Source organism: Streptomyces phaeofaciens (assembly GCF_014648915.1).
Classification (GTDB): Bacteria; Actinomycetota; Actinomycetes; order Streptomycetales; family Streptomycetaceae; genus Streptomyces; species Streptomyces phaeofaciens.
The window spans coordinates 1-57,551 of sequence record NZ_BMSA01000007.1 but is presented as its reverse complement, the minus strand read 5'-3'; the positions used below and the strand labels follow the sequence as shown (position 1 = coordinate 57,551).

The following is a 57,551-nucleotide window of genomic DNA, read 5'->3' as shown; positions in this document are numbered from 1 at the left end:
GTGATCACGGTCCTGGGGCGGCCTCGGAGGCCTCTCCCGCCCTGCTACCCTGCGTCGTCAATCAATCACGTCTGGTAGCTTCTAGGGGTGTGCGTGAAGGTCGCCTGTGTCGGCGGCGGGCCCGCCGGCCTGTATCTCTCGATCCTGCTCAAGCGGCAGGACCCGTCCCACGACGTCACCGTCTACGAACGCGACCCGGAGGGTTCGACCTACGGCTGGGGCGTCACGTACTGGCAGGGACTCCTCGACCGGCTGCGCGCCCGCGACCCCGAGTCGGCGCGTGCCATCGAGGAGCACTCCGTCCGCTGGAACCAGGGCGTCGCCCACGTCCGGGACCGGGCGACCCGCCGGCCGGGCGACGAGGGGCACGGCATCGGTCGTCACCGGCTCCTGGAGATCCTCGCCGCCCGCGCCCGCGCCCTCGGCGTCCGGCTGGAGTACGAGCACGAGATCACCGCCGACGCCCTGCCCGACGCCGACCTGGTCGTGGCCGGCGACGGTGTCCACAGCGCCCTGCGCTCCGGCCGCGCCGACCGGTTCGGCGCCGAACTCCGGCCCGGCCGCAACTCCTACGTCTGGCTCGGCACCACCAAGGTCTTCGACTCCTTCACCTTCGCCTTCGTGGAGACCGAGCACGGCTGGATCTGGTGCTACGGCTACCCGTTCAGCACGGAGCGGAGCACCTGTGTCATCGAGTGCGCCCCCGAGACCCGCAGCGGGCTCGGCCTGGACGAGGGGAGCGAGGCCGACGGACTGGCCCGGCTGGAGAAGCTCTTCGCGCACATCCTCGACGGCCACCCGCTCATCGGCCGCGCCCCGGCCGGCGGCGGCACCCAGTGGCTGACCTTCCGCACCCTGACCAACCGGGCCTGGTACGACGACAACCTCGTCCTGCTCGGCGACGCCGCCCACACCACCCACTACTCCATCGGCGCCGGCACCACCCTCGCCCTGGAGGACGCCATGGCCCTCGCCGACGCGCTGAGCCAGGACGTTGTCCTTCCGCAGGCTCTCGCCCGCTACGAGCGAGAACGCCGCTCGGCCCTGCTGTCCCCGCAGAGCGCGGCCCGCTACAGCGCCCAGTGGTACGAGAACCTCACCCGCTACATCCACCTCCCCCCGGACCGGATGTTCGCCCTGCTGGGCCAGCGCCACTCACCCCTGCTGCCCTATGTCCCGCCCCAGCTCTACTACCGGCTGGACCGGGCCGCCGGGCAGCTGGAGGCCCTGCGCCGCCTCAAGCGCTGGCTGGGCCCGAAGATCGCCAGGAGCGCGCACACCCGGGCGCTGTCCGCCCGGAAGTAGCCCGGCCGTCGGCCGCTGTCGGAGCCCTCCCCCGCTTGGGTGAATGGCAATTCACTGTTACGGTGAATTGCCATTCACCCATTTTTCCTTTCGCGCAGGCCGCAGGAGTGCCCATGGCGTCGCCCGCTCCGATACCCGCCCCGACCAGGGACGACACCGGCCTGAGGGCCCGGCTCGCCATCCCGGTCCTGGCCTACTGCGGCATCCTCATGGCGGTCATGCAGACCGTCGTCGTCCCGCTGCTCCCCGATCTGCCCCGGCTGACCGGAGCCTCCCCGGCCGCGGTCTCCTGGATGGTCACCGCGGCACTGCTCTCCGGCGCCGTCCTCACCCCGGTCCTCGGGCGCGCCGGCGACATGTACGGCAAGCGGCGGGTCCTGCTGCTCTCCTTCGCTCTGATGGCCGCCGGCTCGGTGATCTGCGCCCTCACCTCCGAGATCGGCGTGCTGATCGCGGCCCGCGCCCTCCAGGGCGCCGCCTCCTGCGTGGTCCCGCTCTCCATCAGCATCCTGCGCGACGAACTGCCCCCGGAACGCCGGGGATCGGCGGTCGCGCTGATGAGCTCCACCGTCGGCATCGGCGCCGCGCTGGGACTGCCGGCCGCGGCCGTGGTCGTCCAGTACGCGAACTGGCACACGATGTTCTGGGTCACCGCGGTCCTCGGCGTGAGCGGCGTCGCGCTGATCCGGTGGGCGGTGCCGGAGTCGCCCGTGCGCGAGCGCGGGCGGTTCGACGTGACGGGCGCGCTGGGGCTGGCCGCCGGACTGATCTGCCTCCTGCTCGCCGTGTCCCAGGGCGGCCAGTGGGGCTGGGGCAGCACCCGGATCGTCGGCCTGTTCCTCGCCGCCGTCCTCGTCCTCGGCCTGTGGTGGTGGCAGCAACTGCGCACCGAGCGGCCCCTGGTGGACCTGCGGCTGGTGTCCCGGCCGCGCGTCGGCCTCTCCCACGTGGCCGCGCTGCTGACCGGCTTCGCCTTCTACGCCAACTCGCTGGTCACCGCCCAGCTCGTCCAGGCACCCGAGGCCAGCGGGTACGGGCTCGGGCTGTCCATCGTGGAGACGGGACTGTGTCTGCTGCCCGGCGGCATCACCATGCTGCTGTTCTCCCCGCTCTCCGCCCGGATCTCGGAGGCCCGGGGCCCACGGGTCACCCTCGCCCTCGGCGCCGCCGTCATCGCCGTCGGCTACGCCGTGCGCATCGCCGACAGCCACGCACTGTGGATGATCATGGTGGGGGCCGCGGTCGTGGCCACCGGCACCACCCTCGCCTACTCGGCGCTGCCCGCGCTGATCCTGCGCGCCGTGCCGGCCGGCCAGACCGCCTCCGCGAACGGCGTCAACGTCCTGATGCGCACCGTCGGACAGGCCGTCTCCAGCGCCGCCGTCGCCGCGGTCCTCGTGCACCACACCAGCCTGGTCGGCGGCGCCCCGGTGCCGACCCTGCACGGCTATCTGCTGGCCTTCGCCGTCGCGGGCGCCGTCGCCCTGGCCGCCTGCGCGGTGGCGCTGACCATTCCCGGCGATCCGCGGCCCGCACGCCCCCGCCGCGCCGAAGGCGGCACCCGGTCCGTCAACGACGAGGCGATGGAGGGAGCATGAGCGCCGTGAGCACTCCACCCGGCACCTCCCCGGCACCCGCCCGTCGCGACGCCGAGGCCACCAAGGCCGCCATCCTGCGCGCCGCCCGCCATCTCCTCGCCCGCCACGCCCACGCCGACATCACCCTCAAGGCGGTGGCGGAGCGCGCCGGGGTGAGCGCGCCGCTGGTCCTGAAGTACTTCGGCAACAAGGACGCGCTGTTCGCCCGGGTGATGTCCTTCGAGGAGGACGCGCAGACGTTCCTCGACGCCCCGCTCGAGGAGCTGGGCCGCCACATGGTCCGCCAGATCCTGGTCGGCCAGCGCGAGCGCGGCGCGGACCCCGTGCTGCGGATCGCCTTCGCACCCCTGCACGGCGACCACGGCGACGTCCTGCGCGCCAACTTCCGCGCCCAGGTCGTCGAACGCCTCGCCGCCCGCCTCCCGGGTCCCGACGCGGCCGTCCGCGCCGAACTGGCCCTGGCCACCGCCCTCGGGCTCGGCATGATGCTGGGCATCGCCCGGGGTCCTGAACTGCGGTCCATGCCGGTCGAGGACGTCGTCGACCGCTACGGCCCGACGGTCCAGGCCCACCTGACGGGCCCGGCGCCGCAGGCCCGGCCCACCGCCCGTTGAGGGCGAAGGCGCCCAGGTGGCAGGCCGGACCCGCCGATTCCGCACCGGCCGTCGGCTGATGACAGACTGACGCCATGGACGAGCGCGAATTCGGTAGGTCTGGTCAGCACGCATCCGTCGTCGGTCTCGGCACCTGGCAACTGGGCGCCGACTGGGGAGACGTCGACGACAAGGAGGCGCTGACGGTTCTGGAGGCGGCGGCCGAGTCGGGAGTGACCTTCTTCGACACCGCCGACGTCTACGGCGACGGCCGCAGCGAGCAGACCATCGCCGCCTTCCTGAGCGGCCGCCCCGACCTGCACGTGCTGGTCGCCACCAAGATGGGCCGCCGCGTCGACCAGATCCCCGAGAACTACGTCCTGGACAACTTCCGCGCCTGGAACGACCGCTCCCGCCGCAACCTGGGCGTCGACCGCGTCGACCTGGTGCAGCTGCACTGCCCGCCCACGCCCGTGTACTCCCGTGACGAGGTCTTCGACGCCCTCGACACGCTCGTCGAGGAGCAGCGCATCGCCCAGTACGGCGTCAGCGTCGAGACCTGCGCCGAGGCCCTCACCGCGATCGCCCGGCCGGGTGTCGCCAGCGTGCAGATCATCCTGAACCCGTTCCGTCTGAAGCCCCTGGACGAGGTGCTCCCGGCGGCCCGCGAGGCCGGCGTCGGCATCATCGCCCGCGTCCCGCTCGCCTCCGGCCTGCTGTCGGGCAAGTACACCAAGGACACGGTCTTCCCCGAGAACGACCACCGCACCTACAACCGGCACGGCGAGTCCTTCGACCAGGGCGAGACCTTCTCCGGCGTGGACTACGTCACCGGCGTCGAGGCCGCCGTCGAGTTCGCCGCGCTCGCCCCCGAGGGCTGGACCCCGGCCCAGCTCGCCCTGCGCTGGATCATCCAGCAGCCCGGTGTGACCACGGTGATCCCGGGCGCCCGCTCGCCCGAGCAGGCCCGCGCCAACGCGGCCGCCGGCAAGCTGCCTGAGCTGTCCGGGGAGACCCTCGCGGCCGTCCGCGACCTCTACGACCGGCGGATCAAGGAGCAGGTCGAGGGCCGCTGGTAGACCTGTCCGGGCGAACCGACCGGCCTGTCCGTTTGGATGATCCACGGCCCGGTTACCCGGGCCGTATGGACCAGGAAGACCGAAGAAGCGGACGGGACGAGACCGAGGACGAGCGGGCCGACCGCATGTGGGGCGACCTCATCCAGGAGGTCCGGGTCGCCCAGACGGGCGTCCAGATCCTCTTCGCCTTCCTGCTCACCGTCGTGTTCACGACGCGGTACATCACCCTGAGCGACACGAACCAGGCGATCTACGTCGTCACGGTCGTCCTGGCGGCCGCCGCCGCCGGCGCGCTGATCGGGCCGGTGGCGCTGCACCGCATGGTGTCCGGGCGGCGGATGAAGGCCCAGGCGGTGGTGTGGGCCTCCCGGCTGACCTTCGCCGGCCTGCTGCTGCTCCTCGCCACGATGACGGGCGCTCTGCTGCTGGTCCTGCGCGTCGCGACCGACGACGCGTACGTGCCCTGGCTGGTCACCGGTGTCGTCGCGTGGTACCTGCTGTGCTGGTTCGTGCTGCCGCTGTGGACGCTCCACCACCACACGACGCGGTGACCGACAGGGCGGCCAGCTGCCGGTCGTGCGCCCGCCCCAGCAGCAGCACGGACACGGTGGCCCCGATCAGCGCGCAGAACATGTCCCACTGGGTGTCCCAGACATCGCCCTGGGTGGCGAGGAAGGCGTCCGCCGCCTGACCGCCGATCACGGCCGCCGCCCACTCGAACATCTCGAACACCGCGCTGAACGCCAGACACGCGCACACCGTCAGCGGCGCCAGCCAGCGGCTGCCGCGCAGCGGGGACGTCCGGCTGAGCAGCTCCCGCACCAGGATCGCCGGCACGAACCCCTGCATGAGGTGGCCGAAGCGGTCGTACGGATTGCGGTCGAGGCCGAAGGCGTCCCGCGCCCACTCGCCGAGCGGCACCCGTGCGTAGGTGTAGTGGCCGCCCAGCGCCAGTACCAGCGCGTGCACCGCGAGCAGCGCGCACAGCAGGCCGGTGAGCGGGAACCGCCGCCAGGCCAGGACGATCACCGGCAGCCCCACGAGCACCCACACCGTCTCCAGGAGCCAGGTAGTGGGGTCGTACGGGCGCCAGCCCGACACGGCGAGGCCCGCGACCACCAGACCGGCACACAGGGCGGGCAGGGTCCGGCGTGACGCGGGCGGGACGGCGGACAGGCCGGCAGCGGACATCGGGGCGCTCCTTGAAGGAAGAACGACTGGGGAGCACCATCGTCGGCCGCCCGCCGGACCGCGGCATGAGTACGGCTACTCAGCTCCCCCTGCGTTTCCGCGCGCACCGCGCAGCGCCGTGATGCAGCTGCCGATGGCCTGCTGGAGGTCCTCCAGCCGCTGGACCATGTCGTCCTCGTAGAAGTCCTGGGCGTCGTCGAAGGTCAGCTCCTCGAAGACCCTCGTCGCCTTCTGGAGGCTGCTGTAGAACTTCGTGCGGCGCTCCTGGACACGGAGTTCGGGGTCGGCCTCCACGGTTTCCACGACCAGGTTCTTCATGGTGTCGTAGGCCTCGGCCGCCCACTCGCCGGCGTCCTCGCCCTCGTTGAGCTCGTCGATCAGCGACAGGTGCCGCTCGGCCTCCTGGCGCAGTTCGGCGGGTGCGTCGATGGTCTGGCCCGCGGGCGTCCTGACCTGCCCGGACTCCGCGATCTGACGGACGTACCCGATGCGGTCGGCCGAGCGGCTCTCGGTGGCCACGGCCTTCTTCAGGTCGTCGGTGCGCACGACGTCCCGGGCCAGCTCGGTCTGGAGCTCAGGGTCCTCCCTGACCCGGTCCAGCAGGGCGGCGCGGGCCGCGCGGGCGGTGGACGGGTCGGCGAGGATCGCGGCGCGCAGGGCCGTCGGGTTCTCCGCCACCTCCAGCGCCTTGGTCGGCCGGATGCCCTCCGCCGCGGCGGCCTCGGCGATCGCCGTACCGCGCTCGGACGTGGCGCCGGACCGCGAGACGTAGTACGTCAGCCACACGTCGGCGTCCGGCAGCTCGAGCTCCTGCCCCGGCGCCAGCTCCTCGAAGTGGGGGACGAGGCCGTCGTCGGCGGCCCGGTCCCAGGCCTTGTAGTAGCGCATCACCCGCTCGGGGGAGCAGCCGGCCAGCTCGGCGAACTCCTTCGCCGACACCTTCGGCGTCTCGTCCGCGCCCTGCCCGCCCGGCCGGACACTGCGCGCCACCATCAGCCCGAAGGCCCATCCGCCGGTGCGCGCGTAGACCCCGAACTCCCGCGCGTCCCGCGCCACGAGGTCGGACAGGGGCGCGGGGGACGTCTCGGGCCGGTCGATCGCCAGGGTCACGGATGACTCTCCTCTGAAGGCTGCGGGGAACGCGAAGGTGCAGACCGGCAGCCTATATGCGCCATTGGCGACGCTTTGCCGGACCGGTGAGCGGGTGACGGCGGGCGTCAGGCCGCCGAGCCGGGGCGGAAACTCCGCAGGAACGCGTCCAGGGCCTGGCGATTGGCGCTGCGCTCCCAGTCGGCGGACGGCGTCGCCCAGCGCAGCGAGAAGCTGCGGTCGCCGCCGAGCAGGAGGCCCCGGCCGAAGGTGCGCACCCGGGTGCCGTCGACGTCGGCGACCCACTGCATGTCGGCCGCCTTGTATCCCTGGTACGTCGTCGCCTCGATCGCGCCGATCCGCCGGTACCCCTCGTCCTGCCGCAGCCCCGGCTCGACGTCGTCGCGCCACACGGCCACCGGATCCGGGCCCGCCTGCTCGCTGTAGGTCACCGCGAGGGTGCGCGGATCGTCGGCCGCGCCGAAGGTGACGCGGTACGCGTTGCCGGTGCCCTTCGTGGTGTCCAGCCGCTTCCAGCCGGCGGGCAGGGCGACGGAGAAGCCCTCGGGCGCGCGATAGACGCGGTAGCCGGCCGGGAGGGCGTCGGTGGAGGCCGAGGGCGACGACGGCGGCGCGGACGGGGTGGCCGGTGCGGAGCTGGAAGGCGGGGTGCCGGGGGTCGGGGTGGCTCTGTCGCCGGCGTCGGTGCCCTCCTCGGCGGACGGCGTCGGGACGGCGGACGGCACGGTCGGGGCGCCGGCGCCCGCCGATGTCTCCTCGGTGCCCGGCAACTGGTGGGTCACGGCCAGGGCGGCGACCGCCACCGTGGCGACCGCCAGCGCCGTCCCGGCCGCCATGGCCCGCCCGCTCCACTGCGGACCCGCGTTCCGGGCCGCGGTGTAGGCGCGCCGCAGCCGGGGCGGGGGCACGCTCGGGAGCGGATCCTCGTCCAGCACACGGGTCAGGGTCTGGCGTACGACGAGGCGGTTCAGCCGCTCCCGGGAGTCCTTGCGCAGCAGCCCCTGGACGGCCGGGGTGAGCGGGCCGGTCCGCAGCGGGGTGCGCAGCGGGAGCCGGTCCACGCCCTTGAGCGTGGCCTCGGGCCGGTCCCGGTCCCGGTACGGCGGCCGCCCCTCGGCCATCGTGTAGAGGATCGCGCCCAGTGCCCACAGATCCGCCGCCGGACCGATCCGGTCGTCCCGGGCCTGTTCGGGCGAGGCGTACGCCGGTGCCGCCAGCCGCGGGACGAGCGTGGCCCCCGCCAGCCCGAACCCGGTGACGACCACCGGACCCCTGTCCCGTACGAACACCTGGCCGGGGCTGAGTTCGCCGTGGGTGATGCCCTCGCCGTGCGCGGCCTCCAGGACGTCGAGCAGCTGGAGCCCCACGGTGGCCGTCCGGACGGCGCCGAACGAGCCCTGCTGTTCGACCAGAAGCCCCAGGGGCGGCCCGTCGATCCACTCGGTGACGGTCCACAGGCACCCCGCCTCGATCACGGCGTCGACGACCGCGGCGATCCGGCCGGGGCAGAGCCGGGCCATCGTCTCCGACATGCGCAGCACCCGGTCGGCGACGCCGTACGCCTCGTCCTCGCCGAGATCGGGGGGCAGCCCGATCCGGGTGACCAGACACGGGCGCGCCGCCTGGAGGTCCTCCCCGTACCAGCTGACGCGATTCGTCTCGCGGTGGACCACGTCGAGGATCCGGTACCTACCGGCCACCGAGTCGTGCGTGGAGACGTGCGCCTTGACCATGGTCATCCCTCGCTGAACCCCCGGAGTTCTCCCTTTCCCGGAAGTACGGCGGGCGCGTGGGGGTCCGTTCAATTGGACCACCGGTCCGGTGCGATTCCTGTCTTTCATTCAAAATGCGCCGGGCAAGACCGAGCGGATGGACGAGAAAGGAAATTACCGGGGGTCGTCCAGCGGTGTAACCAGCGGTAAACACGTGCTGAGGGCACCTGAAAACGCTTTCGGAGGCGTGCCGGGCATTTCGGCCGGGAGGGCGCGTCGGGGAATTTTCGCTTTTCCGTGCAGGCCGAAACGTTCCGCCCACGTCATCATGTCCCGCGTCGTCGCGTTGTCCCCGCGGACCACCGGCCCCGGCCGGCTGCCGCCGCCCACCCGTTCCCGAACCCGCCGGGCCGCCGGAAGGAGACATCCGGCGGCCGGTTCGGTCCACCGCTCAGGCGTCCCGGCGTACCGCGAACCCGACCAGGGACCGCAGATCGCGGACGGCACCGGCGGTCAGGTCCGCCTCGGTCAGCGCCTCCTCGGCGGCGGCGACCAGCCGGTCCGCCTCGGCGAGCGCCGCCGCGCGTCCCCCGGCCTCCTCGACCAGCGCGGCCGCCTCGGCCGGATCCCCGTCCCGGTCGAGCAGCCCGGCCAGCCGGCGGGCCGCCGGGCCCGGCGAGGCGAGCGCGGCCAGCACCGGGAAGGTCTTCTTCCGCTCGCGCAGATCGGCGTGCACGGGCTTGCCGGTGACCGACGGGTCGCCCCAGACGCCCAGGACGTCGTCGACCACCTGGAAGGCGACCCCGAGGCGCCGTCCCGCCCTGTCCAGCGCGGTCACCGTGGCCGGCGGCGCGCCGCCCAGCAGGGCGCCCAGCGCGGCCGAACAGCCCAGCAGTGCACCGGTCTTGCCCTCCGCCATCACCCGGTAGGCCTCCGGCGTCACCCGCTGTGGACCCGACCAGGGCCGGGCGGCGAACAGCAGGTCGTCGGCCTGTCCGCGGACCAGATCCCCGAGCGCCCCGGACAGCAGCCGCACGGCGGCCGGGCCCGACGGGGGAGGCTGGACGGCGAGGGTCTCGACCGCCAGCGCGAACAGTGCGTCACCCGCGAGGACCGCCGGTCCCGTGCCGTACGCCTTCCACACCGTGGGGCGGCCGCGCCGGGTCTGGTCGCCGTCCATGACGTCGTCGTGGAGCAGCGAGAAGGCGTGCACCAGCTCCACCGCGACCGCCGCCGGCACCCCCGCCCGCGCGGGCGCGCCGGCCGCCTCGGCGCCGATCACCGCCAGCGCCTGCCGCAGCCCCTTGCCGCCGGAACCCGCGCCGGGCGCCCCGCCCGTCTCGCACCAGCCGAAGGAGTACGCGGCCATCTCCGCCACCCAGGGGTGCAGCCGCCCGACGGCCTCCGCCAGCGCGGGACGCACCAGGGCGCGGCAGCGGGTGAGGAGCGGGGGCGCGGCCGCAAGGGGTCCGGCCGCCGAGGGGCCGGCGGGAGCGGGCCGGCGCACCGGTGTGCCGAGCGCGGTCACCGGGCGGCCTCGACGGTCCCGGCGTTCTCGAGACCCAGTTCGGCCTGGGCCCTGGCCACCATCTCCCGGGCGTGCCGCAGCCCGATCCGCTCCAGCACCCCGGCCAGATCGGCGAGTTCGGCCGCCGTCTCGGCGCGGTCCTGGCCCTGCCGGGCGCGGGACTTGGCCAGGCCGAGCCGGGAGAGCGCCTCGCCGCGCGGCTCCTTCATCGCCCGGAACTCGCCGAGCGCCAGCTCGTACAGGCCCTGCGCCTCGGCGTAACGCCCCGCGCGGTAGAGGACGTTGCCGCGCATCTTGTGGTTGTAGGCCAGCGCGCCCGACAGTTTCATCGCGCGGCAGCCCTCCTCGGCCTCGGACAGCAGGGCGAGGGCCCGCCCGGTGTCCCCGTCGCGCACGGAGACGATGTCCGCCAGTCCGCGCAGCGCCCACGCGTGACCGCGCCGGTCGTCGGCGCCCGCGGCGATCTCGGCCGCCTCCTCGAACAGGGCGAACGCGGTGTCGTAGGCACCGGAGTTGCGGTGCATCTGCGCGATGCCCTCCAGCGCCCACACCGTGTGCCGTGCCTCACCGCGCCGTCGCGCCTCGGCCAGCAACTGCTCGTGCAGCCGTCCGACGGCCTCGTAGTCACCCTGGATCCGCCCGGTCTCCGCGAGCCCGGCCAGCGAGTAGCCCCGTACGACGATGTCGCCGCCGTGCTCGCCGAGGTCGGCCGCGAGGCCCAGCAGGCGCCGGGCCAGGGGGAAGGCGCCCCGCTGCCGGGCCAGGGTGCCGCCGCTCCACAGCGCCCACGCCATCGCCGCGACGTCGTCGGCGTCCCGTGCCGCCCGGTAGCTCGCCTTCCAGGCGTCCTCCGCCTCCCGCACCTGACCGAGCCGCCGGTGCGCCTCGGCGACCGCGAGTCCGGAGCGGGCCGCCTCGCCGTGCTCCCCGGCCTGTTCGGCGGCCTTCAGCTGTTCGGCGCCCGCGGCCAGGACGTCGGTGAGGGAGGAGTTCACGGAGAGGGTGGTGAGCGCGCCCTGGTACTCCGGAGCGAATGCCTTGCCGTACATGGATTCCTTTCGGTTTCCATGTATACACTCTGTGTATACATGACGTTTATAGCGCCTGCTGCCGATCAAGACGTGGGGACGGGGGGCGGGGTTGCCTGTGAGGCGCAGATCACCTCGGCGGCGGACGGGACGTCAGGAGGGCCTGCCGAGGCGTCCCGGACGGGACCGGCGGGGCGTCAGGCGCCGAAGAGCTGGGTCCAGTACGTGCCCGCCGGGCCGCCGCCCGCGAAGCCGACACCGATGTGGGTGAAGGCGGGCTTGAGGATGTTGGCCCGGTGCCCGGGACTGTTCATCCAGCCCTCGACCACCTCGGCGGGGGAGCGCTGGCCGCAGGCGATGTTCTCCCCGATGGTCCGCCGGGACGATCCCGCGGCGGCCGCCCGGTCCCAAGGTTCTCGGCCCTCGGGTGAGGTGTGGGAGTAGAAGCCGCGCGCCACCATGTCCGCGCAGTGCGCCTGGGCCGCGACGGTGAGACGCGGGTCGACGGCGAGGGGAGGCAGTCCGGCCCTAGCCCGCTCGCGGTCGGTGAGCGCGACCACCTCGGCGGCCGTGCGGGCGAGCCCGTCCGCCGTGAGCGGGCTCGCCCACAGGGCGGTCCAGTAGGTGTCGCCGCCGCGGGGGTCCGTGACCTGCGCCAGAGCGGCGTGCGCGAACGCCGGGTCGCGCAGCGTGCGGCCCGTCCGGTCCGAGCGCAGGCAGTAGGCGACGAACTCGGCAGGTGTGCGCGGCCCCGAGACGAGGTGCTCGCCCACGGCCAGATAGGCGTATCCGGCGGCCGTGACGCGCTGGTGCAGCGACACTCCGTCCCGGCCCTCTGCGCCGAGCCGCCCGGCGGCGGCCATCTCGGCGGCGTGCGCCCGGGCCGCCGAGGCCAGCCGGGCGTCGAGCGCGACGGGCGGGGAGCCGGCCGAGGCGCGGGCCGCGTTGGCGAGGGCGAGGAAGCCGTCGGTGTCGGGGGCGGGGTGGTTAGACGGGGCGGACGGGGCGGACGGGGCGGAGGAGGGCGGGGGAGCGGTGTCGTCCAGCACGTCCACTCCGAAGTCCCGGGCCAGGCCCGCCAGCCCGTCCGCGTATCCCTGGCCGAGTGCCCGCAGCTTCCACACCCCGCCGCGCCGGTAGACCTCCGCGAGCAGCAGGACCGTCTCCTGGCTCGGGCGCGGTGGCGCGAACCGGGCGAGGGGGCGGCCGAGCGCGTCGGCGACATGGAGGGCGGGCGCGGGCAGGCGGCCCAGGGGGGTGCCCGGCTCGGTGGCGCTCACGACCACCGTGACGCGCGTGGCGCCGGCCCGCAGTCCGTTCGGGTCCAGGGTGAGCGTGTCTCCGTGGAGGCGGGCGCCGGGTGCCGTCGGCTGGTTGTAGAACACGAAGTCGGCGTCGCCGCGCACCGTGCCGCTGTCGTCGGTGACGAGCGCGCACACGTCGAAGGGGCCGGGGACCCGGAGGGTCAGCGCGCCGCCCGGCAGGGGCACATTGCCCCCCGAGACCAACTCGCTCATCCCGCCGCCCGGTGTTCGTCGTACGCACCCCCGTGGGGTGTCGTCCGGACAACGGACACCGGGGCGGAGGGGTTCCCGGTCCGGCCGGCCGGGGCCGATTCGGGGGAGGTCAGTCCCGGACCACTCCCGGGGCGACGTCCTCGGAGCGCTCGTAGGGCGTCTTCAGCTCACGGGTGCTCGTGCTCTTCCCGCAGAACGCCGACTCCAGGGTGCGCAGCATCGTGTTGTGCACGGTGGTGCTGTTGGAGGCGTTGGCGAGCGCCGCCAGGCTGCGCTTGCCGTCCTTCGAGGTGAACGCGTAGGTGTAGTAGCCCTGGACGGCGCCCGTATGGCCGTACACCGACACCCCGCAGGACAGGTCGCGGCGCCGCAGCCCCAGGCCGTACGACTGGGTGCCGCCCGCCGGGACCCACCGTGTCATCTGCGCGAGCGCGTCGGCGGAGGTGAGCCTGCCCCGCAGCAGCGCCGAGAGGAACACGTCGAGGTCCTTGGTGCTGGAGATGAGGGCGCCGGCGCTCTGGGCCCAGGACGTGGTCTGCTTCGTCGCGTCGACGAGGGCCGCGCCCGGTGTGCCGGGCGTGAGATAGCCGCGCGTGTGGCGGCCGGGGATCGCCGTGTCGGGGTGGACGTAGAAGGTGTCCCGGAGCTTCAGCGGGTCGATGATGCGGCGCCGGTACTCCGTGCCCACGGAGTGCCCGGTCAGCTTCTCGATGAGCAGCCCCGCGACGACGAAGTTGGTGTTGGAGTAGGAGTAGGCGCCGCCGGGCGCGGTCGTGCGCGGACGGCTCAGCGAACGGGCCACCAGCTGGCGGTAGGTGAAGACCTTGGTGCGGACGGCCTCGAAGCCGGACACGGACCGGGCGAACATCTCGTTGCTGTAGTCGTACAGCCCGCTGCGGTGGCTCAGCACGTGCCGGACGGTGATCCGGCTGTCGGGAAGCAGGCCCGGCAGATAGCGGTTGACCGGCGCGTCTAGGGCGAGCCTGCCCTCGTCGACGAGCTGGAGCAGCACGACGGCGGAGAACGTCTTGGTGACACTGCCGATACGGAACCGGTCGGCGTTGCTGATCGCCTTCTTGGTCCGCCGGTCGGAGGTCCCCACGGTGAGGTGGTACAGGGTGCCGTGGTCGTCGAGGCGCGCCATCGCGCCGGGCGCGCCCTGGCTCACCGCCGCGCGCAGGACGCCCTTCAGCCCGGTGGGGTCGGGCTTCGGCGGCGCGGCGGCGGGGGCCGCGGGGTGCGGGGCGGCATGGGCCGGCAGCGGCAGCAGCGACATCAGCGCCGCCCCCGCGAACAGGGCCGTCGCGGCCCTTCTCCGTCGTCTTCGCCGGGCCGTCGTCGATGCGAGATCGGTCACATTCACCCGAGGCAACCTACTTCCGTCACGTCACATCTCCACTGACGACGCACAGTTGGTCGCCCTGCGGCCACCGTGCGTCGAGGACGTGCCCAGTATGACGACAAAGCCGCACAAGACGGTGATTTCGGCTTTACATGGACATGACTCATCCGTAAGGGTGGCCCTGCGGGGCCCGACCAGCCCCCGTGGCGTCAACGGCGCCATGCACCGCGGCGGTTGGGGACCCCTGCCGTCCGAACGAAGGAACCCTCACCAGTGCGCAGAGGACACATACGCACCCTGGCGGTCGCCGTCGCCGTGACCACGGCCGCCACGGGCCTGACCGGCACGGCCCTCGCGGCGGAGAACCGGGCCACCGCCGCGGCCGGTGCGCAGACCGCCGACCTGGTGCGGGCCGCCCGCGCCGCCGCGCTCGCCCACGCGGCGGCGACCGGCGTCGGCGAGGACGACGGACTCCAGGCGCAGGAGGTCATGATCGACCCCGAGGGCGCACGGCACGTCCGGTTCGTCCGGACCCACCAGGGCATGCCGGTCCTCGGCGGCGACCTCGTCGTCCACCTCACCAGCAAGCTCGCCTACGCGGGCGTCACCCGCGCCGCCGACCACACCGTCGACCCCGCCACCGTCGAGGCCGAGCTGACGGCCGGGCAGGCCGAGGCGAAGGCCGCCGCCGTGGCCGAGGGCGACGCGCAGAGCGCCGAGCTCGTGGTCGACGCCCGCAGCGGCGCCTCGGCCCTCGCCTACCGGGTCCAGGTCACCGACAGCGCCACCGCCGAGGCCGGCGGGTCCCGCACGGTCGTCGTGGACGCCGTCACCGGCAAGGTGCGCAGCAACACGCCCGACAGCGACGAGTTCCTCTCGCCCACCCTCGTCGAGACGCTGCGCGAGCGCGGCGAGACCCTCGACCCGGCCACCGGCACCGCCCCGCTCCCCGCCGGCCTCACCGCGTCGTCCTCGTCCGCGGCCGCCGCCCGCTACCCGGCGACGGCCACCGGCACCGGCAGCTCCCTCTTCGTGGGCAAGGTCCCGCTGACCACGACCCGTACCGCGCGCACCAGCTACCTGCTGAAGGACCCCACCCGCTGGGGCACCGAGACGCGCGACGCGAAGAACCTGGAGCTGGGGAACTTCGCCCAGGGCAAGAAGTTCACCGACACCGACAACAAGTGGGGCAACGGCGCCGTCTCCAGCCGCGTCAGCGCCGCGGTCGACGCCCAGTACGGCATCACCAAGACGCTCGACTTCTACAAGAAGACCTTCGGGCGCAAGGGCATCGCGAACAACGGCAAGGGCGCCCGCGCCATGGTCCACTTCGGCAAGAAGGTGGGCAACGCGTTCTGGTACCCGGACTGCGGCTGCATGCTCTACGGCGACGGCGACGGCCGGGAGATCAAGAAGCCGCTGGTCGTCCTGGACGTCACCGGCCACGAGCTGACCCACGGCGTCGTCGACGCCACCGCCCGTCTGGAGCCGACCTACGTCGACGAAGAGGGCAACCAGTACGGTGAGCCCGGCTCGCTGAACGAGTCCCTCGCCGACATCTTCGCCTCCGCGGTCGAGTTCAGCACCAACAACCCCAAGAACCCGCCGAACTACCTGATCGGCGAGAAGCTGGGCCTGGACCAGAAGTTCCTGCGCCGCCTCGACAAGCCGTCCCTGGACGTCCTCGAAGAGGCCATCGACTACTGGTCGCCGCAGGTGTACAACGCCGAGGTCCACGCCGGCTCCGGCGTCTCCTCGCACGCGTACTACCTGCTCGCCGAGGGCAGCGGCCGCAAGAAGATCGGCAGTGTCACCTACGACTCGCCGACCTACACCGGGGCGGCGGTGAAGGGCATCGGCCGCGCCAAGGCCACCGCGATCTTCTACCGCGCCCTGACCCGCTACATGGTCTCCTCGACCGACTTCCACGACGCGCGCGTCGCGACGCTGAAGGCCGCCCGGGACCTGTACGGCCAGGACAGCACGGAGTTCAAGACGGTGAACAAGGCCTGGGCCGGCGTCAACGTCACCTCCGCGAACGTGCCGCCCGCCACGCGCTGACGGCCCGCCGGCCCGCCCCGGTCAGTAGCCGGGGCAGAGGTTGGTGTGCACGGCGTCCACGATCCGGGTGGTCTTGACCCGGCCGAAGCCCTCGGGGTGACCGGGAGAGGTGAAGCGCCGCAGGGCGGTGCCGATCTGCTTCTCCCGGTCACCGGGGAAGTCGTGGATCGTGGCGCACTGGGCGCGGCCGCGCTCGACGGCGGTGTCCTCCTTGTCGTGGACGATGTCCGGGTCGATCGCGGTCAGCGCCCGGACGTAGGCGGCCTCGCCGTCGCGGTCCGGCCGCGGCGGGAGGGCGGCCTCCTCCTTCGACCCTTGGCTCGCGTTCGATCCGTGGCTCGCGTCCCGGTCCTGTCCCTGGTCCGTCCCGGACCCGGGGGACGACGACCGGGGCGCCGAGGGGGCCGTCGTGGCGGCGCCCGGCTCGCCGGCCGCCGCCGAGGGCGTGGCGCCGGTTCCGGGACTCGGGGTCGTCGCGGCCGCGGCCTTCCCCGTCGTACCGGGTTCCTTCCGGCTCGCGGCCGGCTCTCCCGAGCCACAGGCGGTGAGGGCGGCGACGGCCAGGGCGCAGGACGCCAGGGCGGCTGCGGTCGTGCGGTGGTTCACGGGTCTCCTGAAGCCTGCGGCGGTACGACAGCTGAGGTCCGTGAGCGTATGGGCTGTTTGTATACCCGCGACGGTGGTTCGCCGCGCCTGCCAGGGGTGTGAGGAGGCGTCAGGGGGCGCACGGCAGACCCGGCGCGCCGGGCGGCACTCTCACCCCTCCCTGACCAGCAGCCCCTCCCGATACGCGATCGCCACCGCCTCCGTCCGGCTCGCCGCGCTCAGCTTGGCGAGGATGTTGGAGACATGGACGCTCGCCGTCTTCCCGCTGATGAACAGCTCCTCACCGATCTGACGGTTGCTGCGCCCGAGCCCGAGCAGCCGCAGTACGTCCTGCTCCCGGGCGGTGAGCGCGAACGACAGGTCCCGGGGCCCCGCCGGCCCGTCCGCGAACCGGCCCCGCCGGATCAGCGCGTCCAGCCGCTCCCGCAGGGGTACGGCTCCCAGCCGTACGGCCGTCTCGCGGGCGGCGCGCGCCTCGCCCGCCGCCTCCTCGCGGCGCCCCTCCGCCAGCAGGGCCTCCGCGTACCGCAGCCGGCAGCGCGCCAGCTCGTACACCTCGCCGTAGCCGAATGCGGCCACCGCCTTCTCCCAGGCCTGCGCGTCCGGACCGCGGGTGGCCCGCGCCACCTCCGCCTCGGCCCGTGCCAGCCAGGCCCGCCCCTCCGGGCCCTGCGGCCCGCCCGTCCTGCCGTGCACGGCCACCGTCCGCGCGGACTCCAGCAGTTCGCCCGCCACGTCCGACCAGCGGCGTACGGCCGGCTCGTCGCCGCCGGTCCGGGCCGTGGCCGCCGCGTCGGCGACCGCCGCCAGCGCCAGCGCGACGAGCCGGACCGTGACGTCCGGAGCCCTGCCCGCCTCGTCCGTGAGGGCCTCGACCGCGGAACGCACCCGGGCCACGGCTTCCTCGGCGTCACCGCGCTGGGCCGCCGCGTCGGTCAGGACGACGGAGGCGACCATCGTCGCCATCCAGTCGAACCGGCCCTCCGCGAGCGCGCGGGCCCGGCCGACGGCCTCCTCCGCCTCACCGCGCGCCAAGGCGACGTACAGTGCGGGGCCCACCACGAACCCGCCCGCCGCGGGCAGGACGGCGAGATCGCCGGCGGCCGTCCGCGCGCACTCGTCCCAGCGGCCCAGCGTGCAGAGCACCAGCAGGTGCAGGTAGCGCATCTCCAGCGGGTACGGCGAGGAGAGCAGCCCCGCGCGGCGGGCGCGGTCCAGGCCCTCGGTCAGCCAGGGCAGGCACTCCTCCAGATCCCCGGCCTCGTAGCAGCCGATCGCCAGCGAGAACAGGGCCCGCATCTCCACCGGGGCGTTGCCCGCGCGCCGGGCGAGCTCATGGGCCTCCTCCAGCAGCGCGCGGGCCTCCGGCGAGCGGCGGCCACCCCCTTCCATGTTGGCCAGCGAGATCAGCAGATCGGCGCGCGCGTCCGCCAGGTCGAGCCGCTCGGCCATGCTCAGGGCCCGGCGGGCGACGCTCAGGGCGGTCGCGTTCTCGCCGACCTGACGAGCCGCCAGGACATGGGTGGCCGCCGCCCACACCCAGGTCGGGGAGGGCGGATCGGCGGGGATCATCGCCAGCGCCTCGCTGCTGTAGGAGAAGGCGGCCGCGAGGCTGTCGACGTAGAGGAGGGTGCCGGCGAGGGTGTAGCGCACCCGGGCGCCGAGTTCGTCGTCGGCGTCCTGGCCGATGCCGGCCAGCGCCGCCCGGGTCAGCGAGACCGCGCGGTGCGACTCACCGGCGTGCGCGGCCGCCGCCGAGGCCCTCAGCATCAGCGTGACCCGGTCGCTGCCCTCGCCCGACGGGCGGGCCGCCGCGTCGACCGCCGCCCACAGGTCCAGGGCCACCTCCAGATGGTGCAGCTCCTCGGCCGGCGCCCCGACGCGCTGCGCGTGGTCGGCGGCCTCCAGCGAGGCGGCCAGCGCCTCCGCCGTGTCATGGCTCTCGCGGTAGTGGTGGGCGCGCTCCGCGGCGGTCTCCGCGCGCCGGCCCCGGCCGGCGAGGAGCCGCGCGAACGTGCCGTGCAGCCGCGACCGTTCACCCGGGAGGAGATCCGCGTACACCGCCTCGCGGGCGAGGGCGTGCCGGAACGCGTAGGTGTCCCCGGCGCCCGGGACGAGCAGCTGCCGGCCGACCGCCTCGCGCAGCGCCGACTCCAGCTCCTCCTCGGCCAGGCCCATCGCGTCCCGCAGCAGGTCGTGCTCCACGCGCCGCCCGGCGACCGCGGCCGTGCGCAGCACCTGCTGGGCGGTCTCGGAGAGCTGCTCGACCCGGATCAGGAGGACGTCGGCCAGCCCGCTCGGCACCCCGCCGGCCTCCGTGTCCGTCGCCGCGAGCAGCTCCTGCGCGTAGAAGGCGTTGCCCTCGGCGCGTTCCACGATGCGGCGCACGGTGGTCTCCGGCAGCGGCCGGGCCTCCAGGGAACGCACCAGGCGGGTCACCTCGGCGTCCTCCAGGGGCCGCAGGTCCAGTCGGTCCACGGCCGGCAGCCGCACCAGCTCGGCGAGGAGCGGCCGCAGCGGATGACGGCGGTGCAGGTCGTCCGCGCGGTAGGAGGCCAGGATCGCCAGCCGGTGCGCGGGAGCGCCGCCCGCGGGCCGTTGCAGCAGGCCCCGGCTGAGCAGGAACCGCAGCAGGTCCCGGGAGGACTGGTCGGCCCAGTGCAGATCCTCCAGGACGAGGAGCAGCGGCGTGGCCCGTGACAGGTCGGCCAGCAGTCCCGCCATCCCCTCGAACAGCGGCAGCCGCCCTCCCGCGTCCCGCTCGGCGTCCGGGCCGGCGCCCAGCAGCCGGTCGACCACCGGATGCGCGGCCAGGACGGGGGCGAACCGCTCGTCGGCGGCGAGCACCCCGAGGATCTCCGTGAACGGCAGGTACGGCAGCCCGATGTCACCGAGGTCCACGCAGTGCCCGGTGAGCACGGTGGTCCCGGCCCGCGCGGCCCGTGCGGCGGCCTCGTCCAGCACGCGTGTCTTGCCCACGCCCGCGTCCCCGGCGACCAGGACGGCCCGCGCTTCTCCCTCCCGGGCGCGCTCCAGCACACCGGAGAGGCGGGCGAGTTCCTCGTCGCGGCCGACGAACGGACTGGCGAACACGGTCTGTGACACGCTTCCATCCTGTCACGTGCCACTGACACCCCGGCCCCGGCGGGCACCGGGGCCGGACCTCGGGGCCTCAGCGGTGCAGCGACCGCGTCCAGTCCTGCGGCACCCGCCCCTTCGGCCCCGGTGCGGGCTGGTCCTCGGGGTGGGCGACCGGCGGCGCCAAGTCCGGTCCCGACTCGTACAGTTCGCCTGTCGAGAAGTCCCAGAACCACTCCTCACCCGGCTCGAAGCTCCGCATGACCGGGTGCCCCGTCGCCTTGTAGTGCGCGGAGGCGTGCTGCGCGGGTGAGGAGTCGCAGCATCCGATGTGACCGCAGGCCGTACAGCGCCGCAGATGGAACCACCAGCCCCCGACCGTGTCGCACTCCACGCAACCGGTGCCGCTGGGCGGGACGCTCGGGTCGATGGCGTCGCTGTCGGTCATACGGGTTCCTCCGCGGGCTCTGACATGGGGTCCTGGTCGGTCTCGGGTTCGGGCGCGGTCAGCGGCAGCAGCACCTGGAAACGGGTGTCGCCCGGCACCGACTCGACGTGCAGGCTGCCGTGGTGCTTGTTGACGATGATCCGCCAGGAGATGTCCAGACCGAGCCCGGTGCCCTCGCCCACCGGCTTGGTGGTGAAGAAGGGATCGAAGATGCGGCCGCGGATGTCCGCCGGGACACCGGGGCCGGTGTCGCGGAACTCCACCAGCAGCCGGTCGCCCTCGCGCGCCGTCCGCACGGTCAGCGTGCCCTCCCCGCCGGCGCTGTTGACGGCGAAGACCGCGTTGTCGACGAGGTTCGTCCACACCTGGTTCAGCTCCGCCGGATACGCCGGCACCGCCGGGAGCGTCCGGTCGTAACTCTTCACGACCTCGATGCGCTGCCCGATCTTCCCGGAGAGCATCAGCAGGGTGCTGTCGAGGAGTTCGTGGACGTCGACGACCCGGTAGGGGGCACGGTCGAGCTGCGAGTACTGCTTGGCGGCGTCGACGAGGTGCGAGATACGGGTGGTGGAGTCCTCGATCTCGAACATCAACAGCTCGGTCTCGACGGTGTAGTTGAGCCAGCCCACCGCGTTGGGCAGCATCTCCGCGTCCACCGCCGCCGCGACCTGCTCCAGCCAGTCGATGTCGAGGCCGGCCTGCACGAAGGTGGGCGCGTACTGCCAGCCCCAGTCCATGCCGTGGTCCTCGAGCCACTCGGTGAGGGCGTCCTCCCGGTCCGAGGCCTCCAGCGGAGTGAGCGCCGGTGCCTTGGCGACCCGCTCGGCGGTGCGCTCCTGGACCTCGATGAGACCCGCCAGCGAGTCCGGGGAGAAGGGGGCTTCGGCGATCAGGCCGAGCTTGTGCCGCATCTTCGCCACCCGCTCGCGCAGCGTGGCCGTCGCCCGCACGGCCGCGGCCGCGGGGTTGTTCAGCTCGTGCGTGAGCCCCGCCGACAACGAGCCCAGGGCGAGCAGCCGTTCCCGCTGTCCGATCGCCCGCTGGGTGTTCTTGGAGCCGAAGAACAGCCCCTCCAGCAGGTGCGCGGCCATCGGGAACCACTCCTGCATGACGGCCGAGAACGACTCGGCGGGCAGCACGAAGAACCGCGTCGGCTCCGTGACCCGCATCGAGTTGTTGTAGACCTGCGGCACCCGGTCGCCGAGATACGCCTGCATGGCCCCCGCGTACACGCCGCGCTGCGAGGTCCGGCTGACCTCCACGTCGTCCCCGCCGACCCGGCGGTACAGCACGACCGTGCCCTCGATCATCACGTAGAAGCAGGTGGCCGGATCACCCTCGGTGTACACCGGCCCGGGCTCGAACCGCTCCACGCGCCCCTCGCTGCACAGCCGTCCCAGCTGCTCGGGGGTGAGCTTCTCGAACAGGAACAGCGCGCTGATCTCGGCCGGGCTGCACGGCATCAGCCGCCCGCTCACGACTGCTCCAGATACCGGTGGACGAGCATCACGGCCATGGCTCCCTCTCCTACGGCGGACGCGACGCGTTTCGCGGACTCGGCGCGCGCGTCGCCCGCCACGAACACGCCGGGAATGCTGGTCTCCAGGTGGTACGGCGGCCGGTCCAGCTCCCAGCCCCCCGGCGGCCGCCCGTCGGGCGTGAGGTCGGGCCCGGCCAGGATGAACCCGCGCTCGTCGCGCAGCACGGTGCCGTCCAGCCAGTCGGTCAGCGGGGCCGCGCCGATGAACACGAACATCCACTGCGCGTCGACGAGTTCGGTCTCCCCGGTCGTCACGTCCCGCAGCGTCAGCTGCTCCAGGTGCCCGACCCCGTGCGCCGCCTCGACGACCGTGCTGGCCCGCACCGAGATGTTGGACGACTCCTCGATCTGCTGGATCAGGTAGTACGACATCGACGCCGCCAGCGACTCCCCGCGCACCAGCAGCGTCACCGACTTGGCGCCCCGCGCCAGGTACATCGCCGCCTGCCCGGCCGAGTTGGCGCCGCCCACGATGTACACGTCGTGCCCCTGGCAGGAGGCCGCCTCGGTGAGCGCGGACCCGTAGAACACCCCGCAGCCGGTCAGGTCGACACAGCCCGGCGCGGTCAGCTGCCGGTAGGACACGCCCGTCGCGAGGATCACGCTGTGCGCGGCCACCGCCGAGCCGTCGGAGAACCGGACGACCCGCGCGGCCCCGTTGGCCTCCAGGGCCGTCACCTCGCGCGCGGTGAGGATCTCGGCGCCGAACTTCGCCGCCTGCCGCCGCGCCCGCTCGGTGAGCTGCCCGCCGGACACCCCGTCGGGGAAGCCGAGGTAGTTCTCGATCCGGGAGCTCTGTCCGGCCTGCCCGCCGGTCGCCGAGCGCTCCACGAGCACCGTGCGCAGGCCCTCGGAGGCGCCGTACACGGCGGCGCCGAGCCCCGCCGGGCCGCCGCCGATGACGACGAGGTCGTAGAAGTCGGCCGTCGGGGTCGTCGCCAGTCCGACCTTCGCGGCCAGCTCCGGCGCGTCCGGCGCGACCAGCGGGGTGCCGTCCGCGGTGATCACCAGAGGCAGCCGCTGCCCCTCGTGGCCGGCCGCGGCGAGCAGCCGCTGCCCCTCGGGTTCGTCGGACGAGTACCAGCGGTACGGCACCTGGTTGCGGGCCAGGAACTCCCGCACGTCGGAGGAACGCGCCGACCAGCGGTGCCCCACCACCTTCGTGGCCGGCACCGGACGGTGGTCGCTGGACCGCCAGGCCTCCAGCAGGTCGTCCAGGACGGGGTAGAGCTTCTCCTCCGGCGGGTCCCAGGGCTTGAGCAGGTAGTGGTCGAGGTCGACCACGTTGATCGCGTCGATCGCCGCGTTCGTGTCCGCGTACGCGGTCAGCAGCACGCGCCGGGCGCCCGGGTAGACGTCCAGCGCCTGCTCCAGGAACTCGATGCCGTTCATCTGCGGCATCCGGTAGTCGGCCAGGATCACGGCCACCGGGTCACCGCGCAGCTTCAGCTCGCGCAGCGCGTCCAGCGCCGACTCGCCGGACTCGGCGCGCACGATCCGGTACGAAGCGCCGTAGCGGCGCCGAAGGTCACGGGCGACGGCACGGGAGACCCCCGGGTCGTCGTCCACGGTCAGGATGACGGTCCGCGCTGTATCGGCGGCCTGTGCCATACGTCTCCACCCCGAGAGCGGTCAGGACTCGCGTCCGGCGAACGGGCGCCGGCTCCGCCCATCGTATGTTCGATCGCCCCGGTTCGCTCAGGGATGCGGGCGACCACGGGGCGGACCGTGCACGGACGGTTCAGGACGGGGCACGGGCGGTCAGGCGGGGCGCGGGAGCGGCCGGGGCCGGCCGGGGCGGGGTCAGGACGGCCGTCGCGCGGCCAGCACGCAGAACTCGTTGCCCTCCGGGTCGGCCAGCGTCACCCACGGCTGCTCGCCCTGGCCGACGTCCGCGTGCCGGGCCCCCAGGGACAGCAGCCGGGACACCTCGGCGGCCTGGTCCTCCGGGCGGAAGTCCAGGTGGAGACGGTTCTTGACCTGCTTGCCCTCCGGGACCCGGACGAAGAGCAGGCCGGGGAGGCGGTCCCGGGACGGCCGGATCTCGTACTCCTCGGGTGCGTCGTCGACCACGACCCAGCCGAGGGCCGCCGCCCACCAGCGTCCCAGCGCCACCGGATCGGCCGCGTCGACGACCACCTGTTCCCATTCCAACGCCATGGCGGTCAGCGTAGTGAAGACTGGCCGGGAACGTAGTGATCACGAACAAGGAGGCAGCGGGATGACGGGCCCGATCACGGCAGGGGTCGACGGGACGGACGAGAGCCTCGCCGCGCTCGCCTGGGCGGCCAGGGAGGCCGTCCGGCGGGACCTGGGGCTGCGGGTGGTGCACGCCTGGCGCTTCCAGCCCGACGCGGCGGCGGACGTCGCGGACCGGCAGGCGCAGGAGGGGTGGGTGCGGGACGCCGTGGAGCGGGCCGTGGCCACCGTCGCCGAGCGGCACCCCGGTCTCGCGGTGACCACCGACGTCGTGGAGGGCCGGCCCGCCGAGACACTGGCCGGGGCCGCGGCGGACGCCGAGATGCTCGTCCTCGGCTCGCGCGGCCACGCGGCGGTCGTCGGGTTCCTGCTGGGCTCCGTCGGCCAGCAGGTGATAGCCGAGACGGCCCGCCCCGTCGTGCTGGTCAGGGCGGGCGACAAGGCGTCCTCGGAGGTCGCCGGGCACGAGATAGTCGTCGGCCAGCAGGGCGAGCCGCAGGACAGCGCCCCCGCGCTGCGGTTCGCCTTCGAGACGGCCGCCGCGCGTGGCGCGACCGTGCGCGCGGTACGGGCCTGGACGCTGCCGCCGGTGTTCGCCTACAGCCCCGCCTCGCTCAAGCTCCTCGACGACGCCGGCGGCCTGGAACCGTACGAGAAGAAGGCGCTCGCCGACGCGCTGCGGCCCTGGCGGGAGCGGTTCCCGCAGGTGCACGTCGTGGAGCACGTGGAGATGGGCAGCGCGGGACAGGTGCTGCTGTCGGTGGCCGGGCGGGCGCAGCTGATGGTGGTGGGCCGCCGCGCCCACCGGACGGCCGTGGGCGCGCGGATCGGCTCCGTGGCGCACGGGGTCCTGCACCACGCGGACTGCCCGGTCGCCGTCGTCCCGCACGACTGACGCCCACGCGGCCCGCTCACTCGGGCACGGTGGGCTCCAGGGTCTCCCGTGCCTTGGGCAGGATGTTCACGATGTAGTCGTCGACCGCCGTGTCGAGGCCGATGTCGTGCTGCGCGCGCTCCGACAGGTACCAGCGGTGCTCCAGCAGTTCATGGTAGATCTCCGCCGCGTCCATGGAGCCGCGCAGGGCGAACGGCACGGAGCGCACGGTGGGCCGGAACACGTCCCGCACCCACCGGTGCGCCAGCACCTCGGGACGGGCCGCGAGGGGGTCGCCCGGCGCGTAGTCCTCCTGGGTCGCCATCCAGCTCTCCAGGTCGTTCAGCAGCCGCCGGGCCTGGTTCTCCTCGGTGTCCAGGCCGGTCAGCCGCAGCAGTTGCCGCTGGTGGTGGCCGGCGTCGACCACCTTCGGCACGAAGGTGACCGTGTCGCCGTTGGAGGAGTGCTCGATCTGCATCTCGGCGACGTCGAAGCCGAGGTCGTTGAGGCGGCGGATCCGGCGCTCGATGTAGTGGTACTTGCCCGCCGGGTACACCGAGGTGCGGGTCAGCTCCTCCCACAGCGCGCCGTAGCGGGCGCAGATCTCCATGCCGAACTCGATCGGGTCCACCGACGGGTGCAGGGCCCCGGACGCCTCCAGGTCGAGCAGCTCGCCGCTGATGTTCACCCGGGCCAGATCGAGGTCGTACTCCCGCTGGCCGGGGCTCAGCTGCGGGTGCAGATCGCCGGTCTCGGCGTCGACGAGATAGGCGGCGTAGGCGCCCGCGTCCCGCCGGAAGAGGGTGTTGGACAGCGAGCAGTCGCCCCAGGCGAACCCGGCGAGATGCAGCCGCACCAGCAGCACCGCGAGGGCGTCCATCAGCCGGTGCATGGTCGCCGGACGCATCGTCGTCTCGAACATCGAGCGGTACGGCATCGAGCCGCCGAGGTGCCGGGTGACCAGCACCGACTCCAGCGGATCGCCGGCGTCGTCGAGCCGGCCGGTGACGACGGCCAGCGGGTCCACGGCGGGGATGCCGATGCGGTCCAGGTCGCGCAGCAGCTCGTACTCGCGCAGCGCGGGCCGCTCCGCCAGTTCCTTGACGGCGATCACCTCGTCGCCGGCCTGCGCGTAGCGCACCACGTGGCGGGAGATGCCGCGCGGCAGCGGGACGAGGACCTCCTCGGGCCACTCCTCCAGGGGCAGGTGCCAGGGCAGCTCCAGCAGGAGTGCCGGGTGCTCCGGGGTGGTGGCGCTGATCTGCAAAGCCATGGCCTGAACATTACGGCCTTGGTCCGCGGCGTCCCGGGGAGCGTTCAGGGGCCGAGACGCCGGGACCGGTGCCGGAAAGAAAGGCCCTAGGGGGCGTCTCGCCGATCATGCCGGGCTCGCGGGGTCCGGTGCCGCGCCTCGCGGCGTTGTCGTCGGTTGCCATGGCTCCGCCATGACGCCCTCCTCCGCCTTGCGATGCACGGCACCGGACCCCGCTCCCTGATCCGGCCTGATCGACGAGACACCCCCTAGCCCGCCGCCTCCTTCGCCCGGTGGGCCGCCTCGCGGACCGAGCCGTGGTGGACCGGGCCGTGGCCGGGCAGGAGGGTGTCCGCGGTCAGGCCGGCGATCACGTCGAGGGACGCCAGTGCGCGGGCGCGTTCGTGGTGGAACATGTCGGGCAGGAGTTGTGGCCCCCGCACCCGCGAGGTCCGGTGGCCGCTCACCAGGGCGTCGCCGGAGACGACGATCCCGGCGTCCGGGAGGTGGAAGACGGCGTGGCCGCTGGTGTGGCCGGGGGTGTGCACGGGGACCGGGCGCCCGGGCAGGTCCAGGGGGCCGTCGGTGACCGGGAAGGCCTCGGGCACGGCGACCGGGTGCTGCTCGGTGCCGCCGGAGCGCAGCACGTGCAGCATCCACGGCACCACGCCGGGACGCCACGCGTTGCGCAGCACCTCCGGGACGCTCACTTGCTGAAGGAACTCCCGCCGGGCGTGCGGCACTTCGGCCTCGTGGAGGTACACGGGGGTGCCGTACGTCGCGCGCAGGTGCTCGGCGGAGCCCAGATGGTCGTTGTGGGCGTGGGTGATCAGGACGGCGGTGACCGCCTCCGGTGACGCGCCCACCGACGCGAGGGAGTCCAGGACCCGCTGCCGGTCTCCCGGGTAGCCGGTGTCGATCAGCGTGACCGCGTCGCCGTCGGTGAGTATCACCCAGTTCGTGTGGGAGCCGTGCACCAGGTAGGTGCCGTCCGCGACCTGCCGTACGTCCGCGCCCATGATCGTCGTCCCGTGTGGTGAGGAGGCTGTCCGACGAGCACAGCAAAGCAGATCATGAGGGGGGCGCCGGCGGCGGGGCCGCGCGCTGGCCGAAGAGGAACCTCGTCACCGGGGTCCGGCGCACCCCGAACTCGTACGCCAGGAGGAGCACCGCGAGCGAGGCCGTCACGATCGCCGCGTACTTGACGGCGATCGGCGCGGACCAGCCGACCACCCCGTAGGCGAAGGCCACGACGACGGGCTGGTGGAGCACGTACAACGGCAGCGCGGCCACCGCGAGATAGCCCAGGACCGGTCCCGGGGACCGGCGGCGGGTGCGGGGCCTCTCCAGCAGTCCGAGGATCGCCAGCACCCAGCACCAGCCCGCCGCCCCGAACAGGGCCCGGGTGAGGACCGCGAGCGCCGACCCGGAGGTGAACGGGTCGTCCCCCGCCATGAAGCCGGGCGCGGTCCCCGCGAACAGCACCAGCCCCAGCACGCCGACGGGCCCGGCCAGCCGGAGGGTGGCGGCGCGGATCCGGGGGTCGTCCGACAGTGCGTACCCATGGAGGAAGAACAGCAGGTAGGCCCAGCGGTTCCAGCCGGCGAACCCCTCTTCCATGCCCAGCAGCGCGTTGATCGCGGCGAGCGGGAGCGCGGGCAGCAGGAGCAGGGCGGGCCGGCGTTCCACGGCGTCGCCCGCCCGCCCGGCACGGGCCGCCAGCGGCCGGGCGACCGGGGCGAGCAGCAGACAGAAGGTGAGGAGCAGCACCACGAACCACAGATGGCCGGTTTCGAACCACTCGCCCTCCAGGACGAACGGGAAGTCGGCCGGGTCCGGGCGGACGTCGAGGAAGCCGAGCCAGAAACGCCCGTACGACTCGTGGTACGCCGGGTCGGCGGCGCGCAGCCGCAGCCACTGCGGGACGGGGACGATCGTCAGTGTCGCGAAGACCAGCGGGACGCCCAGCCGCAGCAGCCGCTCACGGGCGAAGCCGCGCGGGCCGCGCCGGCCGATCGAGTGGCGGGCGCCTAGCCCGGCGACGAGGAACAGCATCGGCATCGCCCACACCACGCCGAGGCCCGCGACGACCGTCACGACGTCGGTCGTGTCGCGGTTCTTCACGTAGAAGTCGTCGTCGGGGGAGAAGACCAGGGCGGAGTGGAAGAAGACCAGGCCGAGGACGACGAGGGCGCGCAGGACGTCCAGTTCGGTACGGCGGGCCGGCTCCGTGGTCACGCGCTCCTCCGGCCCGGCGGAGGTGTCATGCGGCTCAACGTACCTACGCCCGAGGGGCAGGTGAACGGGTACCGTTCCGTCCGTTTTCACCCCGCCCGCGTTCACGGCCCCCGGCCGTCCGTTTCACTGCACCCCGCGCGGCCGGAACTGGATGCTGATGCGCGGTCCGGCGGCGCGGGCCGACTTGGGGACGCAGTGCTCCCAGGTCCGCTGGCAGGAGCCGCCCATCACGATCAGGTCGCCGTGGCCCAGCGGGCGCCGTACCGTCTCCCCGCCGCCCACCGGGCGCAGCAGCAGGTCGCGGGGTGTGCCGACGGAGAGGATGGCGACCATCGTGTCCTCGCGGGCACCCCGGCCGATCCGGTCGCCGTGCCAGGCGACGCTGTCCCGGCCGTCGCGGTAGTGGCAGAGCCCGGCGGTGACGAAGGGCTCGCCCAGCTCGTCGGCGTAGTACGCGGAAAGTGTCGCGCGGGCCTCCTCCAGCACCGGGTGGGGCAGGTTCTCGTCCGCCGCGTAGAACGCCAGCAGGCGCGGTACGTCGACGACGTTGTCGTACATCGCCCGGCGCTCCGCGCGCCAGGGGACCTCGGCCGCCAGGTGTTCGAACAGGGCGTCCGAGCCGCTCAGCCAGCCCGGCCGCACGTCGATCCAGGCGCCGGAGCCGAGTGTGGTCCGGCGGATCCCGTCGAGGGGACCGAGGCGCAGGTCGTCGGTCTGGTCGAAGAGGGAGCCCTGGAGATGGTGCGGATGGTGCGCGGTCATGCGGCCAGCCTACGCCTAATTCGAATATGTGTTCGTTGTCGGCGGCGATCGGTTGTCGCTGGTGATCGTGTGTGCCGTGTGCTTCCGGAGCCTTTCGATACATCGACGTATCGGATACATTCGCGTATCGAACGGAGGTCCGACCATGGCCGTACGGCAGACGACCGGACGCGTCACCCGGCGCCGGGTGCGCACACGGGCCAATCTGCTCGACGCCGCCTTCGCGGTGTTCGCCGCCAAGGGCTTCGGGCGCGTCTCCATCGAGGAGGTCTGCGAGGCCGCCGGCTACAGCCGGGGCGCCTTCTACTCCAACTTCGACAGCCTGGACGAACTGTTCTTCGCGCTCTACCGGGAGCGCGCCGACCTGATCGCCCAGCAGGTCGCCGACGCCCTCGCCGGGGACGGACCCGACCTCGACGTACCGTCCTCCGTGGACCGGGTCACCGAGGTGCTCCTGCTCGACCTCGACTGGCTGCTGGTGAAGACGGACTTCCTGGTGCACGCGGCCCGCGACCCCGCCGTCGCGCACACCCTCCTCGACCACCGGGCCCGGCTGCGCCGCGCGATCGCCGACCGGTTCGCGCGGGCCCGCGGCCACACCGCCCTGCCCGCCGTCCTCGGTGACACCGACTCCGCCGCCCACGCGGTGGTCGCCGCGTACGACGGCGTCACCACCCAACTCCTGCTGGACAAGGACGTGGACAACGCCCGCGCCTGGCTCAAGCAACTGCTCACCGCGCTGCTGACCGACGGCAGCGCCCACCCCGAATGAGAAAGGCAACGGTCGCCATGGACGCGGACGTCATCGTCGTCGGAGCGGGCCTCGCGGGCCTCGTCGCGGCGCACGAACTCACCAGCAGGGGCCGGCGGGTCGCCCTGGTCGACCAGGAGAACGCCGCCAACCTCGGCGGCCAGGCGTTCTGGTCCTTCGGCGGGCTGTTCCTCGTGGACTCCCCGGAGCAGCGCAGGCTCGGCATCAAGGACTCCCTCGACCTCGCCTGGAACGACTGGCAGGGCAGCGCGCAGTTCGACCGTACCGACGACGAGGACTCCTGGGCGGTGCGCTGGGCGCGCGCCTATGTGGAGTGGGCGGCCGGGGAGAAGCGCACCTGGCTCGGCGGGCACGGCATCTCCTTCGTACCGACCGTCGGCTGGGCCGAACGCGGCGACCTGCGCGCCGACGGCCACGGCAACTCCGTACCCCGCTTCCATGTCGCCTGGGGCACGGGCACCGGTGTCGTCGAGCCGTTCGTCCGGTACGCCAAGCAGGCCGCGAAGGACGGGCTGCTGACCTTCTACCACCGGCACCGCGTCGACGCGCTGGTCCTCGACGGCACGGCCGCCCGGGGCGTACGCGGCACGGTCCTGGCCGACGACGACTCCCCGCGCGGCGTCGCCTCCCACCGCGACCCGGCCGGCGACTTCGAGCTGACCGCCCAGGCCGTGATCGTCACCAGCGGCGGCATCGGCGCCAACCACGAGATCGTCCGCCGCTACTGGCCCGAGCGGCTCGGCACCCCACCCGCCGAGATGGTCACCGGCGTTCCCGCCTACGTCGACGGCCGGATGCTCGACATCAGCGCCGAGGCGGGCGCCCGGCTGGTCAACCGCGACCGGATGTGGCACTACACCGAGGGCATCCAGAACTGGGACCCCATCTGGCCCGGCCACGGCATCCGCATCCTGCCCGGCCCGTCCTCCCTGTGGTTCGACGCGCTCGGCCGGCGGCTGCCCGACCCGTGCCTGCCCGGGTACGACACCCTCAACACGCTCAAGCACCTGCGCACCACCGAGGACATCGCCGGGTACGACCACTCCTGGTTCGTGCTCAGCCAGAAGATCGTCGAGAAGGAGTTCGCGCTGTCGGGCTCCGAGCAGAACCCCGACATCACCGCCAAGGACCGCCGGGCGGTGCTGCGCGACCGGATCCTCGGCAAGGGCGCCCCCGCGCCCGTGCAGGCCTTCCTCGACCACGGTGCCGACTTCGTCGTCGCCGACACCCTCGACCGGCTCGTCGAGAAGATGAACGCGCTCACCGAGAAGCCGCTGCTCGACGTGGACGCACTGCGCCGGCAGATCCGGGCCCGGGACCTCCAGATGGAGAACCCGTACAGCAAGGACGCCCAGGTGCAGGGCATCCGCAACGCCCGCCGCTACATCGGTGACCGCCTCGGCCGGGTCGCCACCCCGCACCGGATCCTGGACCCCCAGGCGGGGCCGCTCATCGCCGTCAAGCTGCACGTCCTCACCCGCAAGACGCTCGGCGGCATCCAGACCGACCTCGACTCGCGTGCCATCGGCACCGACGGCCGGCCGGTCGAGGGCCTGTACGCGGCGGGCGAGGTCGCCGGCTTCGGCGGCGGCGGGGTCCACGGCTACAACGCCCTCGAAGGCACCTTCCTCGGCGGCTGCCTCTTCTCCGGCCGGGCGGCGGGCCGGGCGGCGGCCGCGCAGACGGGCTGAACCGCCCCGCCCCGGGAGCGCGCCACGCCGCCCGCTCCCGGGCTCCGGCGGCCGGTCCGGCGTACGGCCCGCGCGGCTTCCGGGCTCCGGCGGCCGGTCCTGGCGGGCCTCAGTCCAGCAGGCGGGCCAGGACGGCCGCGTGGCTCACCTCGGGGGCCTTCGCGGCCGTCACCAGCGTCACCGCTCCGGCTCGGGCCAACGACCGGAGGTGGTCGAGGAGTTCGGCCGCCTGCGGGGCGGCCAGCTCCGCCTCGTACCGGCGGGCGAACTCCTCGTACGACCCCTCGCCGGCGTGGTACCAGCGGCGCAGTTCGTTCGACGGGGTCATGCCCTTCGGCCACTCGTCGACCCGCGCCGCCTCCTTGGACACGCCGCGCGGCCACAGCCGGTCGACCAGGACCCGTACCCCGTCGGCGGACTCGGGCGGTTCGTAGACGCGACGCACGCGGACACTCACGGGCGGGCCCTCCTCCGGGCGTGGGTGGTGTCGAGCCTAGCCTCGTGACGGCGTACGCCGCCGCGTGGCTTGACCTGAACGAGGGGGATTCCACGGGGCCCTGTGCCAGTGTGAGGACGTTCGATCACACGCCACCCCCCCCGCAAGGAGCGCACGTGACGCACCCCCGCAGACGCCCCGTCCTCCTCGACCGCCGTGCCGTCGCCGTCACCGTGCCCGTCGCCGTGGCGGCCCTGCTCACGATGGCCGGGCCCGCCACGGCGGCCGGTTCGGTGGGCGCCCCCGGCGTCGGCGACCCCTACTTCCCGCTGGCCGGCAACGGCGGCTACCACGTGTCCCACTACGGCCTGACCCTGCGTTACGACCCGGGCACCGGCCACCTCGACGGCAAGGCGGTCATCACCGCCCGCGCCACCCAGGGCCTGTCCCGCTTCGACCTCGACCTCACCGGCCTCAAGGTCACCGGCCTGACGGTCGACCACCTCGAGGCCGCGCACCGGCGGGACGGCCAGGAACTCGTCGTCACCCCCGCCCGCCCGCTGCGCAAGGGCCAGCACTTCCGGGTCACGGTCACCTACAGCGGCAAGCCGGGCCCGGTCACCGACCCCGACGGCTCCCTCGACGGATGGATCCCCACCGACGACGGCGCCTTCGTGGCCGGGGAACCGCAGGGCGCCATGACCTGGTTCCCCGCCAGCAACCACCCGCTGGACAAGTCCGCCTACGACTTCACCGTCACCGTCCCCGAGGGCCGCACCGCTGTCGCCAACGGCGTCCTGCTCGGACAGCGCACCAAGGACGGCAGGACCACCTTCCGCTGGCGCCAGACCGAACCCATGGCCGCGTACCTCGCCACCGCCACCGTAGGAAAGTTCCAGGTCAAGCAGTACACGACCCGCGACGGCACCAAGGTGTACGACGCCGTCGACCCGCGCGAGGCCACGGCCGCCGCACCCGTCCTGAAGAAGCTGCCGTCCGTACTGGAGTGGGGGAGCAGGCTGTTCGGTCCGTACCCGTACCGCGCGGCCGGATCCATCGTCGACCACGCGCCGGACGTGGGGTACGCCCTGGAGACCCAGACCCGGCCCGTCTACGACAGGGCTCCCGACGTGAGCACGCTCGTCCACGAGAGCGCCCACCAGTGGTTCGGCGACTCCGTCTCCCTCACCTCGTGGAAGGACATCTGGCTCAACGAGGGCTTCGCCACCTACGCCGAGTGGCTCTACGCCGAGCAGCACGGCGGCGAGAGTGCCCAGCAGACCTTCGACGCGCTGTACGCCACCCCCGCGGACGACCCCCTGTGGGAGTTCCCGCCCGGCGACCCCGGCAGCGGCGCCAACATCTTCGCCACCCCCGTCTACGCCCGCGGCGCCATGACCCTCCAGGTCCTGCGCAACGCCGTCGGCGACCGCGTCTTCTCCCGCGTCCTGCGCGCCTGGGCCGACGAGCACCGCTACGGCCACGGCACCACCGCCCAGTTCGAGCGCCTCGCGGAGCGTGAGTCGGGGAAGGATCTCACGGCGCTGTTCCGGACCTGGCTGTACACCCCGGGCAAGCCCGCGACGCCATGACCGCCGAAAGCGCGTGCGAAACCTGACGAGTTCCACACACCTGTCGGTCATGGTCGACCCATGATCACGCTCCACCCCCGTGCCGCCGCGCTGCTCGCCGCGTCCGTCCTGCTCACCGGATGCGGCGGCGGCGCCGCGGCCTCCTCGGGACCCCGGGCCGCCGTGACCGCGCCGCCCGCGCCGCCCGCGCCGCCCGCGCCGAAGAGCCCGGCGGCCCCCGAGAGCTCCGAGGCGGCGGCACCCCGGCGGATACCCGGCCTCGGGGCCAAGACCTGGTCCCAGGTGCCGGACGACGCCCGGCAGGTGGTCGTGGTGACCGGACGAGGCAAGGACTCCCCGCTCTCCACGGCCGTCCTCCACACCCGTACCGCCGACGACGGCTGGGAGGCGGGGGAGAGCTGGTCCGCCCACAACGCGCTGCGCGGCTGGAGCGACCACCACCTGGCCGGCGACCTGCGCACACCCATCGGCGTCTACGGCCTCACCGACGCCGGAGGACTCCTGCCCGACCCCGGCACAAGGCTGCCGTACGACCAGGGCGTCGCCTTCACCTCGCCCGGCACCGGGTTCGAGGGCGAGCCGCTGGAAGGCTCCTTCGACTACGTGATCGCCATCGACTACAACCGCAAGCCCGGCACGACACCGCTCGACTGGACCCGTCCGATGGGCGCGAAGCGCGGCGGCGGGATCTGGCTGCATGTCGACCACGGCGGGCCCACCCAGGGATGCGTGAGCGTCGCCGAGCAGCACATGAGGGAACTGCTGCGCACCCTCGACCCCGCCCTCCACCCGGTCGTCGTCATGGGCGACCATGCCTCTCTGGCCCGCTGACGGCATCCTCGACCACACTTCCGACGAGCACTCCCGACCGGACACCCACCGGACACCCGACGACGGCGTACCCCGATCGCATTCCCGACGACCGCATTCCCGACCACAGAGCCGACCGCATTCCCGACCGAGGGGGGAACCGCCACGTGTGCGCACATGTCCTGGTCGCCGAGGACGACGCGATGCAGGCCGAGCTGATCCGGCGCTCCCTGCTCGCCGAGGGCCACACCGCCACCGTCGTCCACGACGGCCCCGCCGCCGTCGACGCGGCCCGGCGGCTCGGCCCCGACCTCGTCGTGCTCGACCTGATGCTGCCGGTCCTCGACGGGATCGCGGTCTGCCGGGCGCTGCGCCGTGAGGACGACATCCCCGTCCTCATGCTCACCGCCCGGGCCGCCGAGGAAGACGTCCTGCTCGGCCTGGAGGTCGGCGCCGACGACTACATGACCAAGCCGTACAGCCCCCGAGAGCTGATGGCCCGGATCCGTACCGTCCTGCGGCGCAGCGGCCGGACCGCCGGCCGGCGCGAGGAGCCGGTGGCGCGGGCGGCTGGGATCGTCGTCGACCCGGTGCGCCACGAGGTGCACTGCGACGGGGTGCCCGTGGACTGCACGCCCGCCGAGTTCCAGATCCTGCTCGCCCTGACCGGCGAGCCCGAACGGGTCTTCTCCCGAGGGCAGTTGCTCCAGTGCACCCGCGGCTACGACCGCTCCTCCACCGAACGGGCGGTCGACGTGCACATCATGAACCTGCGCCGGAAGATCGAGGCCGACCCGCGCAGACCCGTACGGCTGCTGACCGTCTTCGGCGTCGGCTACAAGCTCAGCGGCGGCCGCGCGTGAACCGCATACCCCTGCGCAAGCGGCTGCTGGTCCGGCTGGTCTTCGCCTCCGTCCTCATCGCCGTGTGCTCCGTGGCCGCCACCGCCTGGCTGGCCGTCGCCACCACCACCCGCGCGCTGCGCCAGGAGCAGGGCCAGGCCCTCGCCGACGACATGGACATCCTCGCCGAGCTGAGCGGGTACGCCGCCACCCACCCCGAGTGGAAGGGCGTCGAGTCCGTGGTGCGCGCCCTGTCCGCGAAGACCGGCCGGCGCATCGCCCTGACCACCACCGACCGTGTGCCGATCGCCGACTCGGCCCGGCGCGGCACCTCCCTGCCCCCGCGCGCCGCCGCCACCGTCGACCCGCTGCGCACCGACACGTACACCGAGCACGGCGCCCAGCTCGGCGGCATCGACCCCCGGGCGGTCGGCCCCTACCGGCTCACGGCGGCCGAACGCGACAAGCTGGACCGCTACGCCGAGTCCCAGCGGAACTGCTACACGCGCCTGGGCTACGACATGACCGTCACCCGCATCCCCAGCGGCCGGCCCCTCCTCACCGACGACGAGGGCCTGCTCGACTCCGGCTACGACACCGGGATGTGCAGGAGCGACCGCCTCGCCGTCCCCACCCCCACCGAACAGAGGGCGCTCGACGCGCTCGGGAAGCGCGCCCGGCCCTGTCTGAACCGTGTGGGCATCGAGGGCGACGCCTTCTTCGGCCTGGTGGTCGACGTCGGTGACGGCAGCCTCGCGCCGCCGATCATCGCGAAATACGCCAAGATCGGCGGTGCCACCGTCCAGCGTGCCGCGCAGACCTGCATCGACGACTCCCGCCGCGCCCAGCTCGACCCGTACGTCGCCCCGGTCGCCGAACTCTTCCTCGGCGGCGGGAACGACCGGGCGACGCCCCGGTGGAACATGTCCCCGGCCAACCGGGCGAAGGTCGCCGGCACGGCCGGGCTGGTGCTCGCCGTCACCGTCGCCGTGTCGGCGGTGGTCGCCACCCGTCTGGTCCGGCCCCTGCGCGCGCTGACCGAGGCCGCCCAGCAGCCCCCGGACCAGCACGTACGGGTGCCCGTCACCACCCGCGACGAGACCGGGATCCTCGCCGAGGCCTTCAACGACCTCGCCGAACGCCGGGAACGCCTGGAGGCCCAGCGCAAGGCCCTCGTCGCCGACGTCGCCCACGAACTGCGCAGCCCGCTCACGAACATCCGGGGCTGGCTGGAGGTCACCCGGGACGGCCTGGTCGACCCCGACCCCGAACTCCTCGGCGCCCTGCACGAGGAGGCCCTGCTCCTCCAGCAGGTCATCGACGACCTGCGCGACCTCGCAGCCGCCGACGCCGGCACCCTGCGGCTGCACCGCGAACCCGTGCCCGCCGACGAACTGCTCGCCCAGGTCGCCGCCGCCCACCGCGTCGCCGCCGACGCGGCGGGGGTCGCCCTGCGCACCGAGACCGAGGACGCCGCCTGGCTCGACGCCGACCCGGTGCGCCTGCGCCAGGCGCTCGGCAACCTCGTCGCCAACGCCGTACGGCACACGCCGAAGGGCGGGTCCGTCACCCTGACCGCCCGGCGCGACGGCGCGGACGTCGTCCTGGGGGTCGCCGACACCGGCACCGGCATCTCCGCCGAGGATCTGCCGCACGTCTTCGAACGGTTCTGGCGCGCCGAGAAGTCCCGCAGCCGGCGCACCGGAGGCAGCGGCCTCGGGCTGAACATCGTCCGCCATCTGGTCGTCGCCCACGGCGGCACGGCCGAGGCGACGAGCGCACCGGGCGCCGGCAGCGTCTTCACCCTGCGGCTGCCGGCCGCGGCGGCTCCCCGGGACGGCTGAACGGGCCGCCCCGCGGAGGCCGACGTCACGAACGCCGGCGCCCCGCGGTCACGAACCCCGATGCCCTGCGGTCACGACTCTCACTGCTCCCGCAGCCCCCACGGGGTGCCGTACGCCGTCAGCAGGTCCAGGAAGGGGCGGGCGGGGAAGGCCTCCGGGCCCAGGACGCCCGTGCCGGACCAGGCGCCGGTGGCGAGGAGTTCGAGGGCGACGACCGGGTTGACGGCCGTCTGCCAGACCACGGCCTGGCTGCCGTACTCGGCCATCGACCACTGGTTGTCGACCACGTGGTACAGGTACACCTCGCGCGGCGCGCCGTCCTTCACGCCCCGCACCCAGGTGCCCGCGCACGTCTTGCCGTGCATGCGCTCGCCCAGGGTCGCCGGGTCGGGCAGACAGGCCGCGACCACGTCCCGGGGGGAGACCGGCACCGGGCCCGCCGCGCTCGCCACGGTCACCGGCGTGGTGCGGTCCAGCCCCAGCTGGTGCAGCGTCTTCAGCGTGTCGACGAACTCCCGGCCCAGGCCGTACTTGAAGGTGACCCGGCGCGCGTCCACCCAGCGCGGCACGAGCAGCACCTCCTCGTGCTCCACGTTCACGCACTCCACCGGGCCGATGCCCTCCGGGAAGTCGAACACCTCGGGCTCGCTGAACGGCTCCGTGGTGTACCAGCCGCGGTCGGACTCGTAGACCACCGGCGGGTTCAGGCACTCCTCGATCGTCGTCCAGATGTTGAAGGAGGGCGCGAAGTCGAAACCGTCGACCGTGAGGTTCGCGCCGTCCCGGATGCCGATCTCCTCGATCTCGTCGAAGAGTTCGTCGGCGGCGTACCGCGCGAAGACGTCCGACAGCCCCGGCTCCACGCCCATCCCGACGAGGGCGAGGGCGCCCGCCTTCTCCCACTCCTGGGCCACCGCGAACTGCGCGTCGCCGAGCTTGACCCCGCACTCCTCGTACGGCTTCTCCGGATGCGGCCGGGACAGCGACATCGCCATGTCGACATAGGTGGCGCCGGCGGCGCGTGCCGCGCCGAACAGCGGCATGACGAAACGCGGGTCGGTGGCGTTGAGCAGCACGTCGCAGCGGTGGCGGGCGAGCAGCTCCGTCACCGCCGCCTCGTCGCCGGCGTCGACACGCTCGGGGTGGAAGCGCTCGTCACCGTCGAGCGCGGCGACGGCGGCCTCGGCGCGGGCGGGGTCGTAGTCGGCGACGACCATCGCCTCGAAGAACGGACGCCGGGCGGCGATCCGGGTGATGGCGGTACCGACACCGCCGGCGCCCACGAGCAGGACACGCATGACGAGAACTCCCTCGGTCGAGGACAGGAGAAGGGAACGGAAGAAAGGGTCGATCACCGGCGAAACATGTGCGAAAGGTGTGCGAGGGGCCCTGCCGGAGATACAACGCCCCGGACCAACGTAAGGTCAATGGCGTTGGCATAAGGCGTAAAGGGCGCGGGGACACGGGAGAAGTCATGCCGAAGGCGGTCGTACCGGAGGAGAAGCGGCGCCGGCGCCGGCCCACGAGGAGCGGCACCGTGCTGTCCGAGCGGCTGATCGTCGAGGCCGCGCTGCGGCTGCTGCGCGAGCACGGCAGCACCGGGCTCACCGCGCGCCGTCTCGGCCTCGCCCTCGACTGCGACCCCAGCACCCTGTACCGGTACTTCCGGGGCATGGACGAGCTGACCCTGGCCATCGGCGACGCGCTCATCGGCGAGGCGCTGCGCGGCTGGACGCCCACCGGGCGGTGGCGGGCGGACCTGCACACGATCGGGCTGCGCATCCACGCCGCGTACGTGGCCCACCCGCAGGCCGCCCAGCTCACGGCGAGCCGGGTCACCGGCCGGGCCAACGAGCTGGCCGCCGACGAGGCCGTCCTGGACGTGCTGCGCACCGCCGGGTTCCCGCTGCCGGAGACGGTCCGCGTCTACCACGCCTTCATCGACCAGACGCTGGCCTTCGCCGCCCTGGACGCCGCGTCCCTGGCCCTGCCACGGGCCACGCGGCACGCCGACGACGCGGTGTGGCGCTCGACGTACGCCGTGCTGCCCGCGGCCACCCATCCGAGGATCGCGGAGGCGGCCCCGCTGCTGTCGGCCCGCATGGTCACCAGCGCCTATCCGACGGCGCTGGAGATGCTCCTGGACAGCGCGGAGGCCACACTGGCCCGGTTCAGTTCCTGAGCGTTGCCCGGGCCGCCGTCGTCACCGCGTCCGCCACCGCGGCGAGGGCGGGCGAGTCGAGCTTCCACTGCTGCCAGTACAGCGGCACGTCCAGGGGGCGGTCGGGCGCGAGGGAGACCAGCCGGCCCGTACGCAGCAGATCACCGGTCTGCACCTCGGGGACCATGCCCCAGCCGAAACCGGCGGCGACCGCGTCCACGAAACCCTCCGAGGTCGGCACGGTGTGCCGTACCGGGCCCGCGCCGCCCGTGCCCGGGCGCAGCCCGCGCACGAAGGCGTCCTGGAGGTCGTCGCTGCGGTCGAAGGTGATCACCGGCGCGCGGGACAGGGTCTCGTGCAGCGGGCCGTCGCCGAGATGGCGGTCCACGAACTCGGGGCTCGCCGCGGCCAGATAGCGCATCGTGCCCAGCGCCCGCACGGAACAGCCGGTCACCGGGTCGGGCGACGAGGTGACCGCCGCCATGACCAGACCCTCCCGCAGCAGCTCCGCCGTGCGTGTCTCGTCCTCCCGGCGCAGCTCGAAGCGGAGCTGCGGCTCCCGGGGAACCCGGGCGAGGGCGGGCAGGAACCAGGTCGCCAGGGAGTCCGCGTTCACCGCGACGGTCACCCGGGCCGGTTCGTCCGCACCGCTCATGCCCAGTTCGGACCGCGTGTCGCGCTCCAGCCGGGCCAGCTGGCGGGCGAACCGCACCACGATCTCCCCGGACTCGGTGGGCCGCACCGGCTTGGTGCGCAGCAGCAGGACCCGGCCCGTGCGCTGTTCCAGCGCCTTGACGCGCTGGCTCACCGCCGACGGTGTCACGTGGAGGGCGGCGGCCGCCGCGTCGAAGGTGCCCTCGTCCACCACGGCGAGCAGCGTCCGTACCAGGTCGAGCGGCAGGTCGGTCATCACGAACGCTAAGGATACGTAAGAATCTTTAGCTGTACCCGCAGTGATCGCCTGCCTAGCGTGGAGGGCATGTCCACCGCACTCGCCGCCGCGGCCGCAGGCTTCGGCACCGGTCTCTCGCTCATCGTCGCCATCGGCGCCCAGAACGCCTTCGTCCTGCGCCAGGGGGTCCGCCGGGACGCCGTCCTGGCCGTCGTCGGGATCTGCGCCCTGTCCGACGCCCTCCTCATCACCCTCGGCGTCGGCGGGGTGGGTGCCCTGGTCGTGGCCTGGCCGGACGCGCTCACCGTGGTCGGCTGGATCGGCGGCGCGTTCCTGCTGGCGTACGGGCTGCTGGCGGCCCGCCGGGTGATCCGGCCGGGCGCGCAGGCCCTGCACACGGACGGCGAGACCGCGGGCTCACGCCGCCGGGCCGTGCTCACCTGCCTCGCGCTGACCTGGCTCAACCCGCACGTCTACCTGGACACCGTGTTCCTGCTCGGTTCCGTCGCGGCGGACCGCGGCCCGCTGCGCTGGACCTTCGGGCTCGGAGCCGCGCTCGCCAGCCTCTGCTGGTTCGCAGCCCTCGGCTTCGGGGCCCGGCTGCTCGGCCGTTTCCTGACCAGGCCCGCCGCCTGGCGTGTCCTGGACGGCCTGGTCGCCGCCACGATGATCACCCTCGGGGTGCTGCTCATCACGGGCGCCTGAGTCCGAAATGTGAGATCACCTGTCCATAAGTGCCGCAACACCACAGGAGTTGCTGGGATAGTGGCCCCCGACCCGAAAGATGTATCGAGCAACCAGGGATCGCGTGGACACCAGCGAGAGCAGCACCGCACCCGAGGCCGGACCCGACGACGGCCCGAGTCCGCAGGACGGCCCCCGGCGCGGCTGGCGCCGATGGGCCATGGACACCCGCCCGCTGCGCCGCCCCGCCTACCGGCGGCTGTGGTCCTCGACCATCGTCACGGCCGTCGGCAGCCAGCTCACCGCCGTCGCCGTCCCCAAGCAGATCTACGACATCACCGGGTCCTCCGCCTGGGTCGGCTACGCCAGCCTCGCCGGACTGCTGCCCATGGTGCTGTTCGCGCTGTGGGGCGGCGCGGTCGCCGACGCCATGGACCGGCGCAGACTGCTGCTGATCACCAACACCGGAATCGCCGTCACGTCGGTCCTGTTCTGGCTCCAGGCCGCCGCCGGGCTCGACTCCGTGCCCGTGCTCATGGTGCTGCTCGCCGCCCAGCAGGCGTTCTTCGGCCTGAACGCGCCCGCCCGCAACGCCTCCATCGCCCGGCTGGTCCCGGCGACGGAACTGGCCGCCGCCAACGCCCTCGGCTCCACCGTCATGCAGACCGGCCTGGTCGCGGGCCCGCTGCTGGCCGGTGCCCTGATCCCGGTGATCGGCCTGCCCGAGCTGTACCTCATCGACGCGCTCGCCCTGTGCGTGACGCTGTGGGCCGTCGTCCGGCTGCCCGCGCTGCCCCCGCTCGCGGGTGCCGGCGCCCGGCGTGCCGGGGTGCGGGAGATCGCCGAGGGGTTCCGCTACATCTCCCGGCACAAGGTGCTGCTGCTGTCCTTCCTGGCCGACGTCATCGCCATGGTCTTCGGCATGCCCCGCGCCCTGTTCCCGCAGCTCGCCGCCGAGACGTACGCCTCCTACGGCGAAGGGCTCGCCCTCGGCCTGCTGTTCGCGGCGATCCCGATCGGAGCGGTGCTGGGCGGGCTGTTCTCCGGCACGTTCTCCCGGGCGCGCCGGCACGGCTGGATGGTCATCGGGGCCGTCGTCGCCTGGGGTGCGGCGATCGCCGGGTTCGGGCTGAGCGGCAGTCTGTGGGTCGCCGTGGTGTTCCTGGCCGCGGCCGGGGTCGCCGACATGGTCTCCATGGTCTTCCGCGGGGCGATCCTGCTGTCCGCCGCCACCGACGAGATGCGCGGCCGGATGCAGGGCGTCTTCACGGTCGTCGTGGCGGGCGGCCCGCGCCTGGCCGACGTGCTGCACGGCACGGCGGGCGCGGCCTTCGGCCCCCGTGCGGCGGTCGCGGGCGGCGGCCTGCTGGTCGTCGCCCTGATGCTGGGCCTGGCGGCGGCGGTGCCTGCGCTGCGGCGCTACCGGATCTGAGCCGCCGGGCGCCCCGGCCGGCTACAGCACCCCGCGCCGGTACGTCCCGTACTGGTCCATGAGCCTGTTGCGGGTCATCTCCAGCCGGTGGGCGAGGATCTCGGCCACGAGCCGCACCAGCGTCATCCCGAGCGCCGGATCCTCCTCGCAGAGCTTCTGCACCGGCTGCGCCTCGAACTCGTAGGCGCGGACCGGGCTGAAGGCCTCCGCCCCGAAGTCCCACCGGTACGGCGGGAACAGCCAGGACCAGCCGAGCAGGTCGCCCGCGCCGAGGCTGGCGACGGTGACCCGCTGTACCGAGGTCACCTGCTGGACGAGGGAGACCGCGCCGGAGCGCACGACCCAGAAGCGGTCGGCCGTGCCGCCCGCCTCGAAGATCCTGGTGTCCTCCGGGAAGGAGACCTCCCGGGCCAGCTCCATCAGTCGCCGGCGCTGGGGCGGGGGAAGGGCGGTCAGCAGTTTCGTCGCTCTGGTCATGGCGCGGTGCTCCTCGCCGGAGATCGGTCGCGGTGCTTTCTCCACAGCCCATTTCAGCCGCTGCGAGCGTGCCGGGCACCTCGGCGGCCCTGATTTTCCGCACGCGGGCAAGAAAATGCCCTGGCTGGACGGGGGAGGCCAGCCAGGGCAGTCAGAGGGTGGTGCCGGGAGGGGGAGTGCATCCGCCCCGCTCACCACGTATGTATGAACGATAAACCATTCACGGGGCTTTCACATCACCAGAACCCGGCCACGTGACCTGTTTCACTCCGGGCGGCAGGTTTGCGCGCCGCCTTGACTCCGGGCCGGCCGGTTCGCGTGCCGCCGTCCTTCCGGGCCGGCCGTATCGCGTGCCGCTTCGGCTCCGGAGCGGCCGGGTGGCGCGCCGCTCTCACCCCGGGCCGCGGCCGGGTCGCACGCGGTATGAATCCCGCTGTGCCGGGTTTGCTCCGGGCCGCAGCGGTCAGGCGGACCATGAGGGCCGAACTGCCACGAGGAGTGAAGGATGCCTCTCGACGACGCGATGCACCGCACGCCCGCACGCGACGGCTCGACGGAGGCGGTGGGGCCGTACCGGCCGTCGGACGTCCGCGGAGCCATACGGCGGGCGGAGGCCGGGCGGTGCGCGCTCACCGGCCGTCCGTACGACGAGCGGGCCGTCACCGACGCCCTCCTCGTCGGCTCCGAACTGGCCACCAACGCCATCCTGCACGGCGGCGGCCTCACCGGGTTCGACGTCGAGGTCGAGGAACGGGACGTACGGGTCTCCGTGAGCGACCGCAGCGACGCGCTGCCCGCGGTCACCGAAACGCGCGGCGAACGCGGCCGGTACCGCACCGGAGGACGGGGCTGGCCCATCGTCCGTCACCTCGCCCGGGACGTGCGCGTCCTCGGCCTCCCCGCCGGCGGCAAGCGCATCACGGCGGTCGTCCCCGTCCGCCGCGGCTGAACCCGCCGCACGGGCCGGCGGCCGCCCCCCGTCACCCGTAGGGGCCGGCGGCACGGACCCCGCCCCGAGCTCCCGTCGCACCGGACGGAGTTTGTTCCTCCGGACACCGGGCAGACGGAGTTCGTGCTTCGGACCGGAGGCGCGCCGACGGGAGGGGTATGCCCGCTCCAGGGCGCTCCATCGGGCCCCGGACGGTAGCGGCCTCCCGCGGTCATTCCCTGAAACCATCCCTTCAGGAGCGAATCCGCATGCCTATCGACATGTCGACAAGCCGTCCCGCAGCATCCACCCGCACCACCGCACCGGGACGGCGCACCCACGACGACGCCCCCGACACCGCGGGCCACTTCGTCCGGCTGACGACCCTGCCGGACGGCCCCGAACGAGACGCCCTGCGCGACGAGGTCGTCACCGCCTGGCTGCCCATGGCCCACCGCATCGCCGGACGCTTCCGCGACCGCGGCGAGGCCGTCGAGGACCTGCGGCAGGTGGCCGCCCTCGGTCTGGTGAAGGCCGTCGACCGCTACGAACCCGACCGCGGCGCCTTCGAGAGCTACGCCGTGCCCACCATCACCGGCGAGATCAAGCGCCACTTCCGTGACCGCATGTGGGCGCTGCGCGTGCCCCGCCGGGTCCAGGACCTCCGCAACAAGGTGCGCACCGCCCGCCGCGAACTCACCGAGAACCCCGGCACACCCGAGCCCTCGGTCCGCGACATCGCCGCCCACACCGGCCTCACCGAGGACGAGGTGACCGCGGGCCTGGAGGCCCTGGAGAGCTACAGCACCCTGTCGCTGGACGCCGAACTCCGCGCCGGGGACGACGCGTACAGCCTCGCCGACACCCTCGGCGGCCCCGACGCCTCCTTCGACGTGGTCGTCGACCGCGAGTCCGCCCGGCAGGGCCTGCGCAGCCTCCCGGAACGCGAACGCGCCATCCTCTACATGCGCTACTTCGAGGACATGACCCAGAGCAGGATCGCCGACCGGCTCGGCATCTCCCAGATGCACGTCTCCCGGCTCATCAGCCGCAGCTGCGCCCGGGTGCGCCGCGAGGCCCTGGGCCGGCGCGACGAGCCCGACAGCTGAGCCCAGGTGTACGCCCGGCGGGTCCGGGCAGGCGAGTGGCAGTGACCGGGGGACGGCGACCGGAGACGGAGGGTCCCATGACCGCGACGGTACCGGGAAGGGCGGACGGCACGCCCGAGCCCGAAGAGATGGCCCGGCTGCGCGCCGAGGTGCGCGGCCTGCGGGCCCGGGCCCGGGCGTACCCACTGATCTCCCAGGCGCAGGGCATGCTCCAGGAGCGCTACGGCCTGGCCGGCGCGGACGACGCGTTCACCCTGATGCGCCGGTCCTCGCAGCGGTTCAACGTCAAGATGCGCACCCTGGCCGGGGCCCTGGTGACCACCCCACGTCCGGACGAGCGGTCGGCGGTGTGGTTCCCCCGCCGGATCCGTCACCCCGAGCCCGCCCTCGGCTTCCTGCCGCCCGGCGCGGAGGGCGCCCACAGCCGCGGTGCGGTGCTGGGCGCCGTACTGGACCGGACGCTCGCCGTGGTCGGCACCGGGATGGGCAACGTCCAGACCGTCGACCGGGTCGCGGGAGGCCTGCGCATGGAGCGGCACACCGGGCTGACGGAGGAGTTCGTCGACTTCTTCGCGCACGTCGGCGAGGACGGCACCTCCTGCGCCCAGGCCGCCCGGGACGTCAGCCAGGTCACCGTCCGGGACGTGGAGAGCGCCCCAATGTTCAGCGAGCCCGCCCGCGAGGCCGTCCTGGCCGCCGGCAGCCGGGCCTGCCACAGCGTGCCCCTGACCACCTCGGCCGGCCTCTGCGTCGGCATGGTCTCGGCCCACGCCGACCGCCCGCTTGCCGAGCTGGACGGCACCCGGCTCAAGGTGCTGGACGCGCTCGGCGCCCAGGCCGGCCACTGGCTCGCCTGGCACGAGCGCACCGTCCTCCTGGACGCGCTGGAGTACCTGCACGCCCTGGGCCGTGCGGAGCGCGACGCCGCCCGGCGCCCCGGACGCTGACCGGACTCGCGCCGGGCACGTGAACCGAGGGGCCCCCTCACCCCTCCCGGGCGACCGGCGCCCCCAGCGGTCGCGCCAGCCCCAGCACCGCCTCGTCCAGCCGCTGGAGATGCCGCAGCACCCGGTCGGTGACCTGCCCGTAGCGGGGTGCCCTCGGCACCCCCGGCTTCAGCAGCGCGGCGATGCTCGGCCCGGTCAGCACCTCGGCGTCGACGGGCTCCTCGGCGACCCGCGCCGCGAGCGCCCGGATGTTGTGCAGGATGCGCTGCCCGGCTCCGCGCAGCCGGGGATCCGCCGCGATCGACGGATGCGTGGGCAGCAGCTCGGCCGTGGCCGCCAGGGACCGCGCGTGGTACGCGCAGGTCTCCAGGAGCGCGACGACGTAACGGGCGGTGTCCCGCCGGGCCCGCAACGGCGTGACCGGGTGCGTCAGCGGCTGCGTCGCCGCCCGCAGGTCCGCCAGCGCCTCGTCCAGATCGCGGGCCCGGTCCAGCAGCTCGGCCGGGGGACCGCCGCTCAGCTGGTCCACGGCCGCCTCCGTGACATCGGTCAGCCGGTCCAGCACCGTCACCAGCAGCTCGTTCGTCCGCCGGTCGGTGCGCACCGGCAGCACCAGCGCCGCCGCCACCACCCCGCACACCACCCCCAGCGCCGTCTCCTCGATCCGCAGCACCAGCACCGACAGGCTGTAGGTGTGCAGCAGCGTGTACAGCACCCCCAGCGCCGCCGTCGCGAAGAACGACATCAGCGCGTACGACAGCGGCGCCGTGTAGAACATCGCGAACACGCACAGCAGCACCACCGCGAACGCCGTCCAGGTGTGGTGCCCGACGACCCCCGCGAGCGCGATGCCCGCGATCACCCCGAGCCCGGTCCCCAGCAGCCGCCGGTAGCCCTTCACCAGGATCTCCCCGGTGGAGGCCGTGTTGATGAACACGATCCAGCAGGTCAGCACCGCCCAGTACCAGCGGTGCTCGGACAGCAGCTCGCCGCCCACGATGGCCAGCGACGAGCCGACCGCGACCTGCACCGCGGCCCGGGTGGTCGGCCGCCGCAGCCCGGTGTCGTGTTCCTCCTCCTCGGCGCCGATGGCCGCGTCCTCCGCGTCCAGCTCCTCCCGGGAGCGGGCCGTCTCCGGGCTGTCGTCGGACTCGTCCTGCGGTCCGTCCAGCGCGATCCGCAGCCCCAGCACCGCCCGCGCCGCCTCACCGACGCCCCGGAACACGTCCTGCACGGCCGGTGACGCCTTCGGCAGGTTCTCCTCGTCCCGGTACCCGAGCAGCCGGTTGCGCACCTGCGCCGTCGCCGCACCCTCCGCGCCCGCCACCGCGGGACGCCGTACGAGCATCCGCAGGGCCGTCAGGTCGCGGCGCAGGGTGTCGAGCGCCTCGTCCCGCACCGGCAGATGGCCGCCCTCCGGCAGGGGCGCGCCCGGCAGATGCAGGGTCAGGGTGTCGGCCCGCTCGGCGCTGCGCGCGGTCAGCAGGAGCAGCCCCAGCCGCTCCGCGGTGATCTCGGCGTCGGCGACGCGCCGCTGCACCAGCCCGGCCACCCGGGCGTCCGGGGTGCCCTCGTCCAGCCGGCCCTGGATCATCATCGCCGTCTCGTGCAGCCGGGCGGTGCCCTCGCGGACATGGGCGAGCGCCTTCTCCACGTCGTCGGGCCCGGCGTCGAGCAGTTCCAGCTGGGCGGCGAGGAGCTGCGCCAGCCGCGCCCGGAACGCCTCCCGCAGCCGGTCGAGGATCCCCGCGGACGACTGCGGCACCAGCACGAACCGCGCCACCGCGCTGCAGCCGAACGCGACGGCGATCACCCCCCACAGACCCGCGACGCTCCCCGTGGTGGAGCCGACGAAGAGGGACAGGAAGTAGACCTGGAAGCCGATCAGCCCGAGCGCCGTGCCCCGGTCGCCGAACCGGCGCCCGTACACCGCGCAGAAGATGAGCACCACGAAGAGGGCGTCACCGAGCAGCACCCGGGGGCTGAGCAGCGCCGCCAGGGTCACCGAGGCCAGGGCCACGGGCAGCCCCAGCGCCAGGGTGGCGGCCTGCCCGCCGCGCCGCTTCTCCCGGACGGCGAAGGTGGCGACCATCGACGCGATGGCCCCCGCGACGAGATGCCCGACGTCCGCGCCCAGCAGCGACAGCACGGCCAGCGTGAGCGAGATGGCTCCCACCGTCCGCAGCCCGGCCGCCAGGCGCAGCAGCCCGGGATCGGACGCGGCGACCCGGTCCTTCCACCGGGCCACCGCCCGAGCCCCCGCGCCGGTCACCCGGACCCGGTACCCGTGCCCTCGACGTGCGCCCGTACCTGCTCGGGCGTCAGATAGGCGTCCGTGTACTCGAAGTCCTTGAGCTTCGCGGCCCGGCGGGTCTGGAAGCCGGTGCGGACGAAATCGTCGCCCGCGACGGCGTTCAGTGTCCAGTTCGTCAGCACCCGCGCCTTGGCCACGCCCGTCCGCAGCGCCCCCCAGTGGTAGCCGCGCGCCACGGCCTGCGCGGGCAGCCCCCGCAGCTCGATGCCGAGCGGCTTGGAGACGGCGTCGGTGCCGCCGAGGTCGACCACCAGACCGAGGTCCTTGTGCACGTACGGCTTCAGCGCCTGCCCGCGCAGTGTCGCGATGACGTTGTCGGCGACGACCTTGGCCTGGCGCATCGCGTGCTGGGCGGTCGGCGGGCAGACGGCGCCCTCCACCCCCGTCGCGACCTTCGCCTCGTCCGGTACGGCGGCGGCGTCGCCGAGCGCGAACACCCCGTCCCGGCCGGGCAGGTTCAGCTGCGAGGTGACCGCGAGCCGGCCGCGGACCGTCTCCTCGCCGAGCGTGCCGATGAGGGGGCTCGCCACCACGCCGGCCGTCCAGATCAGGGTGCGGGTCGGGATCACCCGCCCGTCGGTGAAGGTGACCTCTTCCGGGCCGGCCTTGGCGATGGACACCCCCAGCGAGATCTCGATGCCGCGCTTGCGCAGCACCTCCTGCGCGCTGCGGCCGAGCTTGTCGCCCAGTTCCGGCATGAGCTTGGGGGCGATGTCGATCAGATGCCACTTGATGAGGCCCGGGTCCAGCCGGGGATAGCGCTTGACCGCGTTGTGCGTGAGCAGCTGGAGACAGGCGGCGGTCTCGGTGCCCGCGTAGCCGCCGCCCACGACCACGAACTGGAGCCGGGACGCCCGTTCGGCGGGGTCCTGGCTGGCGTCGGCGAGGTCGAGCTGCGTGATGACGTGGTCGCGGATGTACGCGGCTTCCGCGAGCGTCTTCATCCCGTAGGCGTGGTCGGTCAGCCCCGGGATGTCGAAGGTACGGGTGATGCTGCCGGGAGCCAGCACGATGTAGTCGTACCGCTCGTCGACGATCTCGTCGGTGATGGTGCGGATGACGCAGACCTTCGACCTGAGGTCCACGCCGACGGCGCCGCCCGGGATGATCCGGGTGCGGTACTTGCTGCTGCGGCGCAGGGACACGGCGATCGACTGGGGCGTCAGCACCCCGGAGGCGACCTGCGGCAGCAGCGGCAGATAGAGCTGGTAGGCGAACGGTGTCACCAGGGTGATCTCGGCCTCGTCCGGGGAGAGCCTGCGTTCCAGACGCCGAACGCACCCCACTCCCGCGAAGCCCGCGCCCACCACCAGGATCCTGGGTCGTGTCACGTTGTCCATCCCTTTCTGCGGCTCCAGGCGGTCTGCCCGACCTCATGCGCGTGCCCGCCCGCGGGCGTCTCGCACCTCATCGATCCCACCGCGCCCGGCCGGGTTGCGCCAGCCGGGCGAGGCATGCAGACGAACGTTTCTCCTGAGGTCCCGGTCGTACCCGTCGCGAGACCCGTTCAGTCCCGGTCGCGGGCCCGGCCGGAACGCGCCCCTCCGCGCGCGGCCCGAATGCGGGCGCCCCCGAGGGGTATGGGGGAGCTGTGGAGAGCGAGGAGGGGAACACCGTGACCATCGACGACGGAATATGGTCGTACGCGCCGGGCAGCGGTCATGCCGAGGGCCAGGATCTCACCGGGTACGCCGTCGCGGCGTCCGACGGCACTCTCGGACACGTGGAACGGGAGGCCGCGCCGAACGGACTGCGCCACCTGGTCGTCGACAGCGGCCTGTGGGTCTTCGGCCGGAGCGCCGTCGTCCCCGTGGGTGTCGTGGCGTCCGTCGACCCGGCGGCCCGGAGGATCACCCTGTCCTGCACCCGGGACGAGGCCAAGGGAGCCCCCCGCTTCCGGACCGACAGCGAGACGAGGGACCCCGCGTACCTCGCCGGTGTCGGCGCCCACTACCGCCGTCCGACCTCGCACGGCACCACTCCGGCCTGAGCCGCCTACCAGGGCAGGAAGACATGGACGTCCTTGCCCGTCGCGTGCGGCACCACGCTGACCTGGTCGCACAGCGCGTGCACCAGATGCCAGCCGATGCCGCCGCCCCCGCTGTCCGGCCGGAACGGACGCGGCTCGGGCAGGACGCGGCTGGTGTCGCCCAGCATGACGTGCACCCCGTCGAACGTGGGGCGCAGCCGCAGCTCGAAGGGGCCCGGCGCGTACTGCACGGCGTTGGCGGCCAGCTCGGTCACGACCAGCACGATGTCGTACCGGCACTCCGGCGCCGAGGGCGGCGAGATCTCCGCCAGCTCGCGGAGGAAGTCCTCCGTGGCCAGCCGCGCGCCCGTCACGTCCCACGGCTCGCCCGCGAACCGGGCGGTACGGGCCGTGATCGTCCAGGATGCCGATGAGTCGTTGCCACGCGGCTCGGTTGCCATGATCGTGTGCGGCCCCCGGTCGCCCCCCCGGGGACCGTCGTCCTTTCTCGTACGGCTGTCTCGCGTCGCTCGCGTCGCCCCTTGTCAGGGTTCCCGGGAGCGCGTCGGCTACGCGTACGATCCGGGCCCGGCTCAGCGGAACACGTCGTCCGCGTCGTCCCAGCTCAGCACCTCCTCGGGGGTGCTCTGCCGGGGCAGCCGCGCCCTGGCCTGGTACATCGCCTCGATCTCCGCCGCGTAGTGCGCCACGATCGAGTCCCGGCGCAGTTTCATCGACGGCGTGAGCAGTCCGTTGGACTGGTCGAACGGCTGGGGCAGGATGCGGAAGGCGCGGATGGACTCCGAACGGGACACGGCGCTGTTGGCCGCGGCCACCGCACGGGCGATCTCCTCCCGCAGCGCGTTCTCCTCGCGCGCCTCCCGGCTCGGCGTGTCGCCGTGCAGCGTCAGGCTGCGGCGCCAGTGCGCCAGGAAGTCGGGGTCCAGGGTGATCAGCGCGCCCACGCAGGGCCGGTTGTCGCCCACCACGACCGCCTGGTGGACCAGCGGATGCATCCGCAGCCGCTGCTCCAGCGCGGTGGGCGCCACGCTCTTGCCGCTGCTGGTGATGATGACGTCCTTCTTGCGGCCGGTGATCGTGAGATAGCCGTCGGTGTCCAGGAACCCGAGGTCCCCGGTGCTCAGCCACCCGCCGCGCAGCGCGCTCCGGGTCGCGGGCTCGTCGTTGACGTATCCCTGGAACACCGACGGGCCGCGCACCAGGATCTCCCCGTCGTCCGCGACGTGCAGGTCGGTGCCCGGCAGGACCTGGCCGACCGTGCCGGACTTCTCCCGGCCCAGCGGCTGCATGGTGACCCCGCCGCTGGTCTCCGTCAGACCGTAGCCGTCGTGGACGTAGATGCCGATGCCCTCGTAGAACAGCGACAGATCGCGGGTCAGCGGGGAGCCGCCCGAGGTGGCGCGGTGGACCCGCCCGCCGAGCGCGGCGCGCAGCTTGCGGTAGACGGTCCGTTCGAACAGGGCGTGCTGGATCCGCAGGTCGAAACCGGGCCCGGAACCCCGGCCCAGCCGGTGCCGCTCGGCGGCCGCCGCGAAGTCCCGGGCGGTCTCGGCCGCCCGCTCGAACAGCGCGCCCCGGCCGGTCTCCTGGGCGGACCGCAGGAAGTTCTTGTAGATCTTCTCGAAGACGGAGGGGACCGCGTACAGATACGTCGGGCGGAAGGACAGCAGCGCCTCCGAGAGCGCCACCGCGCTCAGGTCGGGCTCGTGGCCCATCACGATGCCGCCGCGTATGCACAGGCCCTGGATCATCAGCCCGTACACATGGGAGAACGGCAGGAACGCCAGCACGCTCGCCTGCTCGCCCGGCGCCGCCGCCGTGTGCCCCCAGCCCGCCAGCAGCGTGTCGCAGGGGCTGGCCAGCCCGGCGTGGGTGAGCGCGCAGCCGAGCGGCCGGCCCGAGGTGCCGGAGGTGTAGGCGATCGCCGCGGTGGAGTCGGGCAGCACGATCCGGCGCAGCGAGTCCACCGTGGTCAGCGGCACCAGCTCGCCGCGCCGGGCGAGTTCGTCCAGCGCGCCCGAGTCCAGCTGCCAGACATGGCGCAGCCTGGGGAGCGCCGCGCACACCGAGCCGACGGTCATGACGCTCTGCTCGTCCTCGACGACCACGCCCACACAGCCCGCGTCCCGCAGGATCCACTCGACCTGCTCGCGCGAGGAGGTCGGGTAGACGGGCACGACCTCGGCGCCCACCGCCCACAGCGCGTAGCTGAGGGCGGTCCACTCGTACCGGGTCCGCGCCATGATCGCGACGCGGTGGCCGGGCGAGATGCCGGACGCCACGAACCCCTTGGCCAGGTCGACGACCTCGTCGCGCAGCTCGACGGCCGTGACCTCCTCCCAGGTGGTGGAGGACGGGTCGCGGCGGCGGGCCAGTACCGGGAGTGTGGGGGTGCGGGCCGCTGTCTCGAAGACGCTGTCGGCGAGCCCTCCGGTCAGGGGCGAGACGGCTGGGGGAGCGAGAGCGAAGTCGCGCATACGCTGCTCCTGACGTGTACGAAGGGTGACTCCGTCGACGGGAACTGTTATCGACGCTGGCGAATGTAGCCCAGGTGGGACCGGTTGTGGCCGGGAACGGATTAAGTAATGTGCCTTGATGATCTCGGCCGCCGCGGGAGCATCATGCCTGCGTATGCCGCACGCAGCTGCTGACCACCTCGCGCAGACTGCCCGTGCGCTCCCACACCTCGCGCTGCACCTGCGACCCGTTGCCGTCCCGCAGCAGCGCCGCGCAGGACGCGCGGGCCCGCTCCAGATCCCCGCTGTCGGCCAGCGCGTCCCCCACGTGCTCCAGCAGATCCCGTACGACGCTCTCGGCGGACGCGTGCCGCATGGTCAGCGGATGGACCAGGTGCCCGGTCAGCCCGGAGCGGGCCGCCTGCCAGTCGGCCAGCCGCAGCAGGCTGATGCTGTGGTCCACCGGCTCCTGCCCGGCCGCCCAGGCGCGGGCCGCGGTCTCCACCAGCCCGCGCACCAGGATGGCCACCAGCACCGCCGTGTCCGCGTGCAGACAGACGTCCGCCACCCGCACCTCCACCGTCGGATAGCGCGCCGACAGCCGGGCGTCGAAGTAGACCATCGCCTCGTCGAGGATCGTGCCGGTGGCCACCATGTCCGCCACCCGCCGGTGGTAGTTGTCGGCCGGCCCGAACAGCTCGGTGGGACCGGCCGACGGCCAGCGCAGCCACACCCGGCGGCGGTAGCTGCTGTAGCCCGTCTCCCGTCCCTGCCAGAAGGGCGAGTTGGCGCTCAGTGCCATCAGCACCGGCAGCCAGGGCCGGATCCGGTCGAGGACCGCGACGCCCTCCTCGTCCGAGTCCACGGCGACATGGACATGGCAGCCGCAGACGATCTGCTCACGCGTCGCGATCCCGAACTGGTCCGCCATCCACCGGTAGCGCCGCCCGATGCTGACGGAGGGGCGCACCGCCAGCGGTGAGGTGGCCAGCGCCGCGACCGCGCACCCCGCCTCCTTGGCGTGCCGCGCCGCCTCCCCGCGGATCCGGACCAGCTCCTCGGCCAGCTCACCCATCCTCGACTGCGGATGAGTGGCGAACTCGACCATCTGGTTGTGCAGTTCCTTCTGGAAGACGGGCTCCTGCTCCGCCTGCTCGCACCGTGCGGCGCGGGCGAGGACCGCGGCGGACAGCGCCTGCGGCTCCCCGCTCTCCGGGTCCACGAGGAGGAGCTCCTCCTCCACTCCGACGGTGCGCACGGGATGTGGCCTCTCTCTGACGGTCGGTACGCCCCCGACTTCCCAGGGCGTGCCCGTTCACACGGACGACGGCGTGAGCCACACGGTGGCGAGGGGCGGCAGCGTGAGCAGCAGCTCCCCGTTCGCCGCCTTCACGGGGCCGGGACCGCCGACCCCGCCCCCGCCGTAGTGGCCGGCGTCGGTGTTCAGGACCTCCGCCCAGGCCGGGACCTCGTCGGGCACGAACAGCCGGTAGTCGTGCCGGACCACCGGCGAGAAGTTGCTGACCGCGAGCAGCGGGGCGCCGTCCGCGCCGTACCGGAGGAAGGCGAAGACGTTGTCGTCGGCGGCGTCCCCCACCACCCACCGGAAACCGGCCGGGTCGGTGTCGCGCTCCCACAGGGCCGGCGTCGCCCGGTACACGGTGTTCAGATCACGGACCAGATCCCGCACCCCCCGGTGATCACCCGCCGAGGCGTACCCGTCGTCGAGCAGCCACCACTCGGGCCCGTGTGCCTCGGACCACTCGGCGCCCTGGGCGAACTCCTGCCCCATGAAGAGGAGCTGCTTGCCCGGATGGGCCCACATGAACCCCAGGTAGGCGCGGTGGTTGGCGCGCCGCTGCCACCAGTCGCCGGGCATCTTGGAGACCAGCGCCTGCTTGCCGTGCACGACCTCGTCGTGCGAGATGGGCAGGATGTAGTTCTCGCTGTACGCGTACACCATCGAGAAGGTCATCTCGTGGTGGTGGTACTTGCGGTGCACGGGCTCCTTGGCGATGTACTGGAGCGAGTCGTGCATCCAGCCCATGTTCCACTTCAGCCCGAACCCCAGCCCGCCGCTGTCCGTCGGCCGGGTCACGCCGTCCCAGGCCGTGGACTCCTCCGCGATGGTCACGACCCCCGGGCTGCGCCGGTAGACGGTGGCGTTCATCTCCTGGAGGAACGCCATCGCGTCCAGGTCCTCCCGGCCCCCGAACACGTTCGGCGTCCACTGCCCGGAGTCCCGCGAGTAGTCGAGGTAGAGCATGGAGGCGACGGCGTCCACCCGCAGCCCGTCGATGTGGAACTCCTCGCACCAGTAGGTGGCGTTGGCGACGAGGAAGTTGCGCACCTCCACCCGCCCGTAGTCGAACTCGAAGGTCCCCCAGTCCGGGTGCTCGGCCCGCCGCGAGTCCCCGGGTTCGTACAGCGGATCCCCGTCGAACCGGGCCAGCGCCCAGTCGTCCTTGGGGAAGTGCGCCGGCACCCAGTCCACGATCACCCCGATGCCGGCCCGGTGCAGCGCGTCGACCAGGTGCTTGAAGTCGTCGGGGGTGCCGAGCCGGGCCGTCGGCGCGTAGAACCCGGTGACCTGGTAGCCCCAGGAACCCGAGAAGGGGTGCTGGGCGACCGGCATCAGCTCCACATGCGTGAAGCCGAGGTCGTTGACGTACGCCGGCAGCTCATCGGCGAGCTGCCGGTACGTCAGCCCCGGCCGCCAGGACGGCAGATGGACCTCGTAGACCGAGAACGGCGCCACATGCACGGGCACGTCGCCCCGGTGCGCCATCCACGCGTCGTCGCCCCACGTGTAGTGCGAGGTGTGCACGATCGACGCCGTGTCGGGCGGGACCTCCGCGCGCCGCGCCATCGGGTCCGCCTTGAGGAAACGGCCACCGTGGCGGGAGGTGATCTCGAACTTGTAGCGGGTCCCCTCGCCGATGCCCGGCAGGAACAGCTCCCACACCCCGGACGCGCCGAGCGAGCGCATCGGGAACGCGGTCCCGTCCCAGCAGCAGAAGTCGCCCGCGACCCGCACGCCCTGCGCGTTCGGCGCCCACACCGTGAATCGGGTGCCGGTCACCCCCTGGTGCGTCATCGGCTCCGCACCGAGCGCGCGCCACAGCTCCTCGTGCCGCCCCTCCCGGATCAGATGCAGATCCAGGTCACCGAGCGCCGGCAGGAACCGGTAGGGATCCTCCACCTCCCGCTCGTCCTCCGCGTACGCCACCCGCAGCGTGTACCCGGGCACCGCGTCGAGCGGCAGCACGGCGGCGAAGAGTCCGTCCGCCTCCGAGACCAGCGGGGTGGACGCGCCGTCGACGACCACGCTCACCGCGTCGGCGAAGGGCCGCAGGACCCGGAAGAGAAACCCCTCCGGCACCGGATGCGCGCCCAGCAGGGAGTGCGGGTCGTGGTGAGCGCCCGACAGCAGGCGCGCACGGTCGGCGGGGTCGAGCGCGGGCGCCGCGAGCGGCCGGGGACCGGCCGCCTCGGGGAGGGCGGTGTCGCGCAGGGCCATGGGTCAGCCTCCTCGGACGGCGAGTCGTTCGATCGCCGCCATGGGTACGGGTAGCCAGTCGGGCCGGTTACGGGCCTCGTACAGCACCTCGTAAACGGCGCGATCCGTCTCGTAGGCACGCAAAAGGGCATGTTTCTTCCGCGGATCCCATCCCGCCTGGGCCGCGTAGCCCGCGCAGTAGGCCTCCCGGCAGCGGCGCGCCCACTCCGGACGCCACGGACGGCGCTGCCGGGCGGCGTAGTCGAAGGAGCGCAGCATGCCGGCGATGTCGCGCACCGGGGAGTGCGCCATGCGCCGCTCGGCCAGCGGACGGGACGGTTCGCCCTCGAAGTCGATGACGAACCAGTCGCGTCCCGCCCGTAGCACCTGCCCGAGGTGCAGATCGCCGTGGATGCGCTGGGCCGGCGGACCCTGGTCGCACACGGCGAGCGCGGCGAACGCCGTGGTGAGCCCCGGCACGAACGGGCGCAGCGCCGGCACATGGTGCGCCGCGGCCTCCAGCCGCTCGGTCATCGCCGCCGCCGTACGCCCGTCCTCGGCGTCCGGACCGGCCGGCAGGGCCGCGGCCAGCGCCAGATGGACGTCCGCCGTGGCCCGGCCCAGCTCCGCCGCCTCGGCGGTGAAGTCCTCGTCGCGGGCCAGCGCCTGCAACGCCAGCGTCCAGCCGTCCGAGGCGTCCGGCAGGAAGGGCTGGAGCACGCCGAGCGTGGCCTCCTGCGGATGCGTGGTCCGGAACCAGGCCACGGGCGCGGGAACCCGTCCGCAGCCCTGCCCCGCCAGCGCGACCGGCACCTCCAGATCCGGGTTCACCCCTGGCTGGATCCGCCGGAAGATCTTCAGGATGAACGCGTCGCCGTACACCAGCGACGTGTTGGACTGCTCGGCCTCCAGCAGTCGTGGCGCGAGCCCGGCCGGCACCGGCACCGACGGGTCCGACTCGAAGGAGAGCGGACCCAGCGTGCCGGGGTGGCGCATCCGCTCCAGGAGCAGATGCGCCGACCGGGGATCCTGCAACGCGTCGTGGACCGTCAGCCCCGCCAGCGGACCCTCCTCCACCCTGCCGATCACGGCCCGGCCCAGCCGCGGCGACAGATGCTTCTGGAGGCCGAGGAGCAGCTGGTAGCAGTCACCGGCAGGGGGAGTGTTCCCGGGGGTCGGGACCCCCGACTGCCCGGCGTGCACGAGGAGATGCAGACAGCCCGGATACAGCTCCGTCATCGACAGCATGCGCAGCTCGGTGAGGGGGCGGTCCTTGCCGGCGAACCAGCGCTGCCGTGGCAGCCACTCCCGCAGGAGGGCGGCCAGCGGCCCGGCCGAGCGGACCCCGCTCGCGGTGCCCGGTCGCAGAGGGGCGGTCTTCGTCACGTTGACCCATCCTTTCCTCGACGCACGCTCACAGGCGTCGGCCGACCGGGGCCGCGGCTCGGGTGAGCCGGAACCAGTAGAAGCCGTGGCCCGCGAGGGTGAGCAGGTAGGGCAGCTCACCGATGGCGGGGAAACGCACGCCGCCGAAGAGTTCGACGGGGTGACGTCCGTCGAACCGCCTCAGGTCCAGTTCCGTGGGCTGTGCGAAGCGGGAGAAGTTGTGGACGC

The 57,551-nt window shown here is 73.4% G+C and carries 49 protein-coding genes and 1 pseudogene; 20 read left to right on the top strand and 30 right to left on the bottom strand.

Features of this window, described 5'->3' with window-relative positions; translation table 11 throughout:
• The first annotated feature begins 93 nt into the window (after positions 1-93).
• The 5 genes from IE275_RS14660 to IE275_RS14640 all read left to right on the top strand — a co-directional run bounded on the left by IE275_RS14660 (position 94) and on the right by IE275_RS14640 (position 5,126).
• Positions 94-1,305, top strand: coding sequence for an FAD-dependent monooxygenase (locus IE275_RS14660; protein WP_189711697.1), 1,212 nt, complete (start codon positions 94-96; stop codon positions 1,303-1,305).
• Positions 1,306-1,418: 113 nt separating this feature from the next.
• Positions 1,419-2,903, top strand: coding sequence for an MFS transporter (locus IE275_RS14655; RefSeq protein WP_189711696.1), 1,485 nt, complete (start codon positions 1,419-1,421; stop codon positions 2,901-2,903).
• Positions 2,900-3,517, top strand: coding sequence for a TetR/AcrR family transcriptional regulator (locus IE275_RS14650; RefSeq protein ID WP_189711695.1), 618 nt, complete (start codon positions 2,900-2,902; stop codon positions 3,515-3,517). The genes IE275_RS14655 and IE275_RS14650 overlap by 4 nt, the downstream gene beginning before the upstream one ends.
• Positions 3,518-3,591: 74 nt before the next feature.
• Complete coding sequence (locus IE275_RS14645) at positions 3,592-4,575, top strand: aldo/keto reductase (protein WP_189711693.1); 984 nt, start codon at positions 3,592-3,594, stop codon at positions 4,573-4,575.
• Positions 4,576-4,640: 65 nt separating this feature from the next.
• Positions 4,641-5,126 carry a DUF6328 family protein gene (locus IE275_RS14640; protein WP_189711691.1) on the top strand — a complete coding sequence of 162 codons (486 nt, stop codon included), beginning with the start codon at positions 4,641-4,643 and terminating at the stop codon, positions 5,124-5,126.
• Here IE275_RS14640 and IE275_RS14635 read toward each other — a convergent pair.
• The 8 genes and pseudogenes from IE275_RS14635 to IE275_RS14605 form a co-directional block, all read right to left on the bottom strand.
• Positions 5,047-5,766, bottom strand: a complete 720-nt coding sequence (locus IE275_RS14635; protein WP_189711689.1) for a DUF2238 domain-containing protein — start codon at positions 5,764-5,766, stop codon at positions 5,047-5,049. The genes IE275_RS14640 and IE275_RS14635 overlap by 80 nt on opposite strands.
• A gap of 75 nt (positions 5,767-5,841) precedes the next feature.
• On the bottom strand, positions 5,842-6,876 hold the full coding sequence (locus tag IE275_RS14630; protein ID WP_189711687.1) for a hypothetical protein: 1,035 nt from the start codon (positions 6,874-6,876) through the stop codon (positions 5,842-5,844).
• Between the two features lie 107 nt (positions 6,877-6,983).
• A complete protein-coding gene (locus tag IE275_RS14625; protein WP_189711685.1) occupies positions 6,984-8,615 on the bottom strand; it encodes a serine/threonine protein kinase in 1,632 nt (543 codons plus the stop codon).
• A gap of 273 nt (positions 8,616-8,888) precedes the next feature.
• Positions 8,889-9,035, bottom strand: a pseudogene (locus IE275_RS45910) (threonine/serine dehydratase); the annotation flags it as partial.
• A 4-nt stretch (positions 9,036-9,039) separates the two neighbouring features.
• Positions 9,040-10,116, bottom strand: coding sequence for a polyprenyl synthetase family protein (locus IE275_RS14620; protein ID WP_373299224.1), 1,077 nt, complete (start codon positions 10,114-10,116; stop codon positions 9,040-9,042).
• The gene (locus tag IE275_RS14615) at positions 10,113-11,165 is read right to left on the bottom strand and encodes a tetratricopeptide repeat protein (protein WP_189711683.1); all 1,053 of its coding nucleotides are present in this window, start codon (positions 11,163-11,165) and stop codon (positions 10,113-10,115) included. Before IE275_RS14615 ends, IE275_RS14620 begins: the two co-directional genes overlap by 4 nt.
• Before the next feature lie 176 nt (positions 11,166-11,341).
• Positions 11,342-12,661, bottom strand: a complete 1,320-nt coding sequence (locus tag IE275_RS14610) for a CAP domain-containing protein (RefSeq protein ID WP_189711681.1) — start codon at positions 12,659-12,661, stop codon at positions 11,342-11,344.
• A gap of 109 nt (positions 12,662-12,770) precedes the next feature.
• A complete protein-coding gene (locus tag IE275_RS14605) occupies positions 12,771-13,937 on the bottom strand; it encodes a serine hydrolase domain-containing protein (RefSeq protein WP_189711882.1) in 1,167 nt (388 codons plus the stop codon).
• 339 nt (positions 13,938-14,276) lie between these two features.
• On the opposite strand from IE275_RS14605, the gene IE275_RS14600 reads away from it, so the two are divergent.
• Positions 14,277-16,064, top strand: a complete 1,788-nt coding sequence (locus tag IE275_RS14600; protein WP_189711680.1) for a M4 family metallopeptidase — start codon at positions 14,277-14,279, stop codon at positions 16,062-16,064.
• Between the two features lie 21 nt (positions 16,065-16,085).
• On the opposite strand, the gene IE275_RS14595 is transcribed toward IE275_RS14600, so the two are convergent.
• From IE275_RS14595 to IE275_RS14570, 6 genes are all read right to left on the bottom strand, one after another.
• Positions 16,086-16,670 carry a hypothetical protein gene (locus tag IE275_RS14595; RefSeq protein WP_189711678.1) on the bottom strand — a complete coding sequence of 195 codons (585 nt, stop codon included), beginning with the start codon at positions 16,668-16,670 and terminating at the stop codon, positions 16,086-16,088.
• A gap of 150 nt (positions 16,671-16,820) precedes the next feature.
• Entirely contained in the window at positions 16,821-19,775 is a 2,955-nt protein-coding gene (locus IE275_RS14590) for a helix-turn-helix transcriptional regulator (RefSeq protein ID WP_189711676.1), read from the bottom strand.
• A gap of 67 nt (positions 19,776-19,842) precedes the next feature.
• Positions 19,843-20,196, bottom strand: coding sequence for a UBP-type zinc finger domain-containing protein (locus tag IE275_RS14585; protein WP_189711674.1), 354 nt, complete (start codon positions 20,194-20,196; stop codon positions 19,843-19,845).
• Entirely contained in the window at positions 20,193-21,659 is a 1,467-nt protein-coding gene (locus IE275_RS14580) for an ATP-binding protein (protein ID WP_373299230.1), read from the bottom strand. The genes IE275_RS14585 and IE275_RS14580 overlap by 4 nt, the downstream gene beginning before the upstream one ends.
• Before the next feature lie 11 nt (positions 21,660-21,670).
• A complete protein-coding gene (locus tag IE275_RS14575) occupies positions 21,671-23,347 on the bottom strand; it encodes an NAD(P)/FAD-dependent oxidoreductase (protein ID WP_189711669.1) in 1,677 nt (558 codons plus the stop codon).
• Positions 23,348-23,539: 192 nt separating this feature from the next.
• Positions 23,540-23,896 carry a VOC family protein gene (locus IE275_RS14570; protein WP_189711667.1) on the bottom strand — a complete coding sequence of 119 codons (357 nt, stop codon included), beginning with the start codon at positions 23,894-23,896 and terminating at the stop codon, positions 23,540-23,542.
• A 61-nt stretch (positions 23,897-23,957) separates the two neighbouring features.
• Between IE275_RS14570 and IE275_RS14565 the strand changes: the two genes are divergently transcribed.
• On the top strand, positions 23,958-24,830 hold the full coding sequence (locus tag IE275_RS14565) for a universal stress protein (RefSeq protein WP_189711665.1): 873 nt from the start codon (positions 23,958-23,960) through the stop codon (positions 24,828-24,830).
• Positions 24,831-24,846: 16 nt separating this feature from the next.
• Here IE275_RS14565 and IE275_RS14560 read toward each other — a convergent pair whose 3' ends face one another.
• The 4 genes from IE275_RS14560 to IE275_RS14545 form a co-directional block, all read right to left on the bottom strand.
• The gene (locus IE275_RS14560) at positions 24,847-26,082 is read right to left on the bottom strand and encodes a DUF4032 domain-containing protein (RefSeq protein WP_189711663.1); all 1,236 of its coding nucleotides are present in this window, start codon (positions 26,080-26,082) and stop codon (positions 24,847-24,849) included.
• A 248-nt stretch (positions 26,083-26,330) separates the two neighbouring features.
• Complete coding sequence (locus IE275_RS14555) at positions 26,331-27,080, bottom strand: MBL fold metallo-hydrolase (RefSeq protein ID WP_189711662.1); 750 nt, start codon at positions 27,078-27,080, stop codon at positions 26,331-26,333.
• Between the two features lie 52 nt (positions 27,081-27,132).
• Positions 27,133-28,299 (bottom strand): acyltransferase family protein, encoded by a 1,167-nt coding sequence (locus tag IE275_RS14550; RefSeq protein WP_189711660.1) that lies wholly within the window; start codon positions 28,297-28,299, stop codon positions 27,133-27,135.
• Positions 28,300-28,422: 123 nt separating this feature from the next.
• Positions 28,423-29,061 (bottom strand): alpha-ketoglutarate-dependent dioxygenase AlkB, encoded by a 639-nt coding sequence (locus tag IE275_RS14545; RefSeq protein WP_189711658.1) that lies wholly within the window; start codon positions 29,059-29,061, stop codon positions 28,423-28,425.
• 145 nt (positions 29,062-29,206) lie between these two features.
• On the opposite strand from IE275_RS14545, the gene IE275_RS14540 reads away from it, so the two are divergent.
• Together IE275_RS14540 and IE275_RS14535 are read left to right on the top strand one after the other, a co-directional pair.
• The gene (locus IE275_RS14540; RefSeq protein WP_189711656.1) at positions 29,207-29,833 is read left to right on the top strand and encodes a TetR/AcrR family transcriptional regulator; all 627 of its coding nucleotides are present in this window, start codon (positions 29,207-29,209) and stop codon (positions 29,831-29,833) included.
• Positions 29,834-29,850: 17 nt separating this feature from the next.
• On the top strand, positions 29,851-31,524 hold the full coding sequence (locus IE275_RS14535; protein WP_189711881.1) for an FAD-binding dehydrogenase: 1,674 nt from the start codon (positions 29,851-29,853) through the stop codon (positions 31,522-31,524).
• 109 nt (positions 31,525-31,633) lie between these two features.
• Here IE275_RS14535 and IE275_RS14530 read toward each other — a convergent pair whose 3' ends face one another.
• Entirely contained in the window at positions 31,634-31,981 is a 348-nt protein-coding gene (locus IE275_RS14530; RefSeq protein ID WP_189711653.1) for a DUF488 domain-containing protein, read from the bottom strand.
• Positions 31,982-32,136: 155 nt separating this feature from the next.
• Here IE275_RS14530 and IE275_RS14525 point away from each other — a divergent pair, with 155 nt between their 5' ends.
• From IE275_RS14525 to IE275_RS14510, 4 genes are all read left to right on the top strand, one after another.
• The gene (locus IE275_RS14525) at positions 32,137-33,552 is read left to right on the top strand and encodes a M1 family metallopeptidase (protein ID WP_189711651.1); all 1,416 of its coding nucleotides are present in this window, start codon (positions 32,137-32,139) and stop codon (positions 33,550-33,552) included.
• Positions 33,553-33,612: 60 nt separating this feature from the next.
• The gene (locus tag IE275_RS14520) at positions 33,613-34,383 is read left to right on the top strand and encodes a L,D-transpeptidase family protein (protein ID WP_189711649.1); all 771 of its coding nucleotides are present in this window, start codon (positions 33,613-33,615) and stop codon (positions 34,381-34,383) included.
• A 146-nt stretch (positions 34,384-34,529) separates the two neighbouring features.
• Positions 34,530-35,225 (top strand): response regulator, encoded by a 696-nt coding sequence (locus IE275_RS14515; protein ID WP_189711647.1) that lies wholly within the window; start codon positions 34,530-34,532, stop codon positions 35,223-35,225.
• On the top strand, positions 35,222-37,048 hold the full coding sequence (locus IE275_RS14510; RefSeq protein WP_229870239.1) for a HAMP domain-containing sensor histidine kinase: 1,827 nt from the start codon (positions 35,222-35,224) through the stop codon (positions 37,046-37,048). The genes IE275_RS14515 and IE275_RS14510 overlap by 4 nt, the downstream gene beginning before the upstream one ends.
• An 80-nt stretch (positions 37,049-37,128) precedes the next feature.
• On the opposite strand, the gene IE275_RS14505 is transcribed toward IE275_RS14510, so the two are convergent.
• A complete protein-coding gene (locus IE275_RS14505) occupies positions 37,129-38,346 on the bottom strand; it encodes a saccharopine dehydrogenase family protein (RefSeq protein ID WP_189711645.1) in 1,218 nt (405 codons plus the stop codon).
• 176 nt (positions 38,347-38,522) lie between these two features.
• On the opposite strand from IE275_RS14505, the gene IE275_RS14500 reads away from it, so the two are divergent.
• On the top strand, positions 38,523-39,230 hold the full coding sequence (locus IE275_RS14500) for a TetR/AcrR family transcriptional regulator (protein ID WP_189711643.1): 708 nt from the start codon (positions 38,523-38,525) through the stop codon (positions 39,228-39,230).
• Here the strand turns inward: IE275_RS14500 and IE275_RS14495 are convergent.
• Positions 39,220-40,119: a LysR family transcriptional regulator ArgP gene (locus tag IE275_RS14495; protein WP_189711641.1), complete on the bottom strand. Its 900-nt coding sequence runs from the start codon at positions 40,117-40,119 to the stop codon at positions 39,220-39,222. The two genes, IE275_RS14500 and IE275_RS14495, sit on opposite strands and share 11 nt — an antisense overlap.
• Positions 40,120-40,188: 69 nt before the next feature.
• Here IE275_RS14495 and IE275_RS14490 point away from each other — a divergent pair, with 69 nt between their 5' ends.
• Positions 40,189-40,806, top strand: a complete 618-nt coding sequence (locus IE275_RS14490) for a LysE/ArgO family amino acid transporter (protein WP_189711640.1) — start codon at positions 40,189-40,191, stop codon at positions 40,804-40,806.
• A 79-nt stretch (positions 40,807-40,885) separates the two neighbouring features.
• The gene (locus IE275_RS14485; protein WP_189711638.1) at positions 40,886-42,217 is read left to right on the top strand and encodes an MFS transporter; all 1,332 of its coding nucleotides are present in this window, start codon (positions 40,886-40,888) and stop codon (positions 42,215-42,217) included.
• A 21-nt stretch (positions 42,218-42,238) separates the two neighbouring features.
• Here the strand turns inward: IE275_RS14485 and IE275_RS14480 are convergent, their stop codons facing one another.
• On the bottom strand, positions 42,239-42,694 hold the full coding sequence (locus IE275_RS14480) for a cyclic nucleotide-binding domain-containing protein (protein WP_189711636.1): 456 nt from the start codon (positions 42,692-42,694) through the stop codon (positions 42,239-42,241).
• A gap of 523 nt (positions 42,695-43,217) precedes the next feature.
• Here IE275_RS14480 and IE275_RS14475 point away from each other — a divergent pair.
• The 3 genes from IE275_RS14475 (at position 43,218) to IE275_RS14465 (ending at position 45,678) form a co-directional block, all read left to right on the top strand.
• Complete coding sequence (locus IE275_RS14475; protein WP_229870253.1) at positions 43,218-43,643, top strand: ATP-binding protein; 426 nt, start codon at positions 43,218-43,220, stop codon at positions 43,641-43,643.
• Positions 43,644-43,891: 248 nt separating this feature from the next.
• Positions 43,892-44,731 carry a SigB/SigF/SigG family RNA polymerase sigma factor gene (locus IE275_RS14470; protein WP_189711632.1) on the top strand — a complete coding sequence of 280 codons (840 nt, stop codon included), beginning with the start codon at positions 43,892-43,894 and terminating at the stop codon, positions 44,729-44,731.
• 77 nt (positions 44,732-44,808) lie between these two features.
• Positions 44,809-45,678 (top strand): ANTAR domain-containing protein, encoded by an 870-nt coding sequence (locus IE275_RS14465; RefSeq protein WP_189711630.1) that lies wholly within the window; start codon positions 44,809-44,811, stop codon positions 45,676-45,678.
• A 37-nt stretch (positions 45,679-45,715) separates the two neighbouring features.
• On the opposite strand, the gene IE275_RS14460 is transcribed toward IE275_RS14465, so the two are convergent.
• The gene (locus tag IE275_RS14460) at positions 45,716-47,926 is read right to left on the bottom strand and encodes an FUSC family protein (RefSeq protein WP_229870238.1); all 2,211 of its coding nucleotides are present in this window, start codon (positions 47,924-47,926) and stop codon (positions 45,716-45,718) included.
• A 20-nt stretch (positions 47,927-47,946) separates the two neighbouring features.
• Positions 47,947-49,332 carry an NAD(P)/FAD-dependent oxidoreductase gene (locus IE275_RS14455; protein ID WP_189711626.1) on the bottom strand — a complete coding sequence of 462 codons (1,386 nt, stop codon included), beginning with the start codon at positions 49,330-49,332 and terminating at the stop codon, positions 47,947-47,949.
• Positions 49,333-49,607: 275 nt separating this feature from the next.
• Between IE275_RS14455 and IE275_RS14450 the strand changes: the two genes are divergently transcribed.
• Positions 49,608-49,982, top strand: coding sequence for a PRC-barrel domain containing protein (locus tag IE275_RS14450; RefSeq protein ID WP_189711624.1), 375 nt, complete (start codon positions 49,608-49,610; stop codon positions 49,980-49,982).
• Positions 49,983-49,987: 5 nt separating this feature from the next.
• On the opposite strand, the gene IE275_RS14445 is transcribed toward IE275_RS14450, so the two are convergent.
• From IE275_RS14445 to IE275_RS14420, 6 genes are all read right to left on the bottom strand, one after another.
• Positions 49,988-50,422: an ATP-binding protein gene (locus IE275_RS14445; protein ID WP_189711622.1), complete on the bottom strand. Its 435-nt coding sequence runs from the start codon at positions 50,420-50,422 to the stop codon at positions 49,988-49,990.
• A gap of 132 nt (positions 50,423-50,554) precedes the next feature.
• The gene (locus IE275_RS14440) at positions 50,555-52,459 is read right to left on the bottom strand and encodes an AMP-dependent synthetase/ligase (protein ID WP_189711620.1); all 1,905 of its coding nucleotides are present in this window, start codon (positions 52,457-52,459) and stop codon (positions 50,555-50,557) included.
• Between the two features lie 142 nt (positions 52,460-52,601).
• On the bottom strand, positions 52,602-53,696 hold the full coding sequence (locus tag IE275_RS14435) for a glutamate--cysteine ligase 2 (protein ID WP_189711618.1): 1,095 nt from the start codon (positions 53,694-53,696) through the stop codon (positions 52,602-52,604).
• 57 nt (positions 53,697-53,753) lie between these two features.
• A complete protein-coding gene (glgB, locus tag IE275_RS14430; RefSeq protein ID WP_189711617.1) occupies positions 53,754-55,958 on the bottom strand; it encodes a 1,4-alpha-glucan branching enzyme in 2,205 nt (734 codons plus the stop codon).
• A gap of 3 nt (positions 55,959-55,961) precedes the next feature.
• Positions 55,962-57,323 (bottom strand): maltokinase N-terminal cap-like domain-containing protein, encoded by a 1,362-nt coding sequence (locus IE275_RS14425; RefSeq protein WP_189711615.1) that lies wholly within the window; start codon positions 57,321-57,323, stop codon positions 55,962-55,964.
• A gap of 28 nt (positions 57,324-57,351) precedes the next feature.
• Positions 57,352-57,551 (bottom strand): alpha-glucosidase C-terminal domain-containing protein (locus tag IE275_RS14420; protein ID WP_189711612.1); only part of this gene is annotated, 200 nt, incomplete at its 5' end.

Excerpts from the sequence above, each read along its gene's own strand:
- IE275_RS14655 (WP_189711696.1), top strand. The coding sequence starts at position 1,419 with ATGGCGTCGCCCGCTCCGATACCCGCCCCGACCAGGGACGACACCGGC.
- IE275_RS14650 (WP_189711695.1), top strand. The coding sequence starts at position 2,900 with ATGAGCGCCGTGAGCACTCCACCCGGCACCTCCCCGGCACCCGCCCGT.
- IE275_RS14645 (WP_189711693.1), top strand. The coding sequence starts at position 3,592 with ATGGACGAGCGCGAATTCGGTAGGTCTGGTCAGCACGCATCCGTCGTC.
- IE275_RS14640 (WP_189711691.1), top strand. The coding sequence starts at position 4,641 with ATGGACCAGGAAGACCGAAGAAGCGGACGGGACGAGACCGAGGACGAG.
- IE275_RS14635 (WP_189711689.1), bottom strand. The coding sequence starts at position 5,766 with ATGTCCGCTGCCGGCCTGTCCGCCGTCCCGCCCGCGTCACGCCGGACC.
- IE275_RS14625 (WP_189711685.1), bottom strand. The coding sequence starts at position 8,615 with ATGACCATGGTCAAGGCGCACGTCTCCACGCACGACTCGGTGGCCGGT.
- IE275_RS14615 (WP_189711683.1), bottom strand. The coding sequence starts at position 11,165 with ATGTACGGCAAGGCATTCGCTCCGGAGTACCAGGGCGCGCTCACCACC.
- IE275_RS14610 (WP_189711681.1), bottom strand. The coding sequence starts at position 12,661 with ATGAGCGAGTTGGTCTCGGGGGGCAATGTGCCCCTGCCGGGCGGCGCG.
- IE275_RS14605 (WP_189711882.1), bottom strand. The coding sequence starts at position 13,937 with ATGTCGCTGCTGCCGCTGCCGGCCCATGCCGCCCCGCACCCCGCGGCC.
- IE275_RS14585 (WP_189711674.1), bottom strand. The coding sequence starts at position 20,196 with ATGACCGACAGCGACGCCATCGACCCGAGCGTCCCGCCCAGCGGCACC.
- IE275_RS14580 (WP_373299230.1), bottom strand. The coding sequence starts at position 21,659 with ATGCCGTGCAGCCCGGCCGAGATCAGCGCGCTGTTCCTGTTCGAGAAG.
- IE275_RS14575 (WP_189711669.1), bottom strand. The coding sequence starts at position 23,347 with ATGGCACAGGCCGCCGATACAGCGCGGACCGTCATCCTGACCGTGGAC.
- IE275_RS14570 (WP_189711667.1), bottom strand. The coding sequence starts at position 23,896 with ATGGCGTTGGAATGGGAACAGGTGGTCGTCGACGCGGCCGATCCGGTG.
- IE275_RS14565 (WP_189711665.1), top strand. The coding sequence starts at position 23,958 with ATGACGGGCCCGATCACGGCAGGGGTCGACGGGACGGACGAGAGCCTC.
- IE275_RS14560 (WP_189711663.1), bottom strand. The coding sequence starts at position 26,082 with ATGGCTTTGCAGATCAGCGCCACCACCCCGGAGCACCCGGCACTCCTG.
- IE275_RS14555 (WP_189711662.1), bottom strand. The coding sequence starts at position 27,080 with ATGGGCGCGGACGTACGGCAGGTCGCGGACGGCACCTACCTGGTGCAC.
- IE275_RS14545 (WP_189711658.1), bottom strand. The coding sequence starts at position 29,061 with ATGACCGCGCACCATCCGCACCATCTCCAGGGCTCCCTCTTCGACCAG.
- IE275_RS14540 (WP_189711656.1), top strand. The coding sequence starts at position 29,207 with ATGGCCGTACGGCAGACGACCGGACGCGTCACCCGGCGCCGGGTGCGC.
- IE275_RS14535 (WP_189711881.1), top strand. The coding sequence starts at position 29,851 with ATGGACGCGGACGTCATCGTCGTCGGAGCGGGCCTCGCGGGCCTCGTC.
- IE275_RS14520 (WP_189711649.1), top strand. The coding sequence starts at position 33,613 with ATGATCACGCTCCACCCCCGTGCCGCCGCGCTGCTCGCCGCGTCCGTC.
- IE275_RS14505 (WP_189711645.1), bottom strand. The coding sequence starts at position 38,346 with ATGCGTGTCCTGCTCGTGGGCGCCGGCGGTGTCGGTACCGCCATCACC.
- IE275_RS14500 (WP_189711643.1), top strand. The coding sequence starts at position 38,523 with ATGCCGAAGGCGGTCGTACCGGAGGAGAAGCGGCGCCGGCGCCGGCCC.
- IE275_RS14495 (WP_189711641.1), bottom strand. The coding sequence starts at position 40,119 with ATGACCGACCTGCCGCTCGACCTGGTACGGACGCTGCTCGCCGTGGTG.
- IE275_RS14490 (WP_189711640.1), top strand. The coding sequence starts at position 40,189 with ATGTCCACCGCACTCGCCGCCGCGGCCGCAGGCTTCGGCACCGGTCTC.
- IE275_RS14485 (WP_189711638.1), top strand. The coding sequence starts at position 40,886 with ATGTATCGAGCAACCAGGGATCGCGTGGACACCAGCGAGAGCAGCACC.
- IE275_RS14480 (WP_189711636.1), bottom strand. The coding sequence starts at position 42,694 with ATGACCAGAGCGACGAAACTGCTGACCGCCCTTCCCCCGCCCCAGCGC.
- IE275_RS14475 (WP_229870253.1), top strand. The coding sequence starts at position 43,218 with ATGCACCGCACGCCCGCACGCGACGGCTCGACGGAGGCGGTGGGGCCG.
- IE275_RS14470 (WP_189711632.1), top strand. The coding sequence starts at position 43,892 with ATGCCTATCGACATGTCGACAAGCCGTCCCGCAGCATCCACCCGCACC.
- IE275_RS14465 (WP_189711630.1), top strand. The coding sequence starts at position 44,809 with ATGACCGCGACGGTACCGGGAAGGGCGGACGGCACGCCCGAGCCCGAA.
- IE275_RS14455 (WP_189711626.1), bottom strand. The coding sequence starts at position 49,332 with ATGGACAACGTGACACGACCCAGGATCCTGGTGGTGGGCGCGGGCTTC.
- IE275_RS14445 (WP_189711622.1), bottom strand. The coding sequence starts at position 50,422 with ATGGCAACCGAGCCGCGTGGCAACGACTCATCGGCATCCTGGACGATC.
- IE275_RS14440 (WP_189711620.1), bottom strand. The coding sequence starts at position 52,459 with ATGCGCGACTTCGCTCTCGCTCCCCCAGCCGTCTCGCCCCTGACCGGA.
- glgB (WP_189711617.1), bottom strand. The coding sequence starts at position 55,958 with ATGGCCCTGCGCGACACCGCCCTCCCCGAGGCGGCCGGTCCCCGGCCG.